Raw genomic sequence first — 57,671 nt, forward strand, 5'->3', positions numbered from 1 at the left:
AATACCCGGTCAACGCGGCACCGTGAGGTCTGGTCAGGTCCCGGTGGGCTCGGGATAGTGTGCCCCGGTGAACATACATTCGAACCAACCCGCCGGCCCTGACCCGCGGGTCCAGCGCCAGGTGGAGCAGCAGGCCGGGGTCGCCCCCAGCGGCCCCGGCGGCGGCACGCTGTTCAGCGAGCCGGTGCTGGTGGTGAACCAGAAGGCCAAGCTCATCGAGCTGACCAACGAGTACAAGGTCATGGACCAGCAGGGCAACCAGCTCGGCTCCGTGGTCGAGGTCGGCCAGGGTTTCCTGCGCAAGGTCGTGCGCTTCCTCAGCGACTGGGACCAGTACCTCACGCACAAGCTGGAGATCCGTGACGCCCACGGTCAGCCGGTGCTGCGGCTGACCCGTCCGGCGAAGATCTTCAAGTCCCGCGTGATCGTGACCCGCCCCGACGGGCAGCAGGTCGGGGAGATCGTCCAGCAGAACGTCTTCGGGAAGATCAACTTCTCGATCAACGTCGAGGGTCGGCAGATCGGCGCCATCAAGGCGGAGAACTGGCGGGCGTGGAACTTCGCCATCGTCGACCACGAGGAGAACGAGGTCGCCCGGATCACCAAGACCTGGGAAGGCCTCGCCAAGACGGTGTTCACCACCGCGGACAACTACGTCCTGCAGATCCACTACCAACTGCCCGAGCCGCTGCTGAGCCTGGTCGTCGCCACCGCTCTGACCGTGGACACGGCGCTGAAGCAGGACGCCCGCGGTATCGGCTGACGCCCGTCACAGCGGGGTGAGATGCCCCGGCTCGGACCTCGGCCGGGGCAGCAGCGCCGGTTCGGCCGACGCCGTCCGCGGGTGCAGGGCCAGTACCGCCGCCACCGGGTGCTCCTCCGCGGGCACCTCGTGGGGTGCGTCGAGTCCATGGATCGCGCCGGGTTCCGGCGCGGCCCGCGACAGCAGCACCACGCCCCGCCCCGCGAGCGCCGCTCCCGCGAGGGCGAGAAGCACGCCCGCGGGCCCGCCCTGGAGGCGTTCGCCGAGCAGCAGGAGGCCTATCGCCGCGGCGGCCACCGGGTTGGCCAGCGTCACCATCGCCAGCGGGGCGCCGAGACCGCCCCGGTAGGCGGTCTGCGACAGCAGCAGCCCGCCCGTCGCGAAGGCCGCGACCAGCAGCGCCACCACGATCACCTGCACGCTGAGCAGCGGCCCCGACCGGTCCGTCGCGGCCACGGTCACCGTCTGGGTGAGCGCCGAGGCGACCCCGGAGGCGAAACCGGACGCCGTCGCGTGCCGCAGTCCGGGCTTGGCGCCGCGCCGGGCCAGCAGCCCGATCAGCGCCGCCGTCACCCCGGAGACCGCGACCGCCTCCGGCAGAGTCAGGACGTCCTCGGGGGCCGGCCCCGAGGCCGTGACCAGGATCGCGGCCAGGCCGGCCAGGGTGAGGGCGGTGCCCCGCCACTCGGCGAAGGTGACCTTGCGGCCCGCGACCCGCGCGCCCATCGGCACCGCCGCGACCAGCGTGAGCGCCCCCAGCGGCTGCACCACGGTGAGCGGTCCGTACTTCAGGGCGACCACGTGCAGCAGCGCGGCGGAGGCGTTCAGCCCCACCGACCACCACCAGGCACTGTTGCCGAGCATCCGCAGCAGGCCGGTGCCGGGGTTCCGGGAGGCCAGCCGCTCCTGCGCGACGGCGGCGGCCGCATAGGCGACGGCCGAGAAGAGGGACAGGACGACGGCGACGAGGGTGGCGTTCATCGGCCCGCTCCCACCAGGACAGGCCGTTCGGCCGGGACGAGGGCGCCCGTACCGCGTCCGGCCGTGGTGGCCGTGCGCCGGGGGGCGTGGATCAGTGTGAGCGCGACGCCGAGCAGGGCGCCCGCCACGACCGCGTCGAGCCAGTAGTGGTTCGCCGTGCCCACGATCACCAGCAGCGTCAGCAGCGGATGCAGCAGCCACAGCCACCGCCACCGCGACCGGGTGGCGACGATCAGGCCGATCGCCACCATCAGGGCCCAGCCGAAGTGCAGCGACGGCATCGCCGCGAACTGGTTGGAGAGGTGGTCCGTCTGCGGCGGGCCGTACACCGACGGCCCGTACACGCGGGCGGTGTCCACCAGGCCCGTCGCCGCCAGCATCCGGGGCGGGGCGAGGGGGAAGGCGAGATGCAGCGCCAGGGCGGCGGCGGTGAGCGCGGCCAGCACCCGGCGGGCCCACACGTAGTGCGCCGGGCGGCGCAGGTACAGCCAGACCAGGAAGGCCAGGGTGGCCGGGAAGTGCACGGTCGCGTAGTAGGTGTTCGCGGCCTCGGCCAGTCCGTCGCCGTGCAGCAGCAGGGACTGCACCGAGCCCTCGCCGGGCAGATGCAGCCACCGTTCCACGTGCCACACGTCGTGGGCGTTGCGCAAGGCCTCGCCGGTGTGGCCCGAGGCCAGCTGCCGGCCGAACTTGTAGACCAGGAAGAGCCCTGCGACAAGCAGGAGCTCGCGGACTATCGGCGGCCGGGTCGGCGCGGCCGGTTCCGCTTGTTCAGGCTCCGTGCGGGCATTCATCCCCCGGCCCCTTCGCTGTGACGGTGGTGCGTTGAGCTGTGACGGTGGCGCGTTTGATCGATCGATACTATGTCGTACCGATACGCCAGTGTACCGATACGCGCGGGTACCGGTACAATGGCGTTTCGATTGACATACGCCACACTGGAACCGGGCATAAACGGAGAGGGAGAGAAGATGACGTCGCAGGCCGCGGAGGGACCGGAGCCGGTCGCTGCAACGCGCCGCTCCAAGATCACGCCCGAGCGTGAGAAGGAGTTCTTCGACGCCGTCCTCGAGCAGATCCGCGAATGCGGATATGAAGCGGTCACCATGGAAGGCGTGGCGGCCAGCACGCGCTGCAGCAAGTCCACGCTCTACCGGCAGTGGAAGACCAAGCCCCAGTTCGTCGTGGCGGCCCTGCGCTCCCGCCGGACGGCGCGGCTCGCCGGCATCGACACCGGTTCGCTCGCCGAGGACCTGCGCGCGGCCGCGCGGGCCGCGGGCGGCTGGTCGACGAACGACAGCAAGCTGTTGCAGGCCCTCGGCCACGCCGTGAACGGTGACGAGGACCTCGCGCGCGCGTTGCGCGAGGCGCTCATCGATCCGGAGATCGAGGCGCTGCGGGACATCCTGCGGCGCGGCGTCGAGCGGGGGGAGATCCCGGCCGGCCATCCCGCGCTGGAGTACATCCCGGCGCAGTTGTTCGGCGTGGTCCGGGCCCGACCGGTGATCGAGGGGCAGTACGCCGACCCGGACTACCTGGTCCGCTTCGTGGAGGCGGCCGTACTGCCCGCCCTCGGGCTCTCCGTGGCGTCACCGTAGAAGACCCAGGCCGCCGTTCCCGGGATGACGGAACGACGGCCTGCTCGCGCCGCACCGTGGGGACGGGGGCGGCGCGCACCCCCCGGCCGGGTGGGGTTCCCCTTTGAGCGGAGGGGTGCCCCACCCGGCCGATCGTTTTCTCCACGGAACCCGCGGGCCCCGTGGATTCCGGGGGTTCCGCGGGTCCTGCGGGTCACGTGTGTCATGTGTGTCACGTGTGTCGTGCGGGTCCGGCTCAGACGTCGTGGCCGCTGCCGCCGCCCTTGGCCACCTTGATGCCCTGGGTGATCGTGTCGATGACCGTCAGGCTCTGGTCCGCGTCCACGCCGAAGCGGAGCACCACCAGCCGCTTGGTGTCCGCGGGCGCCGGGAACGCCAGCGACTCGACGACGCCGTCCGCGCCCTTGCTCGTGACCGCCTTCCAGCGCACCAGGTAGCCCTTCTGCCCGGCCACCGTCACCGCCTTCGAGTCGAGCACCTGGTGCGAGGTGATCGAACCGTACGTCTTCCCGCCGTAGGACTCCTCGGCGTTGGCCGCGATGTCCGCCTTGGCCACCTGCTCCGCGGTGCTGCCCTTGGTCTCCAGCGCCTCGACGGGCGCCGAGTACACACCCCCCTTGGTGCAGGTCTTCGAGGTGTCGCCGGGGCACTTGTAGGAGGAGTCGGAGGTGATCTGCGCCCCCACGCTGAGCTCCTGGCCGGTCCAGCCCTTCGGGATCGGGATGCTGATCCCGTTGAGCGCGTCGGTCACCGCACCGCTCTTGATCTTCGGCGGCTCGGACTCGCCGGGGGAGGGGGAGGCCCCGCCCGATCCGCCGGATCCTCCCGAACCACCGGAGCCGCCGGGCCCGCCGAACGGCCCGCCGTCGCCGCCGGGACCGCTCTGTCCGCCCGGACCCTGGGCCGTGCCGCCGCCTCCGCCTGAGCTGTCGTCCTTGGCCAGCGCGTACACGCCGACCCCGATGCTCGCGAGGACCGCGACGGCCGCCGCGACGGCTATGCCCGTCCGCAGCCCGCGCCGCTGCCCCGCGCCCGCGGGAGCGCCGGGTTGCACCGGATGGCCCGAATAACCCGAATAGCCCGGATAGCTGGGATACCCCGGTTGTGCCGGATAGGTTCCGTCGGTCGGGGTCTGCGCCGGCGGACCCCATACGGCGGCCGAGCCCGCGGCGCGGGTCTGGTCCGTCCATGTCTTGCCGTCCCACCAGCGTTCGGTGGCGGGACCGTCACTTGTCTGCCCCGGATCGGGATACCAGCCGGGAGGAGTCACCTGCGTCATGCCCCCACCGTATGAGGCGTCGGTGAAAGCCGGATGAGAGGGCGGGCACTCGGCGGAATTCGGCTCCGGTCGCCGCGCCGGTGCGCCGACGCCCGGTTGGCGTGAATTCGACGTCAATTCGGCGCGCGTCAGCCGCCGTTGACGTCACAGGGCCACTCCCGCAGGCCCGCCGGGGCGTCGAGGGCCACCCTTGTCACCCGTCGAGGCGGGACCTGCGCCGACCGCCCTCCGCGCGGGCCCCCGGACGGCTACGCTCGAGGTCCGTACGTCGTTCGGGCGACTTGGGGAGGTAGCGGGATGACGGAGGTCAGGCCGACGGCGGCCGCCTCGACTTCCCTCTGGGAGCGCGAGAGGGAAGTCGCCGCGATCGCGCAGGCGGTGGAGACACTCTGCGCCCGCCAGTCCTCGTCGGGTCACCTGCTGGTGCTCCGGGGCGAGGCGGGATTCGGCAAGACCGCTCTGCTGGCCGAGACACGTCGCATCGCCGAGGACCACGGCTGCATGGTGTGGTCGGCCCGCGGCGGCGAGACCCTGAAGTCCGTCCCCTTCAATGTGGTACGGCAGTTGCTGCAGCCCACGCTGCTGTCCCTGCACCCGGAGGAGGTCCGCGAGTACCTCGGCGACTGGTACGACATCGCGGGCCCCGCCCTCGGCATAGCCGAACCCGGCGAGGGCCACGCCGACCCGCAGGGCGTGTGCGACGGCCTCGTCGCCGCCGTGACCCGGCTCGCCAGGCGGGACTACCCGCTGGTGCTCCTCGTCGACGACGCGCACTGGGCCGACCAGGAGACCCTGCGCTGGCTCGCCGCGCTCGTCGAACGCCTCGACGAGCTCTCCGTCCTGGTCGTCGTGGCCCGTCGGCCCGGCGAGGTCAAGGGCGACGCCGCCCGTCATCTCGACGCCATCGGCGAGGCCGCGGGCCGCGCCGTCACCAGCCTCAGCGCCCTGACGCCGGCCGCGGTCGCCGGCCTCACCCGCGCCACCCTCGGCGCGCACGCCGACGCCGCGTTCTGCCGCGAGGTGTGGGCCGTCACCGACGGCAACCCCTACGAGACCGTCGAACTCCTCGCCAAGGTCCGCGACAGCGAACTGGAGCCGAGCGAGTCCTCGGCCACCGAACTGCGCCCCCTGAACCGCGCCGCCCGCGGCGGCGGCCTCGTCGACCGCCTGGAGAAACTGGGCGTCGACGCCACCAAGTTCGCCATGGCCGCCGCGATCCTCGGCGCCGACATCTCCGTCGCCCAGGCGGCCCGGCTCGCCGGTCTCGGCCGGGACGACGCGGTGCGCTGCGCCGAACTGCTGCGCAACGCCCGCATCCTCACCGAACCCGCCCCGGGCGCCGTCCCCGCCGACGACGGCGACCTGGAGTTCGTCCACCCGCTGATCGCCTCCGCCGTCTACGACTCCATCCCCACCGGCCTGCGCACCGCGATGCACGGCATCGCCGCCCAGGTCGTCGCCGACGCCGGAAACGGCCTCGCGGCCGCCTCCCGCCACCTGCTCCAGGTCCACGCGGAGGGCGACGAGGAACTCGTCGAGCAGCTGCGCGAGGCCGCCCGCGAACACCTCGCCGTCGGCGCCCCGGACGCGGCCCGCCGCTGTCTGGAACGCGCTCTGCAGGAACCGCCCGCCCCCGACGTCCACGCGCACGTGCTCTACGAACTGGGCTCCGCGACCTTCCTCACCGCACCCGCCAGGACCATCGAACACCTGCGCACGGCACTCGGCATGCCCGGTCTCGACGGTGCCGAGCGCGTCGACGCCGTCTGCCGCCTCTCCCAGGCGCTCGTGCACAACGACCAGCTGGAGGAGGGCGTCCGCACGGTCGAGGCGGAGGCCGCCCGGCACGCCCCCGGACCCGCCCGGCTGCGACTGCAGGCCGTGCAGCTCATGTGGGAGGGCGTGCACGCCGGCGAGACGGCCTCACCGCGCGGCTCGGAGAAACTCGCCTCGCTCGTCGCGGCCTGCACCGGCCGGGACAACGCCGAGCGCGCCCTGCTCATCCTGCGCGGCTTCGACGCGGCGATCCACGGCGAGAACGCCATGGAGGTCGTCGAGTTCTGCGACCGCGCCCTCGTCAACGGCCGCCTCGCCCCCGGTCTCGGCTGGACCGACCAGGAGTGGGGCATCGAACTGCTGATGATGCTGGCCGGCTCCTACGCCTACACCGACCGGCTCGACCGCGCCGACGCCCTCCTCAACGAGGCCCTGCGCGCCTACGTCTCCGTCGGCTGGAGCGGGGGCCATCTCGCCCTGGCGCATGCCTACCTCGGGGTGGGGCTGCGCCGCCGGGGCCGGCTGAAAGAGGCCGAGGAGTCCCTCAGGGAATCGCTGCGCCTCGCCGAACGCGTCGGCCGCGGCCTGCCCCTGTACTGGTCGGCGACCTGCAACCTCGTCGACACGCTGCTGGTCCGCGGCCATGTCGCCGAGGCCTGGGAGACCGCCGAACAGTACGGCTTCGCCCCGCCGTACCCGTCGACGATCGTGCTGCCCGACCCGCGGACCGTGCGCGGCCGACTGCTGCTGGCCGTCGGCCGGGTCAAGGACGGCATCAACGAACTGGAGGCCGCCGAGAAGGCCGCCACCGCCCGCGGCCACCTCAACCCGGTGATGAGCCCCTGGGCCGTCGACCTCGCCCGGGCCCTGGCCGGTGAGGACCCGGACCGTGCGAACCGGCTCGTCATCGAGGCCCGCCGTCAGGCCGAACGCTTCGGCACCGACACCGCGATCGGCGAGGCCCTGCGCTGCGCCGCCGCCCTGGAGACCGGCCAGCGCGCGGTCCGGCTCGCCCAGCAGGCGGTCACCTATCTGGAGTCCTCGCCCTGCCAGTACGAACACGCCGCCGCCCGCGTCGAGTACGGCATCCTGTCGCGCTCGGCGTCCGAACTCGGCCGGGGCCTGACCCTGGCCCGTTCCTGCGGCGCCGACGGCCTGGCGGAGAAGGCACAGCTGGCCCTGAACGGGCTGGGCGCGCCGCAGGTGGGCCTCGTCCCCGGACAGACCCGGAGGTAGCTCCCCGACGCGTCGCGGCGCTGCGGCCGGATGCGTCTCAGCCGGTTCCGTCCTCCTGCGCCAGCACCCGCTGGGCCGCCGCGAATGCCGAGTTCGCCGCCGGGACCCCGCAGTAGACGGCCGTCTGCAGCAGGACCGCGCCGATCTCGTCCGGCGTGAGCCCGTTGCGCCGGGCCGCCCGCACGTGCATGGCCAACTCGTCGTAGTGGCCGTGCGCCACCAGCGCGGTCAGTGTGATCATGCTGCGCTCGCGGCGGCTGAGGGTCGGGTCGGTCCAGATCTCGCCCCAGGCGTAGCGCGAGATGAAGTCCTGGTAGCGCGCGGTGAACGCGTCCTGCCCGGCCTGCGCCCGGTCCACATGCGCGTCCCCGAGCACTTCGCGCCGCACCTGCATGCCCCGCTTCGCCCCGCCGTCGAGATGTGCCCGCAGCGCGGTCAGCACGGCCTCGGGACACTCGGCGGGCGCGAGGTGCGAGGCCCCCGGCAGCTCGACCAGCGCCGCACCCGGCACCGCGTCCGCGATCTCCCGCAGATGCGCGGGCGGCGTCGCCGGATCATGACGCCCGGCGATCAGCAGCGTCCGTACGGCGATCTCCGGCAGCCGCTCGCGCAGGTCGAAGGCGCCCAGCGCGTCACAGCACGCGGCGTAGGCTCCCGGGTCCGCATCACGGTGGTCGGCGATCAGCTCCGGCACGGTGAACCCCGGTGTGAACCAACGGGAGTTCGCGTTCTCGGCGAGCCCCGCCAGACCTTCCCTGCGCACCAGCGCGGCCCGCTCCTCCCACGGCTTCGACCCGTTGAAGTGGGCCGAGGAGCAGATCATCGCCAGCGATGAGAGGCGTTCGGGGTGGTGCAGCGCCAGCTGCAGACCCACCGCGCCGCCCAGGGAGACGCCCGCGTACGCGAACCGCTCCAGGCCGAGGGAGTCGGCGAGCGCCAGCACCAGTTCGGCGAGATCGCCGACGGTGGCCCCGGGACCGATCAGGTCGGCCGCCGAACCTCCGTGCCCCGGCAGGTCCCAGCGGACCACCCGATGCGTGACGGACAGCTCCGGCGCGACCTTGTCCCACAGGGCGTACGAGGTGCCCAGCGAGGGGCCGAGCAGCAGCGGGGGCGCGGAAGCCGGCCCCTCGGCACGGTGGTTGAGCAGTCTCTTGGTCAACGTCGCTCCAGGGCACGGTCGGTGAGGACTCCGGCGGAGCCGGTATAGCGGGCGGGGTCGGTGAGGTCGTCGAGCGCGACGTCCTTCAAGTCGGGCTCCTCGGCGAGGAGTTCGACCAGGGGACGATCCTCCGCGTAGGCACGGCGGGCGAGTTCGGTGAGAAGCTCCTTGGCGCGGGCCCGGCCGAGCACGGCCGACAGCTCGGCGGACAGCCGCTCGGAGACGATCAGCCCGTGGGTGAGGGCGAGGTTCGCGCGCATCGCGTCCGCGTTCACCCGCAGGCCCTCCGTCAGCTCGGCCGCGTCCCGGGCGGCCCCGCCGGCCAGCCGCAGCAGGTCCCGCAGGGGCTCCCACTCGGCGTGCCAGGCCCCGGCGGGCCGCTCGTCCTCCGCCGCCAGGGACCCCTGCAACGTGGCCGCGAGCTGCGGGGCGCGCCGGGCGGCGGCCGCGATCAGCGTGGACCGTACCGGGTTGGCCTTGTGCGGCATGGCCGAGGAACCGCCCCCGCTGCCCTCCGCCACCTCGGCGATCTCGGTGCGGGAGAGGCAGAGGACGTCCGTCGCGACCTTCCCCAGGGCGCCCGCCGTGAAGGCCAGACAGGCGGCGAGGTCGGCGATCGGCGTCCGCAGGGTGTGCCACGGCAACTGCGGTGCCCGCAGCCCGAGTTCACGGGCGTACACGGCGGGCAGGGCGGTCGCGTCGTCGGCGCCGTACGCCGTGAAGGCCGCCAAGGTCCCCGCCGCGCCGCCGAGTTGGGCGGGCAGCGTGTCCCGTACGGCCGTCACGCGGTCGCGTGCGTCCAGCACCAGCGACCGCCAGCCGGCCGCCTTCAGACCGAACGTCGTCGGTACGGCGTGCTGGGTGAGCGTCCGGCCCGGCATCGGCGTGTCCCGGTGCTCGGCGGCGAGCCGGGCCAGCGCGCGCCGACTGCGGTCGAGGTCGGCCAGGACGAGGCCGAGCGTGCGCACCGCCACCAGCATCATCGCCGTGTCCATGATGTCCTGGCTGGTCGCGCCCCGGTGGACGTACGGGCCGTACTGCGTGCCGACCGCCTTCGTCAGATCGGCGACCAGCGGGATCACCGGGTTCCCGCCGCCTCGGGCCCGCTCGGCGAGGGACCGCACATCGAAGTCACCGGCGCCGGCCGCCGAGGTGACCGCCGCGCCGGCCCCCTCCGGGGCCAGCCCCAGCGTCTCCTGGGCGCGGGTCAGCGCGGCCTCCGCGTCGAGCAACGCCCGCAGAAACGCGTGGTCCCCGGTCGCGGAGGCGGCGGCGGAGCCGGTCCACCCGGGGGAGAGCAGACCGGCCTCGGACGGACCGTCGGTGTGCGCAGGGGTCACTGGAACTCCAGGAAGACCGTTTCGCCCTCGCCCTGAAGGCGGATGTCGAAACGGTAGGTGCCCAGCGGGCCGTCCTGGGCGATCAGCGTGGCGCGGCGCGCCGGGTCCAGCTGCTTCAGCAGCGGATCCGCGGCGAGCGCCGCGTCGTCGCCGGGCAGGTAGATCCGGGTGAACAGGTGCACCAGCAGCCCGCGCGCGAACACGCACACACTCAGGTACGGGGCGCTGCGCCCGCGCGCGCCCGGCCGCAGCGTCCGCGCCGACCAGTGGCCGTCCGCGTCCGTCTGGACGCGTCCCCAGCCGGTGAACTCGACGCCGTTGCGGCCCAGGAAACCGCCGCTCGACGCATCCCGCCGCATCGAGCCGTCGACCTGGGGGAGGTTGCCCTCGGGGTCCGCGCCCCACAGCTCCAAAAACGCGTCCGGCAACGGTTTGCCCTCGCCGTCGTACACGTGACCCTGCAGCGTGATCGTGTCCGGGTGGCCGACGGGGGCGATGTCACCGCCGCCGGGGAACGGCAGGGCGTGGCCGTAGAAGGGGCCGACCGTGTGCGACGGCGTGGGCAGCACGGTCTCCGGACGGCTTGTGTCGATCTTCGTCATCGCTGGTCAGCGCCCTTCTTCGAGCCAGGTGGCGTGCGGGCCGTCGAGCACGATGTCCCAGTGGTAGCCCATTGAGAACTCCGGCACCGACAGACTGTGGTCGTAGGTCGCGACCAGCCGCTGCCGGGCCGCGTCGTCCGTCACCGACTGGATGATCGGGTCGTACGGGAACAGCGGGTCGCTCGGGAAGTACATCTGCGTCACGAGCCGCTGGGTGAACGCCGTGCCGAACAGCGAGAAGTGGATGTGGGCCGGCCGCCAGGCGTTGACGTGCTGACGCCAGGGGTAGGGGCCCGGCTGGACGGTGGTGAAACGGTAGAAACCGTTGTCGTCGCTCAGGGTGCGGCCGACGCCCGTGAAGTTCGGGTCCAGCGGGGCGTCGTGCTGCTCGCGCTGGTGCGCATAGCGGCCGGCCGAGTTGGCCTGCCAGATCTCGACCAGCTGGCCGCGGACCGGACGCCCGTCGCGGTCCAGCAACCGGCCGGAAACCGTGATCCGTTCACCGATCGGCTCGCCGTGGTGGTGCCGGGTGAGGTCGTTGTCGATCTCGGTGATGTCCCGCTCGCCGAAGGCGGGGGAGGCCAGCTCCACCAGCTCCGGGTCCTTGCTGACGTCGATCGCGACGGGCGGCTGCTTGGGGTGGCGCAGGACGGAGGAACGGTACGGCGCGTAGTCGCGGCGCGGCTGGTGCTCGACGGGAGCGCCGTCGGCGCGCCGCTTCTCGTACGCGGCGTGCTCGGCCGCGATCTCCTGGTCGATGTCGGCTTGAGTGAGAGTCATGGCGTTTCCTGGGTTCCTTGTCGTTCGAGGACGAGGGCGAGGCCCTGGCCCACGCCGATGCGCGGGACGGCGACCCCGACGCCGCCACCCCGACGGGCGAGCGGCTCGCGGCCGGTGGTCCGCAGTCCCTCCTTGTCCACGAGCAGCAGGGCGGCGGCGCCGTCGGTCGGCGGCGAGGCGTTGCCGGCCGTCACCGTCCCGTCCTCGATCCCGAACGACGGCCTGAGCTTCGCCCTCGCCTCCGGCGAGGCGTCCGCCCGGACGCAGTCGCCGGCGTCGAAGGGGCCCGCCGTCTGCGCCGCGGCGGCCTCGCGGTGACCGGACAGGGCGAGCTCGTCCCCGTGGGCGTTGCCGACATCGGCCACCGCCTCCAGGGCCGTGGCGACCGCCTTGTCCATCCGTGCAGCCTCATCTCTGCGAATTAATCAGCGCACTGAGTATTCCAGCGAGATGCCTCACGCTGCCATCGGCGCGCGAAACCGTCAAGGCCTCGCTGGACGACGATCGCTCGCGAGCCGCACTGGACACCGGGTATTGTTCAGTGCACCGACTAATTCGGACAGTGGGAGTGCACATGGCCGCGTTGGACCTCACGACCCACCCCGGGCATCTGGCCCGGCGGCTGCAGCAGGCGCACTACCTCCTGTGGAACACGATGGTCTCCGAGGACACCACATCGCCGCAGTTCGCGGTCCTGAACGCGCTCGTCGCCGAGCCGGGACTGGACCAGCGCACCGTGGGGGAGCGGGTCGGTCTCGACCGGTCGACCATCGCCGAGGTCATCAGCCGGCTCGGCCGCCGCGGGCTGCTGGACAAGGTGCGCGACCCGCAGGACGGCCGCCGTTTCCTGCTGCGCCTCACCGACGACGGCCTGCGCACCCACCGCAAGCTGGCCGTGCGCACGGCCCGGATGAACCAGGTCTTCCTCGCGCCGCTCTCCGCCGAGGAACAGGGCCAGTTCTTCGACCTCATCCGCAGGGTCTCGGACGCGGCGGAAGGGCTGCGCAACCCGGCGGAGCCCGTCATCGCCCGGAACTGACGTCTACGGTGCCTTCACGAACACGACCCACACCTGGCCCTCGGCGAAAGCGACGGGCTTTCCGTCGTCGGCGGTGAAGTCCGTGCCGTCCGTGGCCGTCGCCCGCTTCCAGTTCACGTCGAAGACGCGTCCGTCGCGCAGCACCTCGGCCTTGCCCGCCCCCACCGTCTCGGTGTACGGCGTGTTGTTGCCGAGGAAGTCGTGGAAACGCGACGCGCGCACCGTCACGTGCTGCACCACCACCGTGGCCGGCGCCACCGGCTGCCCGGCGGCCGTCACACTCGGTGTGCCGTCCATCGAGACCAGCCAGCGTGCCCGGCTCGCGGACCAGGTGAAGGTGAAGCGAGCCGCCGGATAGCGCACGGTCTGCGAGTGCTCCGCCCTGCCGCCGGCGGGCGCGGCGCCGTGACGGAAGCCCGTGGTCAGCGCGGCGGCGCCCGGCGCGGCGGGCAGCAGCCGGCTCGGACGCAGGTACAGGTTGTGCGGAGCGGCGCGGTCCGTGCCGCGGTAGTAGGCGCCGGACGCCTTCTCGGGTGTGACGGCGTCCAGCGGCGCCCGGTCGATCAGCGGCAGCAGCTTGCCCTGCGCCCCGGAGAACGCCAGCACCGGCCGGTCGAACTGACGGAGCAGCTCCAGATCGGACTCGCGGGCGCTGCGCACCGGTCCGACGGCCGCCGGCAGCCTCGTCGCGTACACGGCCATCAGCCGGCTCAGCCCGCCCTCGACCTGTTCGGCGTACACGACGTCCGCCGCGTCGAGGCCGGTCTGCGGTCGGGCGCCCGGCGCGTTGTCGATCTTCACGGCGAGCACCGAGCCGGTGCCGGGGCCGGTCGGCCCGGGGCTCTGCGACGCGCTCCGGCCGTCGTCGGGCCGGGAGGTCTCGCGGGAGGAGGTGCAGCCCGCGGCGAGCGAGACCGTCAGGGCGGCGGCCAGCGCCGCTGCCGACAGCGCGACGGCGGCCGGCGGCCGGACGCGCCCCGCGCGCCGCCCCGTGCGCCGCCCCGTGCGTCTCGAACGACTCGTGTCCGTCATGGGCACCCCCGTTCCCTGTCTTGATTGTGCGCTCATCCGTTCGACAGTGGCCATCCGTGACCGTGACCGACGGCCACGGCGGTTCGGGACCGGGCGACCGGGTACCCGGGCCGCAGCCGGGACCCGGGGCCCCCGGACCCGCCGGGACGGACCGGCCGGCGGAGGGAGCGCGGCACGATGAAGGCAGTGACCTGGCAGGGCAAGCGCGACGTACGGGTGGACACCGTGCCCGACCCGACGATCCAGGAACCGACGGACGCCGTCATCCGCATCACGTCCAGCGGCCTGTGCGGCTCCGATCTGCACCTGTACGAGGTGCTCACCCCGTTCATGACCCCGGGCGACATCCTCGGCCACGAGCCCATGGGCATCGTCGAGGCGGTCGGCGCCGGGGTGCCCGACCTCAAGGCCGGCGACCGGGTGGTGGTGCCGTTCCAGATCGCCTGCGGCAACTGCTGGATGTGCCTGAACGCGCTGCCCACCCAGTGCGAGACCACCCAGGTCACCGGCGAGGGGATGGGCGCCGCCCTGTTCGGCTACACCCGCCTCTACGGCGCGGTGCCCGGCGCCCAGGCCGAGTATCTGCGCGTGCCACAGGCCCAGTTCGGGCCCATCAAGGTGCCCGAGGGGCCGCCCGACGACCGTTACGTCTACCTCTCCGACGTCCTGCCCACCGCCTGGCAGGCGGTCGCCTACGCGGACGTCCCGCAGGGCGGCAGCGTCGCCGTGTTCGGCCTCGGCCCCATCGGCGACATGGCCTGCCGGGTCGCCCAGGTGCGCGGCGCGGGCCGGGTCTTCGGCATCGACCTGGTGGGCGACCGGCTGCGCCGGGCCCGCGCGCGGGGCGTCGAGACGTACGACCTCAGGAACTTCGACAGCGAGAAGGAGCTGGTCACCGCGATCCGCGACGAGACCGACGGCCGTGGCCCCGACGCCGTGATCGACGCCGTCGGCACCGAGGCACACGGCAGCGCGGCCGCTCGCATGATCCAGAACGCCTCCGCCCTGCTGCCGCGGAAACTGAGCGGACCGCTTGCGGAACGTTTCAGCGTCGACCGCCTGGCCGCCCTGCACACCGCCATCGAGCTGGTGCGTCGCGGCGGGACCCTCTCCCTGGTCGGCGTCTACGGCGGCACGGCCGACCCGCTGCCGATGCTCACCCTGTTCGACAAGCAGCTCCAGATCCGCATGGGCCAGGCCAATGTGCGCCGCTGGAGCGACGACATCCTGCCGTACCTCACCGACGAGGACCCCCTCGGCGTCGACGACTTCGCCACCCACCGCCTGCCGCTCGAGGACGCCCCGCACGCGTACGAGATGTTCCAGCGCAAGCAGGACGGCGCGGTGAAGGTCCTGATGACGCCGTGAGCCGGTCTGCTCAACTCCTCGGCGGCGGCCCGAGGATCTCCGACAGGTCGTAGCGCACCGGTTCCTCCAACTGCGCGTACGTGCAGCTCTTAGGGGTGCGGTCCGGACGCCAGCGGCGGAAGCGGGCCGTGTGCCGGAACCGTGCCCCGTTCTCCATGTGGTCGTACGCCACCTCGGCCACCCGTTCGGGCCGCAGCGGCACCCAGGACAGGTCCTTCTTGCCCGACCAGCGGCTCGGCGCCCCCGGCAGCCGGGCCGTCTCGTGCGCCGCCTCCTGCGACCAGGCCGCCCACGGATGGCCCGCCGCGTCCTCCATGCGCAGCGGCTCCAGCTCCTCGACCAGCTCCGCACGGCGTTTCATCGGGAACGCGGCGGACACGCCGACGTGCTGCAGCGCGCCCCGGTCGTCGTACAGGCCCAACAGCAGCGAGCCCACGATCGGCCCGCTCTTGTGGAAGCGGTATCCGGCGACCACGACGTCCGCGGTGCGCTCGTGCTTGACCTTGAACATGGCACGCTCGTCCTGGAGGTAACGCAGGGTGAGCGGTTTGGCGATCACGCCGTCCAGGCCCGCGCCCTCGTACTCCTCGAACCACTGCCGGGCCACCTCGACGTCGGTCGTCGCCGGCGCCACGTGCACGGGTGCGGTGACCCCGGCCAGCGCCCTGGTCAGCAGCTCGCGCCGGTCGCTCAGGGGCACGTCGAGCAGCGCCTTGTCGGCCAGCGCCAGAAGGTCGAAGGCGACGAAGGACGCCGGGGTCCGCTCGGCCAGCGTGCGCACCCGGGAGTCCGCCGGGTGGATGCGCTCCGTGAGCGCGTCGAAGTCGAGCCGGCCCTCCCGCGCGATAACGATCTCCCCGTCCAGCACACAGCGCTCCGGCACCCGCTCCCGCAGCGCCTCCACCAGCTCGGGGAAATACCTGGTAAGCGGTTTCCCGGTACGGCTGCCCAGCTCGACCTCGTCCCCGTCGCGGAACGCGATCGCCCGGAAGCCGTCCCACTTCGCCTCGTACTGCATGCCCGGCGGAATCGCCGTCACCGACTTGGCGAGCATCGGCTTCACGGGTGGCATCACCGGCAGATCCATGCTCCTAATCTACTCGGCGTCCAGAGGGCCGCCGAATCGTCCATGGAGTCCGGAGAACGCAGGTCGCATGCACTCCGACCTGCGCTCTTCCTCAGGACGCGTGCTCTGCCGAGGGCTCCTGAGCCCAAGTCGGCCGCTCACTCCCTGCGGACGCGCCGGCGGGAGTTGGGGGGACGGAAGCCGCCGGGGCGGGACTGAGGTCGCTCACGTTCCAGGTGCCACGGCGGGCGCGGAGGCACCCTCGTAACGCTGGAGGAACTGCTCCACGAAGGCGAGGACCTCCGCGTGCCTGGTCGACATTCCCATGGTGTTCTCCATCATGAGTACGCGGCCGAGCGCGTTGGTCAGCATGAGCAGCACGGCCGGGGACACCTCGGGCGGTAGCTCGACGCCTGTTTCCGTGAGCCTGCGGGTGAGGGCCTCCAGCTGAGCCTCGCGGTAGCGCTCCGCATGGAAGGCGAGCTCGGCGCGGATGGTCTTGCGGTGGTTGGCCAGGGCGGTGAACTCCGTGGTCAGTGCATTGCCGGGGTGGCTGGTGAGCTTCCACAGGGCCCGCAGGGGCTGGGGACCGTCGAACGCGCGGGCCGTCCGTTTCAACTCGTCCTCCGCGCGCCGCCGCAGCATGGCGAGGAAGAGGTCGTCGAGCGTGCGGAAGTAGTACAGGACGAGAGCCGGGGCCACGTCGGCCTCGCGCGCCACCCGCCGTACGCCGACGGCCGCGTACCCCTCCTTGAGCATCAGCTGCTCCGCGGTGTCGAGCAGGAGCAGGCGGGTCTTGGAGTTCTCGGTTCCCATTCGGCGGGGCGCAGTCATGCCGTCATTGTGCTTGACGGTCTCGAAGCGTGGGTGTTAAACAGTCGTTCAGCGCACTCGGTTAAACACTCGTTCAGCGCTTGATCGGAGGGCCATCCCGGTGGCACGAACCGACGACGAGACCACCTCTGCCGACCTTCCCCCGGCTGTCCGCTCCGCTCGGGCAGGAGAGACCCCCTACACGGGCACCCGCACCCTTCGAGTCGAGGACTCACGACTCCTGACCGGAACCGGCACCTTCGTCGACGACGTGGTACGCCCGGGCATGCTGCACGCCTGCTTCGTCCGCAGCCCGATGGCGCGGGCCCGCATCGTGGGCATCGACGTGTCCGAGGCACTCGAACTCGACGGCGTTCACGCCGTGTTCGTCGCACGGGACATCAACCCCGGTGTCCGGGAGCAGTGGTACACACTGAACGGACGGGACGACCCGGACACCCCCCGCCCGCCGCTCGCGGAGGACGAGGTGCGCTTCGTGGGGGACCCGGTGGCCATGGTGGTGGCCACGGACCGCTACCTCGCCGAGGACGCGGCCGAGTCGGTCGTCGTCGACTACGACCCGCTGCCACCCGTCGTCGACTACGCGACGGCCCTCGACTCCACCGAGTCGGTACACGCGGACCGGCCCGACAACCTCGTCGGCCGGCTCGGCGGGCGCCCCATGGCGGACCTCGAACCCGTCTTCGAGGCCGCGCCGCACGTCGTCAGCCAGACCGTGTACCAGCAGTCGCACGGTCCGGTCCCGATGGAGACCCGCGGGATCGTCGCCGAATGGGCGGCGGCCGGCAAGGAGATGACGATCTGGGCCGCGACCCAGTCCCCGCACGAGGTCCGGTCCTTCTGCGCTCGCCTGCTCGGTGTCGCCGAGCACCGGGTGCGGGTCGTGATGCGGGACACCGGCGGCGGGTTCGGACAGAAGGTGCTGCCGCAGCGCGAGGACATGTGCGTGATGCTGGCGGCCGCGAGACTTCCCGCCGCGGTCAAGTGGATCGAGGACCGTCAGGAGCACCTCCTCGCCGCCGGTCAGGCACGCCACGAGCATGGCGAGGCACGGATGGCCTTCGACGAGGACGGCAGGATCCTGGCCGCCACCCTGGATCACGTCCAGGACGCCGGCGCCTACCCGACGCCGTCGCCCGTACAGAGTGGCATCGCCGTCGGCATGCTGTTCCCCGGCCCGTACCGGATCCCGCAGGGCACGTTCTCGTCGCGGTTCGTGTTCTCCAACACCAGCGGGCGGGTGGCCTATCGCGGTCCCTGGCAGTACGAGTCGATGGCGCGTGAGGTCCTCCTCGACACCGCTGCGCGCCGACTGGGCCTGGACCCGGTCGAGTTACGGCGCCGCAACATGCTGAGCCGCGACGAACTTCCCACCGCGAACTTCAACGGCATGCCGTACGACCACATCTCCCCCCGCGAGACCTTCGAGCAGGCACTGGAGATGCTCGACTACGAGGCCTTCCGCCGCGAACAGGAGCGGGCCCGCGAGCAGGGGCGTTACCTGGGCGTCGGCACGTGCACGTACGTCGAACCGACCGCGGGTGCCACCCCGTTCCACGCCACCGAGGGCGCGACCATCCGGATCGAGCCCTCCGGCAAGGTGAACGTGTACGTCGCCGGAGGCTCGTGCGGCAACAGCCTGGAGACCACGGTCGTCCAGCTGACCGCCGACGCGCTCGGCGCCGCCATCGAGGATGTGAGCACCATCCAGGGCGACACGGCGGTCACCCCGTTCGGCAGCGGTACCGGGGGCAGCCGGTCGGGGTCCATGACGGCGGGCGCGATCGCCGAGACCGCCGGCGTGCTGCGTGAGCGGATCCACGCGATCGCCGCGCACCGGCTCCAGGTCCCGGTCGACGACATCGAGTTCGTACGCGGCCGGGCGTCGGTGAAGGGCGGCGGGGCCGAGGCCGGGCTGACCCTCGCCGAGATCGCCGACATCGCCTACTTCCAGGTCCACACCCTCCCGCCGGGCGTGCCGGCCGGGCTGGAGGCCAGCGGCCGCTACCACACCCCGCATCTGATGATCTGGGCCAACGCGACGCACCTGTGCACCTGCGAGGTCGACGTGGTGACCGGAGAGGTGAAGCTGCTGAGGTACATCGTCAGCGAGGACTGCGGCCCGATGATCAACCCGAGTGTGGTGGAGGGGCAGATCTTCGGGGGCACCGTCCAGGGCATCGGCGGCGCTCTCTACGAGCACCTGGCCCACGACGAGGACGGCAACCCCGTCGCGACCACGTTCATGGACTACCTGCTGCCCACGGCCACCGAGGTGCCGGTCATCGAGGTGGGGCACATCGAGACGCCCAGCCCGGGGCCCGGTGGCTACAAGGGAGTCGGAGAGGGCGGCGCGATCGGCTCCGCGCCGGCCGTCGTGAACGCGGTCGCCGACGCTCTCGCGCCGTTCGGCGCCCGCATCAGCCGGTTGCCGTTGGCGCCGTCGGAGATCGTCGAACTCGTCGAGGAAGCCCGGACGGGGCAGGCGGTGACCACGTGAAGCCCGCATCCTTCGAATATCACGCGCCGTCCGGCGCGGACGAGGCGGTCGCACTGCTGGCGGAGTACGGAGACGAGGCGAAGGCCATCGCGGGAGGGCAGAGTCTCGTTCCCATGCTGGCGCTGCGGCTCGCGGCCTTCGGGCATCTCGTCGATCTGCGCCGCCTGGACGAGCTGCGGGGCATCGAGCGTCGCGCCGACGGGTCGGTGTGGGTCGGGGCCGGCACCACACAGGCGACGGTCCAGCGCTCGGACGGGATACGCGCCGCGGTCCCGCTCCTCGCCCGGGCCACCCCCCTCATCGGCCACTTCCAGATCCGCAGCCGCGGCACCGTGGGCGGCTCACTCGCCCACGCCGACTCCGCTGCCGAATACCCGGCGGTGGCACTGACCTTGGACGCCGAAGTGCAGACCCTGTCGCCACGGGGCCGTCGCACCATCCCGGCAGCGGCCTTCCTCACCGGCGTGTGGAGCACGGCACTGGCCGAGGACGAGCTGCTGACCGGAGTCACCTTCCCGCCCTGGAACGGCCGTTGTGGCTTCGCCATCGAGGAGTTCGCCCGCAGGAGCGGGGACTTCGCCATCGCCGGGGCCACCGTCGCGCTCCGGCTGGGGGCCGACGGGCGCCTCGACCGGTGTGCCATCGGCCTGTTCGGACTGGGCCCGACCGCCTCCAGGGCCCGGCCCACGGAGACGGCACTCCTCGGCTCCGAACCCGCCGAAGCCGACGCCGACGAGATCGGGCGGTCCGCGACCACCGGCCTAGACGCCGTCCCCCGCGATCTGCACGGGTCGGCTTCCTACCGCACCCGCGTGGGCGCCGCCATGGTCGCCCGCGCCTGGCGACGCGCCGTACAGGAGGCACTCCATGGCTGACCTGGGCACCGCCGACATCCGGGTACGAGTCAACGGCAGCATGCGCCGGGAGACCGTACGGCCTCGGCTCACCCTCGCCGACTTCCTCCGGGTGAACTGCGCACTGACCGGTACACACCTCGGCTGTGAACACGGCGTCTGCGGCGCGTGCACGGTGCTGCTCGACGGCGAGGCCGTCCGCGCCTGCCTGGTGTTCGCCGTGCAGGCCGACGACGCGGAGGTGACCACCATCGAGGGGCTCGCCGCGCCGGACGGCGAACTCTCCGCCGTCCAGGCCGCGTTCCGCGAGCACCACGGCCTGCAGTGCGGGTTCTGCACACCGGGCTTCGTGGTGTCGGTCACCGCGTTCCTGGCCGAGAACCCCAAGCCCACCGACGAGGAGATCCGCGAGGCCCTGACCGGGAACCTGTGCCGCTGCACCGGCTACCAGGGAATCGTGAACGCCGTCCGGGCCGCCGCCGACAAGTCCGTGACGGAGGATTCGGCATGAGGCTGGACAACACGCTCAGCATCCCCGTGGCGGTGGAGGACGCCTGGCGGGTGCTCCTCGACGTCGAGCGGGTCGCCCCCTGTGTTCCCGGGGCGAGCCTCACCTCCAGCGACGGCGACGAACACCACGGCAGGATCAAGGTCAAGCTGGGGCCCATCGGCCTCACCTACAGCGGCACCGTCACGTTCCTGTCGCGGGACGAGCAGGCCAAGGTCGTGGTCCTGGAGGCGGGCGGCAGGGAGGCACGCGGCAACGGGACCGCGAAGGCCCTGGTCACCTGCCGCCTGACCGACGCCGGCGGCGACCGTACCGACGTACACGTGGAGACCGAACTCAACGTCACGGGCAAGCCGGCCCAGTTCGGCCGCGGCACGCTCGCCGAAGTGTCCGGTGCGCTGATGGCGCGGTTCGCCGAAAACCTCGCCGCCGAGTTGGCCACGGACTCCCCTGGGACCACGCCCGGTGCAACGCGGCCGGTCACCGGGGACGCCCCCCTCACATCCGCCCCCCTCACATTTGCCTCCCTCACACCCGGCCCACGCAGTCCCGCCGCCCCGCTCGACCTCATCGACGCGACCGGCGCGGGAGCACTCAGGCGTGTCGCGCCGATCGCGGCCGCCGCCGCCCTGCTGCTCCTCGCCCTCGGTCTGCGTGGCCGACGACGGCACCACCGGTGACCGGAACCCCAGGCCACTGTGCTCATGCCCTTCAACCAGGAACGAGGTCACCATGCCCGGACGAGTCGAAGGAAAAGTCGCTTTCATCACCGGCGCGGCACGCGGTCAGGGACGCAGCCACGCGATCCGCCTTGCCGAGGAGGGCGCCGACATCATCGCCGTCGACGTCTGCAAGCAACTCGACGGCGTGACGTTCCCCATGTCGACGCCGGCGGACCTGGAAGAGACGGTCAACCGGGTGCAGAAGCTGGGACGGCGCATCATCGCCGTACAGGCGGACGTCCGCGACCACGACGCGCTCAAGGCGGCCGTCGACGACGGTGTCGCCGAGTTGGGGCGCCTGGACATCGTCGTGGCCAACGCGGGCCTCGGCAGCGACGGCGGGCGACTCGACACCATGAGCGAGAAGACCTGGCGGGACATGATCGACGTCAACCTGACCGGAGTATGGCTCACCACCAAGGTCTCGACGCCGCACGTCGTCGCGGGGGGCCGGGGCGGCTCGGTCATCCTGACCAGTTCCGTCGGCGGCCTGCGCGGCCACGCGAACATCGGTCACTACATCGCCGCCAAGCACGGGGTGGTGGGGCTGATGCGCACACTGGCCTGGGAGTTGGGCGAGCACAACATCCGGGTCAACTCGATCCACCCCACCCAGGTCAACACACCGATGGTCATGCACGACGACACCTACCGGATGTTCCGTCCCGACCTGGAGAACCCCACGGTCGACGACTTCGCCGCGGTGTCGCAGCAGATGCACATCCTGCCCACGCCATGGGTCGAGCCGCTCGACATCAGCAACGGAGTCCTCTACCTCGCCTCCGACGAAGGCCGCTTCGTCACCGGAACCACCCTGACCGTCGACGCGGGAGCCATGCTCAAATGACCACCACCACACCCGTCTACTGGGACCCCTTCGACCCCGCACTCGCCCAGGACCCCTACCCCGTCTACGCCCGGCTGCGCGAAGAAGCACCCCTCTACCACAACGGCGAGCACGACTTCTTCGCGGTCTCCCGCTTCGCCGACTGCCAGCGCGGCCTCGCCGACTGGCAGACCTACTCCTCCGCGAAGGGCGACATCCTGGAGATCATCCAGGCGAACATGGAGATGCCCTCGGGCACCCTCATCTTCGAGGATCCGCCCGTCCACGACATCCACCGTCGGCTGCTCGCCCGCGTCTTCACGCCGCGCCGCATCGCCCAGCTGGAGCCGCGGATACGGGCCTTCTGCAAGCAGGTGCTCGAACCGGTCGCCGATGCCGAACGCTTCGACCTGGTCGAGGCCGTCGGCGCCGAGATGCCGATGCGGGTGATCGGCATGCTCCTTGGCATCCCGGAAGCCGACCAGCCGGCCTTCCGCGACCAGACCGACGCCACGTTGGAGACGTCGGACGGCGGCAGGATCAACCACGAGGACATCCTGAGCACCGAAGGGTTCCGCGCGTACATCGACTGGCGCAAGGAACACCCCTCGGACGACCTGATGACCGAGCTCATGACCGCCGAGTTCGAGGACGAGAACGGGGTCCGGCGCACCCTCACCGACGACGAGGTGCTCACCTACTGCTCGGTGGTCGCCGGCGCCGGGAACGAGACGACGGGACGGCTCATCGGCTGGTTCGGTGCCGTGATGGCCCGCTACCCCGAGGCGCGCCGGGAACTCGTGGCCGACCCGTCCCTCATACCGAACGCCATCGAGGAGATCCTGCGCTTCGAGCCGACCGGTCCGTTCACCGCGCGCCTTGTGACCAAGGACGTGGAACTGCACGGCCGCACGGTGCCGGCAGGCAGTGCCATGCTCTTCATCCAGGCCGCCGCGAACCGGGATCCCGAGCGCTTCCCCGACCCGGACCGGTTCGACATCCACCGGGTCACCCAGCACATGTCGTTCGGCGTCGGCGCGCACTACTGCCTGGGCGCGGCGCTGGCCCGTCTGGAGGGCAAGGTGGCGGCGGAGGAGATACTGAGGCGCTTCCCGCACTGGGAGGTGGACTGGGACGGCGCGGAACTGGCCCAGACCTCGACCGTACGCGGCTGGAAGACGCTGCCGCTCGTCGTCCGGGGAGCCTGACGATGCCGGATCGCTGGAACGTCACGGTCGACCCACGGGTCTGCGTCCGTACAGGCCTGTGCGCGGCCTCCGCGCCGAACGACTTCGAACTCGACGAGCGGGGGCAGGGCCGAGCGGTCGCCGCGACCGTGCCCGCCTCGGAGGAGATCCTCGAAGTCGCCGAGTCCTGCCCGATCGAGGCGATCTCGATCGCCGACTCGGACACCGGAGCGCCGGTCTTTCCGCCGCCGGACTGAGCTCCCCCGTGGCGCGGGGCCGTCAGGGCGCGACGGCTCCGCGCGGCCGGTGCCGGGTGGCCGAGGGGTGATCCGCCGGGCCACCCGCCACGGCGTCGGTCCACTCACCACCGCGGGCCGTATCGGCCGACTCGGCACCGCGCCGCCCCGGCCCACTCGCCACCGCGTCGACCCGCGTCACCTCCCCTCCGTCAACCGGCGGGCAGACGCGGGAAGTTCACGCCCGTGCGCGACGGGGCTCGCCGCCCCGCAGGAACGGCAGGCGCACGTCCGGCAACAGCGGTGCGAGCGACCGGTGGTGCCAGGCCGACGCGGTCACACCCGTGCCGTAGGCCAGGTCGTCGAGGCACCTCAGAGCCGTCCACCGCACGAGATCCAGGGCGGGGCCGCGCGTGGCCCACTCCGCGACGAGCGGAGCGAGCATGGCCGCCGACGCCACGCGGGCGGTCCGGCCACACGGCGCCATACCCAGACACAGCATCCCCAGCGGCCACCACTCACGGCGCAGCGCGAGCCCCAGCGCGGCTGTGTCGGCCACCAGGCCCTGTGCCACCACGGACACGCTCAGTCCCGTCGCACCCGGCGTCCCCGACAGGCGACGTCGCAGCAGCGCCGTGGTCAGCAGCGCGCTCGCGACCGCCGGACGAGGACGCCCCCGGGCGGCGCAGGCCAGCGTGAGGAGGTTCCAGGCGGAGGGACGGGCCGGTGCCAGCCGACCGGGGTGACGGTCGGCAAGCGAGGCCGCCGACGTGCCGTACTCGTGACGGCGTAGCGCCCAGTCACGCACGCCGAGCCGGGGCGTGTGGGCGACACGGGCCCGCGGCTGGTAGCGCACATGCAGTCCGCGATCGTGCAGCCGCCATACGAGATCGACGTCCTCACCGAGGCGCAGATCCTCGTCGAACGCGACATCGCGCAGCACGTCCGTGCGGACGAGGAGCGTGGCGGTCGGCACGAAGCCGAGCCGCGCGCCGGGACGCACCAGCGCCTGGTCCTGCCCCAGATCGAGGGCGGAACGGGCGGCCTCGTAGCGGGCGAGCAGACCGCTCGGGCGAGCCGGGACCGCCGGCACGATCCGCGGAGCGACGGCCGCCACCTTCGGGTCGTCGAAGGACGGAACGAGGACATCGAGCCAGCCGTCCTCCGGGCGGCAGTCGGAGTCGACGAACGCGACCAGCGGCGTACGGACCAGTGCCAGACCGGTGTTGCGGGCGGCCGCCGGGCCGCGATTGGTGCCATGACGCACCAGGCGCGCCCCATGGGATTCGACGACCGCGCCGAGCGGCGCGGGGTCGGGCGAGCCGTCGTCCACGACGATGACCGGCAGGCCCCGCAGCGAGGCGAGGCAGCGGTCCAGTTCCGACGGCCGTCCGAACGCCGGGACCACCACCGTCACCGGGTGCGGGCCCGGCCGGGGCGCGGGTACCGGGTGGGCGAGCCCCCGGTCGAGCAGTTGCCGGGCCAGGGCACGCCCCACCGCCGTGTCGGGGGCCAGGCCTGCCCGCCCGGCGCGGCGCAGAGCGGCGAGATGGGGGAGCGCGGCCTTCGTGAGGCGGGCGACTCCCCACGGCGCGCCCCCCGTCAGCACCCGCCCTCCTGCCCTGAAGGAGACGGCGCGGTCGAGCGTGACCGGCAGCCCGTGCGGCACCGACCTCGACGGCGAACCCGTGTTCATCGAACCATCCTTCCCCGGTCGTCGACCTGCCAGGCCGCGATACGGCCGGCCACGTCCGACACCAACTCCCGCATCAGCCTGCGTCCTTGGTCCGCGCTCGCGCCGGTCGGATCGCCCAGCACGCCGGTGGGCGACACCGCGCGGACACCGCCCGCCCGCAACGCGGGCATGATCGCCGAGAGGGGGCGGCGGTCCCCGGGGACGGCACGTCGCATGAGTACCTGTTCCGGCGCGAGGTGCAGCAGCAGCGACGTCTCCGTGACACCGGCGTGGGCGTCGCCGCCGGGGACGAAGCACCCGGTCCAGCCGGCGTCGTGCCCCTCGCCGCGCAGCGCGCCGACGACCGTGTCGAGCGTCTCGTTGTTGCCGCCATGCCCGTTGACCAACGCGATCCGGCCGGCCCACACCGCCAGGGAACGCACCGTCTCGACGAGCACCGCCCGCAGGGCCTCGTGCCCCAGGGAGACGGTGCCGGGGAAGTCCGCGTGCTCTCCGCTCGCCCCGTAGGGGATCGCCGGCGCGACGAGCGCCGTGCCGGTCAGGAGACCGGCGGCGCCCTCCGCGACGGCTCGTGCGATCACGGTGTCGGTGGACAGGGGCAGGTGCGGGCCGTGCTGTTCGGTCGAGCCGAGGGGCACCAGGACGAGGGCGTCGTACGGAATGTCGGGCCAGGGCAGGCGCGCGAACCGGTCGGGCACCTCAGCGCTCCGGTGCCGGACCGCCGCCGAGGGTCACGGCGAAGCCGGGCGGCACGTGCAGGTCCTGTGGGCACAGCTCGTGGACCGAGGAGCGGCCGAGCCCCAGGACCGCGGAGTCCAGGCCCGTGCGCAGGATGTCGAGGACGTTCTCCACTCCCGCCTGGCCGTTCGCGGCCAGGCCCCACAGGTAGGCGCGGCCGATGAGCACGGCGCGTGCGCCCAGGGCGAGTGCCTTGGCGACGTCGCCGCCGCGCCGCACTCCGCCGTCGAGCAGCACCTCGATCTCGTCCCCGACCGCCTCGGCGATCGCGGGCAACAGGCGGATGGTCGCGGGCGTGGTGTCCAGGTTGTTGCCGCCGTGGTTGGACACCGAGATCGCGTCCACTCCCGCGTCGACGGCCCGCCGCGCGTCGTCGACGCGGCACACCCCCTTCAGCAGGAACGGCCCGTCCCACTCCTCGCGGAGCCATTTGACGTCGTCCCACGTCGGCGGCGGGGTCCCCATCCACTCCCCGTACGCCCCGAAGAACGTCGGCGCCGCCCCGCCCGGCGCCCGCAGGTTGGGCACGGTCAGGTCCGGTACACCGCCGGAGCGCGCGAACCGCCACAGCCAGCCCGGCCGGGTGAGGACCTGGGGTGCCATCCGCAGGGCGGTCGGCACGTCGATCCGCTCCGGGATCACCGGGCTGCCCCAGTCGCGGCCCTGTGAGAACGACCAGTCCAGCGTGGCGACGAGTGCCTTGGCCCCGGCCCGGCGCGCCCGTTCCATCCGCTGCAGCAGCACCTCGCGCTCGCCGCTCCAGTAGAGCTGGAAGAACACGTTCGGATGGGCCGCGCAGACGTCCTCCACGGGCTTGCTCGCGAACGAGCTCAGCCCCATGATCACGCCCCGGTTCGCCGCGGCACGGGCGACGGCGAGCTCTCCCTCCGGATCGACCGCCTGCACGCCTGTGGGGGAGACGAGCACCGGGAAGGAGGTCTCCACCCCCAGGACGGTGGTGGCCAGTTCACGGCGGCCGTGGTGTCCGGCCACCCGCGGGGCGAAGCCGAGATCGGCGAAGGCCGCGGTGTTGTCGTCGACCGTCCGGCCACGCTCGGATCCGGCCAGCAGAGCGCCGTACACGCTGTTCGGCAGCCGCTTCCTGGCCCGCCGCCGGGCTTCGGCGACCGTCTCGAACCACGGGTTCCTGCGCAGGGAGTCGAGGGGGTTCACGCGGGTGCTCCTCGGGGGCTTCAGGGACGGAACCCGGACAGGGGGCTCTCGTCGCAGGCCGATACGGGGGGTTCGGGCGGCCGACGGGTGAGAGGGACCAGCACGGGCCGGGAGTGGTCCGCGCCCGGCCGCGGCAGGTGCGCGCGGTCGGCGGGCCGCTGTGCCAGCAACTCCTCGCCGAAGCCGCGTACGCACTCGGGGTCCGGCCCGTCGAGCGGCAGACCCGTGAAGAACTTGGCGGCCATGCAGCCGCCCTTGCAGGTGTCGTAGAAGCCGCACGACCGGCACGCGCCCCCGGTCTGCGGCGCGCGCAGCCGTTGGAAGAGGGGCGACGAGTGCCAGACACCGGCGAAGCCGCCCGGTTCCCGTACGTTCCCGGCGAGGAACTCGTCGTGGATCGCGAACGGGCACGCGTACACGTCACCGACCGGGTCGATCAGACACACCACCCGCCCGGCCCCGCACAGATTGAGGCCGGGCAGCGAACGTCCGTACGCGGACAGGTGGAAGAACGAGTCCCCGGTCAGCACCGAGTCACCGTGGCCGAGCAGCCATGTGTACAACTCCCGCTGCTGGTCCGCCGTGGGACGCAGTTCGTCCCAGACATCGGCGCCGCGCCCGGACGGCCGCAGCCGGGTCAGGCGCAACTGCGCGCCGTAGCGGTCCGCGAGGGCCTTGAAGTCGTCGATCTGGGGAATGTTGTGCCGGGTGCAGACGACGGACAGTTTGACGCCGCGCAGCCCGGCGTCGGCGAGCCGGCTCAGGGCGCGTACGGCCGTCGCGTACGAACCCGGCCCGCGCAGCGCGTCGTTGACCTCGGCCGTCGCGCCGTCGAGTGAGACCTGGACGTCGACGTAGTCGTTCGCGGCGAGCCGCCGCGCGGCGTCAGGAGTGATGCGCACACCGTTGGTGGAGAACTTCACGCCCACGTGGTGCGCGGTGGCGTAGTCGAGCAGTTCCCAGAAGTCCGGGCGCACGGTCGGTTCCCCGCCGCCGAGGTTGACGTAGAAGACCTGCATGGCCTCCAGTTCGTCGAGGACGGCCTTGGCCTCCGCCGTGGTCAGCTCACGAGGGTCGCGCCGCCCCGAACTGGACAGGCAGTGCGCGCACGCCAGGTTGCAGGCGTACGTCAGCTCCCACGTGAGGCAGATGGGCGCATCGAGGCCCGCCTCGAACAGCTCTGTGAGGCGCGGCCGTTGGGAGTTCACAGGGGCGGAGCTCATGGGACACCGTGGCCCTTCAGGTCGTGACCGGACTGGTTGTCGTGGCGGCCGGACCCGCGGCGATCTCACGCGTGGGTCGTTCGACGAGCATGGAGGTATCCACGAGGGAGGCCAACGCTGCGCTGTACGCGCGCAGTTCACTTGCCGGAACACGGCATTCCTCGCACGCGACTCGTGCCGAGGCGGCTCCGGGCAGACGGCGGACGACCTCGACCAGACGGGGGTCCTTCAGGAACGTCAATCTGCGGGTCCCGAAGTGGTAGAGCAGCGCGCCGAACGGTTCGGGCCGCAACGAGACCTGCGGGTGCAGGGCCCATGCGTGGTCGAGAGCGAGGTCGCTGCCGAGGTCCGGCCCGGGGCCGGGCATCAGTACACGCCGCACATGCCGTCGATGGAGATGTCCTCGATCAACGGGTCGGTGAGGGGCTCCTGGTCCTCCGGGGCGATCTGCGGTGTGCGCTCGGCGTCGGGACCGCTCGCCGGTCCGGCTGCATTCGGTGGACTGGTCTCCGCCATCGGGGGCTCCTGTGTGTCACCATGGATTCTCTGCTTCTCTTCTGAAGAGAATGATATTTCCGTCGAGCGAGGAAGGGAACCCCGGGCCGGTGCGGATTCCCGATGTACTGGTGGTGGGCGCGGGCGGCAGCGGCGCGGTGCTGGCCGCCCGGCTCAGCGAGGACGCGGGCTGTGAGGTCCTGCTCCTGGAGGCCGGACCGGTTCCCCTGCGCGGGTTCCCGGACTCGGCCCTGGACGCGCGCAGGGTCCCGGGCGCGCAGCCGGATCACCCCTACGTCCGTCCCGTCTCCGTACGACTCACCCCGGACCACCCGTACGCCGCTCCCCGGGGCCGGGTCCTGGGCGGTTCCAGCACCGTCAACGGCGGCTACTTCATCCGGGCACGCCGGACCGACTTCGACCGGTGGGCGCGGCGGTCGGGTGACGCGCGCTGGTCGTACGAGCGGGTCCTGCCGTTCCTGCGCGCGATGGAGACCGATCTCGACCACCCGGACGGCCCGCTGCACGGTTCCGGGGGCCCGGTACCGGTGCGGCGCGTCACCCCGGACCATCCGGCCGCGGCCGCGTTCAACGCCGCGGCACGCGAACTGGGGCATCCGGAGGAGGCCGACAAGAACGCGCAGGACCCTCCCGGTTTCGGCCCCGTGCCGACGAACACGCTCGGCGGCCACCGCGTCAACACCGCTCTGGCCTACCTGCTCGGAGCGGCCTACCGGCCGAACCTCACCGTCCGCGGTGGGCACACGGTGCGCTCGGTCCTCATCGAGCGCGGCCGCGCGAGAGCGGTGGTGGCCGAGCACGAGGGGCGGCGCACCGTTGTCCCGGCCGGCGAGATCGTGGTGTGCGCGGGCGCCCTCGTCACGCCCCATCTGCTGCACCTGTCGGGGGTCGGTCCGGCACAGCGGCTCGCCGGCCTCGGCATCCCGGTCGTCGCCGACCTCCCCGCGGTGGGCGCCGCGGTCAGCGACCACCCCCAGGTGGCCGTGACATGGCAGCCCCGGCACCCTCTGGCCGACCCCGAGGGAAGCTGGCTCGGTGGCGCACTGCATCTGGCGTCCTCCCTGGACGGGCAGCGTGCCGGCGACCTCGAAGTCCTCCAGTCCCTCCTGCCGTTGACCGCCCTGACCGCCGGAACCACGTCGGCCGGCCGGGCGCCGTCGCCCCTGTTGGTGTCCGTGGCGGCGCCGCGCAGGAGCGGTGGTCTGCGGACCGTCTCGGCCGACCCGGAGGTCGCGCCACTCGTCGACTACGGCTACCTCGCCGACCCGGTCGACCGGCGCAGGCTGCGTGAGGCGGTCCGGGCGGCGGCGCACCTGGTGGGCACGAGCGCGTTCGGTGAGGTGTGCGCGGGACTGGCCGCCCCGTCCGGCCGGCGCGTACTGGACGACGGCCGCGCCCTTGACCAATGGGTCCGTGCACACCTCGGCACGGCCCAGCACACGTGTGGCACCGTCCCCATGGGGCCGTCGGGCGCGGTCGACGCCCACGGCCGGGTGCACGGCGTCTCAGGCCTGCGGGTGGCGGACACCTCGGTCCTGCCGGACGCCCCCCTGCGCGGGCCCGCCGCGACCGCCGTCCTCGTCGGGGAACTCGCGGCGGACTCCCTGCGCCGTATCTGAGCCGGTCCTCGCCCCTGCCGACGTGTCGCTCAGTCGGGCTTGGCCGCCCACGCCGCCTCCACCGCGTCCGCGACCGCGTCGCCCTTCGCGAAACCGTGGTAGGCGGCGAACTGCAGCACGATCTCGTCCATCTCCACCGGGGCGCTGCCAGACGTGCCCGAACACGAAGTTGAGGATGCCGGGGTGGCGGTACGGCGAGTTCGTCGGTGGGGCGGGGGTGAGGCTGACGTCGATGAACTCCTCCACGCCGCGCTCCATGCGCTTGTCCACGTCGCTCGGGCCGAGTGCGTCGTGCCCCAACGTGGCCCAGGGCGGCGTCTGTTCGCCGCGCAGGTAAGCAGGTCCCCACGAAATCCCCGGTGCGGCGACGCCGTGGATCGGGACGGACGGTCAGACGTGGCGGCTGTCCGGATCGCGGGGGATCCGGGTTGCAGGCACGGATTCACCGGAAGCGATGCCGGTTTCGCCGAACGCGTCGACGGCTACCCAGTACTCCGCATCCGCGTTGAGGGAACGCAGGTCCAGAGCGGTGCGCTCGTACACCAGCCAGCTGTGGTACAGCTTCTGTGGGTGACGGCCGTAGCGGACGTTGTAGCCGATGGCTCCCGGAGCGGCTTCCCACTCGACTCTCGCGGTGCGGTCGTCCACGCGGGCGACCTGAGCGCGCACAGAGGGCGGAGCCTCGCCCTCGCTCGTCCCGAAGACGCGGACACCGCTGACGGCGAAGGCGCCGTCGAACGGCAGCCGGCCGTTGGTCACCCTGACGAATCGGGCTTCCTGGGGCGTGTCGAGCACGATGAAGGCGTGCGGAGCGTCGGTGTCCGTGCCCCGGGAGTCCCGGACGACGGTCCACTCCCGGCCGTCTTCCGAGATCTCGACCAGGGTCTCCGCCGACCGGTGACTCGGAAAGATGCCCCGCCAGGAATGGCCCAGGTCCACTCCGTCCGGAGCGGGAGGGGCGGCGTCGGCCAACTGGTGGTCGGCCAGGTTGATCTGAAGGGCATGGACGGCCTTGGGTGCGCCGAGATCGACCGTGAGGGATTCACCCGGTTCGCTGCCGGCAGCCGCCCACCAGGTGCGGACGTCCTCGTCGACGGCGGAGGCGGGGTCGTGCCCGGGGGCCGAGGACGAGGCGACGGCGTCCGCCTTGTAGGAGAGCAGCATCCAGGCGGGGGGCGTCCACGGGTCGAACGGTGCGTCCGGGACCGTCATCGGGTAGTCGGCGAAGTTCTGGTTGCAGAACAGCACGCCCTCGTCGTCGAAGCCGGCGGGGAAGATCCCCACGCGCCGTTCGAAGATGTCGTTCACAGAGATGCGCATGGTCGCCGCGTGCCACCAGTTTCCGTGCCGGTCCTGAAACGTGCTGCCGTGTCCGGCTCCGGTGATGAAGCCGCCCGGTTTGGACGAGAACGGGCTGTCGAGCGAATAGCTGAAGGGCCCCAGTGGTGACGAGGCCGTGCAGTACCCGTCGGCATAGGTGTTCAGCTGGGTGGCGGGTGCCGCGTACTGCAAGTAGTAGGTGCCGTTGTGCCTGGTCATCCAGGCGCCTTCGATGTACGGGTCGCGGCCCATGGCCAGGGCGGCGAGTCGTTCCCGCTCGGTGCGCGGCGGTACGACGACGTGGTCCTCGCCCAGTTGCTCCCAGCCGCGGGCCTCGACATCGGACGCGATCAGCGGTGCCGGCTCACCGATCGGGATGAAGGCGTCCGAGAGCTGAACCCCGTAAATCGGTGTCTTGTTGTCGCAGCCCCAGTACAGGTACACGGAGTTGTCGGTGTCCTGGAAAAGGTTCGGGTCCCAGAAGGGGAAAGTTCCCGGTGTGACCTCGACGAAGTCGTCGGAAAGGGGGTCGACGCTCCGGAAGAAGGGGCAGTTGTCCTCCTTGCGGGAGGCGCTGACATAGAGCGCTCCGTCGACCTCCCGGACATCCGGCGCGTAGTCGAGGGCCGGCAGCTTGGACGTCGCGCGGTACTCCCACCGTATGAGATCCGCCGAGTGCCAGAAGCCCGCGGACATCGAGACGAACATGTAGTAGCGGTCGCGGTACAGCACGATCGAGGGGTCCGCCGCCTCCCGGTGCACGCTCCGTCGCGGCTCGCCCAGCTTGACGCCTCTGACCGTGCCGGAGAACCGGATGTCCTGATACCGGTAGGCGATGTCGAGCGGATTGCAGAAGACGCGTGCTGGGACGGTCACTTGGGCTCCCTGTCAGCAGGTTCGAAGGTCTTCGGTACTCGGCGGCCGGGCGGAGCCTCCGTGGGCCGCCGACGGTTCACTCGGTCGCGAGGTGTCGCCGCGCCTCGCGACGTCGGCGTTGTTCGGCGGGGTCGGCGACCGGCGCGGCCAGCAGGAGCCGTCGGGTGTAGGGGTGTTCCGGGCTCGTGGTGACCTCGCCCGCCGGTCCGGTCTCGACGATGTCGCCCCGGTGGATGACGCTCACGCGGTGGCTGATGTGCCGGATGACCGCGAGGTCGTGCGAGATGAACAGGTAGGCGACGCCGGTGCGCCGCTGGATGTCGACGAGCAGGTCGAGGACGCGGGCCTGGGTGGTGAGGTCGAGTGCGGAGACGGGTTCGTCGCAGACGATGAGCCGGGGGGCGGGCGCGAGGGCGCGGGCGATCGCGACGCGTTGCCGCTGGCCGCCGCTGAACTCCCGCGGCAGCCGCTGCGAGGCGTCCTTCGGCAGCCCCACCTGGTCGAGCAGCTCCGCGACCCGGCCCCGGGCCTCACCCCGCGCCGTGCCCTGCACGACGAGCGGTTCGCTGAGGATGTCACCGATGGTGAGGGCCGGGTTGAGGGAGGAGTACGGGTCCTGGAACACCACTTGGATGTCCCGGGCCAGGGCACGGCGCTCCTTGCGCCCGACATGGGTGATGTCGGAGTCCCGGAAACGGACCGTGCCGCCGCTGGGGGCCACCAGCCCGAGCACGGAGCGGCCGATGGTCGTCTTGCCGGAGCCCGACTCGCCGACGACGCCCAGGGTCTCGCCCCGCGCCACGGTCAGCGACACACCGTGCAGCACTTCGTGGGGGCGGGCTCGGAAGCCCCGCCCGGGGTAGGTGACGCGCAGGTCGCTCACCTCCAGCAGTGTGGTCATCGGGTCTCCGTTTCGAGTACGTCCGCGGGGGTGGTCGGCGGGTCGGCGCGCAGAGCGGTCTCGTCGAGGATCGAGTCCAGGAGCCCGCGCGTGTACGGGTGCCTCGGCGCCGTGAACAGTTCCTCCGCCGTGCCGGTCTCGACGACCGTGCCCTCCTGCATGACGGCCACGCGACCGCAGATGTCCGCGACCACGCCGAAGTTGTGGGTCACGAGCAGGACCGCCATGTTCAGGTCCTTCTGGAGGTCCCGCAGCAGGTCGAGGATCTCGGCCTGAACGGTGACGTCGAGGGCGGTGGTCGGTTCGTCGGCGATGAGCACGAGAGGCCGGCTGGCGACCGCGCCGGCGATGAGGACGCGCTGTGCCATGCCGCCGGAGATCTGGTGCGGGTAGGCGCGGAAGGTGCGTTCGGGGTCGGGGATGCCGACCCTGGCGAGGAGCGCCAGTACCCGGTCGCGGGCCTCGCTCCTCGGCATGGGTGTCGCCGCGCGCAGGCCCTCGACGAGCTGGGCGCCCACCGTGCACGAGGGGTCCAGGTTGGACATGGGTTCCTGGGGGACGTAGGCGATGGACGTGCCGCGCACCGCCCGCAGTTCGCGCTCGCTCAGGCCGAGCAGCTCGCGGCCGTCGAGCCGGATCGAGCCGCGGACGACCACCGCCTCAGAGGGGAGCACCCCGAGTGCGGCGAAGGCGGTCTGTGTCTTGCCGGAGCCGGATTCGCCGACCAGGCCGAGGGTCTCTCCGGCGGCCAGGCTCAGGGTGACGCCGGTGACGACCTCCTTGAGTTCGCCGGTCGGGGTCGGGTAGGCGATCGCCAGGTCGTCGACGGTGAGCAGTGCGGGGGAACCCGACTCCTCGGCGGCCGGCGGGCGGTACCCGGTGGCGGTCACGATCCTGACCGGCTTGGGACGGCCCCCCTCCAGGGCGTCCCGCAGCGCGTTCCCCAGGAGCACCAGCGAAGCGGTGATGACACCGAGGACGAGGCTCGGCCACAGGAACTGGAGCGGCTCCTCGTACAGGTTGGTGAAGCCCTCGGAGATCATCGCGCCGAAGCTGGGCACGGTGGTCGAACCCACGCCCAGGAAGGCGAGGCCCGACTGGACGGCGATGGAGGAACCGGCGAGGAACGCGGTGGCGATGATCACCGGGCCGCGCACGACGGTGAACACGTGCCGTCGCAGGATGCGCCGGTCGGGCAGTCCGGAGACCCGGGCGGCGTCCACGTACAGCTCGTTCTTCACACCGAGGACGAGGTTGCGTACGAGCCGGTAGATGCCGGGGGAGAGCAGGACGCCGAAGACGACCATGGTGGCCCGGTAGTCGCCCTTGGTGACCGGCATCAGAATGATCAGCAGGAGGAGCCCGGGGAACGTCATGATCAGGCTGAAGAGCCATTCGGTGATGCCGCGGACCCGTCGCCCGAAGTAGCCGCCGACCAGCCCGGATGTGATCCCGATCGCGAGGGCGATGCTCGCGCCGATGAGCGCCGAGACCACGCTGGTGTTGATGGAGAACAGGAGCCTGGCGTAGATGTCGCGTCCGCTCTTGTCCCCGCCGAGCAGGTAGCCGTGGTCGCCGACGCCGGCGTTGACGGCGTCCAGGTTCGCCTGGTTGGCACCGTGGTCGGTGAGGAGAGGCGCGAGGAGCCCGAGCAGGACGACGACGGACAGCAGGCCCGCGCTGACGACGGCCTGCGGGTCGGCGATCAGGCGCCGCAGCGCCGAGCGGCGCCGCCCGGCCGTGTTCGCTGTGGTCAACTGACTGTCCTCGCTTTCGGGTTGAGCCAGCCGCCCAGCAGGTCGACGACGAGGTTGACGACCACGACGAGCAGCACGCCGAAGAGGCTGATGCCCATGATGATCGGCACGTCGCCCTGCAGGGAGGCGTTGAACGCGTACTGGCCGAAGCCCGGCAGGGCGAAGATCTGCTCGATGATCAGGGCGCCGCCGAGCATCTGGATGAACTCCAGGGACAGCACGGTCAGGGCCGGTCCCGCGGCGTTGCGCAGGGCGTGCCGCAGCACGATGGAGCGGGTGGGGATGCCCCGGGTGCGCAGGGTGCGGACGTAGTCCTTGCGCAGTTCGCCGATCATGGCGCCGCGGATCTGCGAGGTCAGACTGGCGACGCCGCCCATCATCAGGGCGACGACAGGGATGGCGATCGAGCTCGCCCAGCGGCTCGGACTCTCCGCGAGGGCGGTGTACCCGGTGGCCGGGAACACATGCAGCTTGATGGCGAACACGTAGACCAGCGCGATGGCGACGAGCAGACTCGGCACGAGGTAGCCGATCATCGCGGCGCCCTGCGCGAACCGGTCGACGGCACCGCCGCGCGCGGCGGCGGCCACTCCGAGCACGACGCTGATGACCGAGGTGGCCAGCAGCGCGACGACCACGATCGACAGGGTGACGCCGAGCCGGGAGGTGAGAGCGGAGCGGACCGGTTCGCTGGTGAAGTACGAGGCTCCCAGGTTCCCCCGGACGGCGTGCCCGAGCCAGTCGGCGTACTGGACCGCGACGGGGCGGTCGAGGCCCATCTGCGCCTTCTGGGCCGCGATCTGCTGCGGGGTGGCGCCGTTGCCGAGGACGCTGCTCGCCACGTCGTCGAAGGACGTGCTGAGCAGCAGGAAGGTGATCATGGTCACCAGGACCGCGAGCACGAGGCCCGCGGTCAGGCGACGCAGCACATAGAGCGTCATGGTGGGTTGCTCACCCGCCGGACTTCGACGAGCCCGCCACGCCGAACTGGCGGATGGTGGACATCGTGGAGGCGCCGTCGCCGAGGTAGGTGATGCCCTTCTTGGTCGCCCAGTCCGAGCCGATGTAGAAGACGGGCGCCAGCCAGGCGTTCTCGACGCCGAACTTGTTGATCTCCTTGTAGATCCCGGCGGACTTGGCCGGGTCGAGTTCCCGGGACGCCTGGCCGAGCAGGTCGGTCAGCTTCGGGTCGGTGGAGTGGAAGACGTTGCGGAAGCCGGTCGGGGTGTAGAAGCTGCGGGTCATGACGGCGTCGGAGGCGAGGCCCTCCACGAGCAGGAACATCGAGTACTTGCCCGAGGCGACGGCGGTGGTGGTCTGCTGCGCGGGCACCGGCTCCCACGTCACCTTGACGCCGATGTCGGCGAGCGCCTGGGTGAAGATCGGCTCGAAGCTCTTGGTGAAGACGAGGCTCGGCATGGTGACGGAGAATCCCTGGGGGTAGCCGGCCTCGGCGAGGAGCTTCTTGGCCCCTGCTACGTCATAGGGGTACAGCTTGTTGAGCGATTCGTCGTAGGCCCCGTCCTGGGGGTTGAACAACTGGTCGGTCGCCTTGCCGGAGCCCCGCAGTACCTGCGTGACGATCTTCTGCCGGTCGAAGGCCATGTTGATGGCCTTGCGGACGCGCACGTCGCCGAGCGCCTTCAGCTTGGTGCCCGCGCGGTCGCCGAGGACGAGGAACGCGCCCGCGGTGGCCTGTACGTGCGAGATCTCGAAGCCGGCCGCCTTGATCGCGGAGATCTGCGAGACGTCGACCGTGCCGGCGTTGGTCTCGCCCGCCTTGAGCGCGTTGGCCGAGGCGGTCGGGTCGGTGATCACCCGGATCTTGACCGTCTTGAACGGATACGCCTTCTTGTTCCAGTAGTCGTCGCGCTTCTTCAGGACGTAGACGGAGCCGTTGACCGTGGCCTTGGTGTCGAGGGTGTAGGGACCCGAGCCGACCGGGTTCAGGATGGAGCTCTTGGCCGCCATCGTCTTCGGGTCGCCGATCACGCCGGGCGCCGTCGACAGCGCGGCGAGCAGTGAGGCCTCGGGCTGCTTGAGCTTGAGGACGACCGTCGAGGCGTCGGGGGCCTCGACCGAGGAGACGGAGGCCAGCGACAGCTGGCTCTGCCCGGGTGTCGACCGGATCCGCTCCAGGGTTGCCTTCACCGCGTTGGCGTCGACGGGATCGCCCGAGCTGAACTTCATGCCCTGGCGGATCTTCAGGGTGAGCGTGCGGCCGTCCTTTGAGTACGACCAGCTCTCAGCCGCGCCGGGGTGCAGCTCGCCCTTGTTGTCCTGGAGGAGCAGCGTGTCGTAGAGCGAGTCCCAGACGTAGGTCTGCTGGCCCTCGATGAGCTGGGCGGGATCGAACGAGTTGGGCGTGCCGAGGATGGACAGCGCGAGGGTCGCGTCGGCGCCTGAGTTCGACGTGGCGGCCGGGGTGCTGTCGCACGCCGCGGTGGCGGTGGCCAGCAGCGCGACGGCCGCCACGGCGGCAAGGGCCTGCGAGCGCTGTCGTGGCCGTGGCATGGGCCGGGAGTGCGAGAAGCGGATGCGCATGGGCGGATTCCTTCGTCCTGGAACCTGAAGAGCCGAGGCCTTTGTCGGTGCGTCGGTGGGTGGGCGCGGTCATGCACGGGTGTACGAGTGGGCCGATGCACGCGTGGGGTGTGCGGCGGAGCCCCGTGAGGCCGGCATGCGGGTGGTGAGCGGGAACGGTGCGGCGGTCGCGGATCCGCCGGTTGGTCCCGTCACGCGAACAGTTACCACGTGGTCGAATTTCATTCGGAAGGTAAGCCCCGGCGGAGGGCGCGGGAAGACGGGGGACCTGGTTCGTAATCAGAGCGTTACCTGGCGCGAAATCGTCGCTCCCCGCCCCTTGTGCTCGCGGCGGTCGCCGTCCACACTCCGACCAGGCAATGAAATTCTAAGGGTTGGAAGGTTTTGGTGTCGTGATGCGGGAGTCGGGAAGAGGGAACGCGCTGTGACCCAGGCCAAGGCCCGCGGCCCGTACACCAAGACCCCCGCCAGACGGGCCGAGATCGTCCGGGCGGCTCGCGAGAGCTTCGCGGAACACGGATTCACGAAGGCTTCGCTGCGCGACATCGCCGAGCGGGCCGGCATCACCCACGCCGGGCTGCTGCACCACTTCCGCAACAAGGACGACCTGCTCGCCGCCGTGCTCGCCGAACGCGACACCGAGGAACGGCAGTACGCCGAGTCACGGGTGCCGGACATGGACCATCTCGCCCCCTACCTCGGCGACCTGCTCCGCCACCACCAGAAGTCCCCCGAACTGATGCGCCTGTGGATCGAACTCGCGGCGGCGGCCTCACGCCCCGACCACCCCGCGCACCGCTACTTCGCGCACCGCTACGCCTGGGGGCGCGACCGGTTCGCCCGGGGTATGCGCGGGAAGGCCGACCGCGGAGAACTCCACGCGGCACTCGCCCCCGACCACGCGGCCACCCTGCTCCAGGCCGTGCTCAACGGCCTTCAGCTGCAGTGGCTGCTGGACCAGGATCTCGACATCGTCGGCCCGATCCGGGCCTTCATGCATATGACCTTCCCGCACGCCGCAGAACCAGAGGACGAAGCATGAGCCATGGCACCCTCGCCGTTCAGCTGTACAGCGTGATGGATGCCCTGCAGGCCGACCGCCCCGGCACCCTCGCGCGCCTTGCCGCGATCGGCTTCCGTCACGTCGAGCCGTTCGCGCTCGGCCTGTGGAACACGCCCCCCGACGAACTGGCGGCCTCCGCACGGGCGTTGCGCGTGGATCTGGACGAGGCGAATCTCGGTGTCAGCTCGATGCACATCGCCGTCTCGGCCGACAGCCAGACGCCCGTGATCGAGATCTGTCGCATCCTCGGTACGGACACCGCCTTCGTGCCGATTCCGTGGCTCGTCGACGGCTTCGACGAGCGATCCCTGGAGACCCACGACGGTGTACGCGCCTTCGCCGGCCGTCTCAACACGGCTGCCCGGGACCTGGCCAGGGCGGGAATCCGGCTCGGCTACCACAACCACCACTTCGAATGGGCCCGACTGCCCGACGGCGCCCACGCCTTCGACGTCCTGTGGGATCTGCTCGACCCGGAGGTGCTCGCCGAGGTCGACGTCTACTGGGCCGCCGTGGCCGGCCAGGACCCGGTCGAGGTCCTGAAACGTCTGGGAGAACGCGCCGTGTCCGCCCACCTCAAGGACGGGCCCGCCGAACGCGACACCCCGCAGACGCCCATCGGCACCGGGGACATCGACATCCCGGCGGCATTGCGCACGGGCACCCATCTGCGGTGGCACATCACGGAGATCGACCAGACGGAGGCCAACCGCTTCGAACTCCTCGCCGCGAACCGACAGGCCCTGCTGTCGGGCGGCCTGACCCTGCCCTGACACCCGGACGGCCGCCTTTGTCCTCCGGGGACGGACGCCGCGTATGGGGCGCGGTCGTCCGCAGCGCCCCGGCATCACACCGTTCACACCGTTCCAGGAGCGCTCATGCGCGGCAGTACGCCATTCCTGTGGGGAGCCTCCAGCTCCCCGCACCAGACCGAGGGCAACAACGTCAACAGCGACTGGTGGGTGATCGAGGGGCGAACGCCGGGCATGCAGCGGAGCGCTCGACAGCTACCACCGCTTCGAGGAGGACATGCGGCCGCTCGCGGACGCCGGTCTCAACGCCTATCGCTTCGGCATCGAGTGGGCACGCGTGGAACCGGTGCCGGGACACTTCTCCCGGGCCGAGCTCGCCCACTACCGGCGCATGATCGACACCGCCCTGTCGCTCGGCCTGACGCCCGTCATCACACTCCACCACTTCTCCAACCCGCGCTGGTTCGCCGAGGAGGGGGGCTGGCTCGGGAAAAATGCGGTCGAGCGGTTCACGCGCTACGCCGAGGCCGTCGTGGACATCCTGGGCGACGTCCCTTGGATCGCGACCATCAACGAACCCAACATGCTCGCGATGATGATCACCATAGAGCGCCAGGGGCCGGCCGGTCCGGACAGCCGCTCCCAGGGACTGGCCGCGGCCGACAACACGCGCCCGAAACTGCCCGCCCCCGACCCGGAGATCGGAGCCGTCCTGGTCGAGGCTCACCACGCTGCCCGGAAGGTCGTCCGCGCCAACACGGACGCCGCCGTGGGCTGGACCATCGCGAACCGTGCCTTCGCCGCGCGACCCGGCGGCGAGGACAAGCTCCGCGAGATCGAGTACGGCTGGGAGAACCTGTATCTCGAAGCCTCGCAGGGTGACGGCTTCGTCGGAGTCCAGTCGTACTCCAGCGAATGGGTCGGACCCGACGGCATCGAGCCGCATCCGCCGCACCCCGACAACACCCTGGCGGGCAAGGCGTACCGGCCCGACGCTCTCGGCATGGCGGTCCGCCACACCTGGGACGTCACGGGTGGGGTGCCGATCCTCGTCACCGAGAACGGCATCGCGACCGACGACGACAACCGACGGATCGCCTACACGCAGGAGGCTCTCCACCACCTGTTCGCCGCTATGGACGACGGTGTCGATGTACGGGGCTACCTGCACTGGAGTGCCCTCGACAACTACCGCTGGGGCGACTGGAAGGCGCCCCTCGGCCTGATCGCCGTCGACCGGGAGACCTTCGAGCGTCACCCGAAGCCGAGCCTCGCCTGGCTGGGCGCCACCGCCCGACGCGGACACCCCTGAACCTCTGTGTGGCCACCCGAGGGCCAGGCCCGGCGGGCGCAATCCCCGCCGGGCCGGAGCGGCGGTCGCCTCAACCAGCCTTCCCCACACGCCGAGAGGCGCTGAACCTGCCGCAGGGGATCGGCTCCACGACGGTGCCGTCGGGGAAGACGACGCGGGCGGTGGTGGCCGGGGGGACGTCGACCGTGATGGTGAGTTCGTCGCCGGACATCCGCCACTCGACGGCGATCGTGCCCTGCGGGGACTCGTGGGTGCCCCGCGCCCAGGGCACGGACGGGTGCGGGACGGGCGCCACCTCGAAGGACTCCCAGGCGATCGACCCGGGTGTCTGGCGCAGCCCCAGGGTGTGGGTGTGCAGGAAACGGACCACCGCGCCCTTGCTGTAGTGGTTCAGGGAGTCGTGGGCGGTGCCGTTGTCGTCGACGCCCTCCCAGTCCTCCCAGACGGTGGTCGTGCCCCGGTCGAGCATGTACAGCCAGGAGGGTGCGGTGCGCTGGAGGAGCAACTCGTAGGCGACATTGGCGTATCCGGTGTCGGCGAGGACCGGCAGCAGATCGCCGGTCGCGAGGAATCCGGTGGTCAGGTGGGTTCCGGCCGCGCGGATCAGCTCGACAAGGCGCGCGGCTGAAGCTTCACGCAGCGCGTCGGGGACCAGTCCGAGGCCCAGCGCGCGCACATAGCCGGCCTGGGTGTCGCCCGTGGTACGTCCGTCGGGGGAGAGGAACTCGGTGCGCCATGCGTCGCGGATCCGCTCGGCGGTGGCTGTGTAGCGGTCCGCGTCCTCGCCCCGGTCCAGCACCCGTGCGACGCGGGCGAGGGCCGCCGTCGAGCGGTACAGGAAAGCCGTGCCGATCTCGCCCTTGTCGGCCATGAACCAGGCGACGGGGTCGCTCTGGACGGGGTCGATGCGGGTGCCGTCGGCCGCCTTCGCCTTCGGCTCGGTCCACTCGCCCCAGTGGAAGGAGCCGTCCCACAGGTACTGCTCGTGCGGCAGCGGCTCCGCCGAGCGTTCCACACGGGAGTGATGGCGGGTGGTGCGGGCGGTGTTCAGTGCCCACTCCACCCAGCGGACCATCGCCTCCCAGTTCTCGGCGAGAACCTCCCGGTCGCCGTACGACTCGTACAGCTCCCACGGGACGGCGACGATCGCGTCTCCCCAGCCCGCCGAGCCGGTCATCATGGCGAACTGGTCGTCCAGGTGGTGTTTGATACGGCGGCCGTCGGGCGAGAAGTTGGCGATCCTGCCGTCCGGCAGCTGGTCGTCGCGCACGGAGCGCAGCCACTTGCGGCTGAAGCCCAGGACGTCGTACAGGCGTGTGGCGGTGGGGGCGAAGACCTGGTAGTCACCGGTCCAGGCGAGCCTTTCGCGGGTCGGGCAGTCGGTGGGCACGTCGACGGCGTTGCCGCGGAAACTCCACTCGGCGATCTCGTGGAGGCGTTCGAGGTCTGCGTGGCCGCAGCTGAAGGTTCCGGTGCGACGCAGGTCCGAGTGCACGATCCGCATGACGAGGCTCGCCGGGTCGAGCGGGGCGCCGTCCCGGCGGACGCGGACGTAGCGGAAGCCGTGCACGGTGTGACGCGGCTCGAACGTCTCGTCGCCGCCCGCGGAAACGGCCTCGTCACGCTGCACGAACGGGATCGGAGCCTCTCCCGGCCGTGTCGCGTCCAGGTGAGTGGTCGTCAGATCGCTGTCGGCGCCGACGTGTTCGCCGTGGTCGATGACGGTACGGGTGCCGGAAGGGCCGAGGTCACTCAGTGCGATCCAGCCGGAGGCGTTCTGGCCGAAGTCGCCGATCCAGAGCCCGTCCTTGACCTGCTGGACCGACTGGGCTGGGCGCGACTCGACGATCCGTACCGGCGGTGCCGGCGACCAGGTGATCGCGGGTGCCTCGACCTGGTCCACGAGGACGGGCCGTTCGCTGACCGGTCGGACGCGGAAGTCGGTGGTCTGTCCGTCCATGAGGTCGGCCCGGGTGATGGCCGACTCCGTGCTCGTCCACTTTCCGTCCGTACGGACGACCTGCTGTGTGCCGTCCTCGTGCACGAGGTGGAGTTCGGCCCGCGCGCCGGGAACCGTGCCCCATGCGGCAGGCCGGCGGAAGGCGCCCACCTGGCCCCGGTACCAGCCGTCGGACAGCAGGATCTCGATCTGGTTGTCGCCCGTGACGACGGCGGCCGTGACGTCGTAGGCCTGGGCGTAGAGCGTACGGTCGTAGGAGGTGGACCCGGGAGCGAGTTGGGCGGCGCCGGCCCGCTCGCCGTTGACGTACGCCTCGTACACCCCGAGTGCCGTCGCGTACAGCCGTGCCGAACGTACCCCGGCCGGTACCTGGAACCGGACCGACAGCGCGTACGCGGGCCGCTTGCCGTATCCGCGGTCGCCGGCCTCGGCGGGACTGATCCAGTGTGCGCGCCAGTCGGCGTCCAGCAGACCGCTTTCGAACGCGTGCCACGGTGACCACGGCGAATCGCCCTCGTCACCGAGCGCCCGAACCCGCCAGGTCACCCGGCGACCGCTCTCCAGCGCCGCCCAGGGCCAGGGGAGGAACCGGTGCCCGTCCACGGCCGTGATCACGGCGGACCGCGACACATCGTCGAAGGTGCACTGCACCTCGTACGCCACCGGGTGCGCCACGTTCGACGGCGGCTTCCACGACAGCCGGGGGGTGGGCCCGGACACGGGGAAGTCGTCCCCGCCGCTGTCGATGCCCAGGTCGTACGGTGCGTTGCGCATGGTCTGCCTTCTCGGGACTCGGTGGAACGGGATGCTTCTCGGGAGCGGCGGCCGGGAGGCGGCCTAGCGGACCGACCTGATCTTGAACTTGACGATGAGGCCACCGACCAGGGCCAGGAGCGCGCCGAGCAGGTAGAGCTGCGTGTAGTTCTTTTCACCGCCGGCGCTGACCCCCAGAGTGATGACGAGCGGGGCGATCAGCGGGGCGACGGCGCTGGGGATCTTCTGCGCGAAGCCGACGACGGCGAGGTAGCGGCCCGCCTCGGCCCGGTTCGGCAGGACGGCGAACACGATCGCCTGGTCCACGGCGCTGAACACGGCGATGGCGAACTGCATCAGCACCGCGCCGACGACCAACTGGGGCAGCGAGTGGGCGAACGCCTCGGTGACGGCCCCGGCGACGAACACCGTGGCGCCGATCATGGTGAACAGCTTGCGCCGGCCCAGTTTGTCGGAGAGGAAGCCGCCGCCGATGGCACCGCCCGCCGCGGCCACCACGCCGACGGTCCCGATGACCGCCACGATCCCGGCGACCTCCTTGACCGGCAGGTCCAGCCGCTGGGCGTAGAAGAAGGTACCGAAGGTGGTGTTGAAGTACAGGCCCATGAAGAAGACGAAACGGCCGAGCCAGTTCCAGCCGAAGTCCGGGTGCTTGCGCGGGTTGAAGCCGTAGCTGGCAACCATGCCCTTCAATGTCACACCGCTGACGTGCACCAGTGTGCGGGAGTCGCCCTCGGGTTTGAACACGGGGAAGAGCAGCACCAGGGCGGCACCCAGAACGCCCGGAACCAGGAACACCAGGAACGTGCTGGAGGCCACCGCGTACGCGAGGCCGATGCCGATCACAGGGGCGATCTGGGTCATGACGGTGGTCAGGGCGGAGATCCGGCCCCGCTGCTCTTCGGGCACCCGGTCCGCCTGGACGTTCTGGATCGCCTGCCCCGCCGTCGACCAGCCGATCATGCCGACCACCCAGGCGAGGCCCAGGGTGAGGACCGACGGCGCGAGGGCCACACCGACGAGCGCGGCGATGCCGAGCAGGGCACCGCCGATCATGAAGGGGGTGCGGCGGCCGAACCGGGAACGTGTGCGGTCGCTCCAGAGACCGATCAGGGGGCTGAGGACCAGGTAGACGAACTGCGCTGACCCCGTGACGTAGCCGAGCCGTTCCTCGTGCCCGGGTGCGAGGTCGTCGATGCGCACGGCGAGGGAGTAGGAGAGCGGGACCATCAGGGCCAGGGAGCCGCCGAAGCTGGCGATCATCAGCCACAGGAGGTAGCCCCTGCCGACCCTCTGAAGCGGTGGTGCCTCGATCTCGGGCCTGGCGGGGGCCTGGGCGGCGTCCTGCGGTGAGGCTGTGGATGAGCGAAGCACCACGCTGACGTCCTGGTCGTCGTGAGGCATGAGGACTCCTTTGTCAACATGGTCGCAGTGCGCGAGGCAACCGCCGGGGAAGGACGGCCGGGGCGGGCGTGTGAGCCGGACTACCGGCCACCTGGCTGGGCGGTACTCCAGCAGCCCCGGCTGCCGGGTGGCGGCGGCTGCGGCCGACGCCGTAGCGCCGATCGCGCTCCCGGCACGGCGAGGCGCCAGGCCCTGCCGCTCGTGGCGGAGGCCGTCGGCCACCCCTGCGGTCCTCGGACCGTGTCCGTACCGGCGTGGCGAAAATGTGGTCGAAGTCGTCAGCGCGGCGGTACGCCCCGCGCCGCCGGATCCCCGCGGTCGGCGGCCGGTCCGGTGCAGTGCCGACGCGGATCGTCCGAGCGCGGTGGGCAGCGGCGGGGCGGCCGACCCGATGGCTTCCCGGTCGTCGCGCCGGGGACGAGTCGGCCCCTGCCGGCCGGTGAGGTGTCAGTCGGCCGCGGTCTGGTTCGGCTTGCGTCCTTCCAGGCCCTGCCAGCGGCCGCGCAGGGCGAACGCGGCCGACTTCGGCTTCCGGTCGCGGGTGAACACGCCCTTCTTGTTCCCGTCGACGCGGTGGATGCCGGCGGAGGTCTGGAAGTCGGCGAAGTTCCACACCTGTTCGCCGATGAACTCGGGGATGCGGTCGAAGACGCGGTGGTACATGGCGAGGAAGTCGCTCTGGTACTCCTCGCTCCATGGAGCGTCCCAGACGGAGTGCAGACCGGGCTGCGTGTCGGCGCCGTACTCGGACATCATGACGGGCTTGCCGAAGCGCTGGACCCACCCGCGCAGGTCCTGCTCCAGGTAGCCCTCCGCGGTCGCGAGGTCGCCGGTGAACAGGTACCAGCCGTAGTAGCGGTTGATGCTCAGGACGTCGAACAGGTCGCCGATCTGGTCGTTCTGCGGGGTCGCGAACATGACGGCGGAGTAGGTGAGGGGGCGGGTCGGGTCGAGTTTGCGGGCCAGTTGGACCAGCGGCTCGAAGTACTCGCGCGCGCCGTCCTCGTTGGAGGCGGGTTCGTTGGCGAGGCACCACATCACCACGCTCGGGTGATTCTTGTCCCGTTCGATCAGCTCCCGCAGGTGCTGGGCGTGCACGTCCCGGGTGGTCCCGCCGAAGTTCTCCGGCGCGAAGGTCGGGGTCGGGGGGATCCCGGTCAGTCCGCCCTGGACGCCCAGGTTGAGGCCGACGGCGGCGGTCTCGTCGATGACGACGATGCCCTGGCGGTCGGCGAAGTCCAGGACCTCTTCGGCGTACGGGTAGTGGGAGGTGCGGAAGGAGTTGGCGCCGGTCCACTCCATGAGCTGGAAGTCGTGCACGAGGTAGGCGTCGTCGTGGCCCTTGCCGCGCACGGGTGTGTCCTCGTGCTTGCCGAAGCCGGTGAAGTAGAACGGCTCGCCGTTGATCAGGAACTGCGTGCCCCGGACCTCGACCGTACGGACGCCGAAGGGCTGGGTGTAGCTGTCGAGGACCTCTCCGTCCGCGGTCAGCTCCACGACGAGGTCGTAGAGGTAGGCCGCGCCGGGCTGCCAGAGCGTGACGTCCTCGATGCGCAGGGCGCCCTCGCCTCCTGTTCCCTCCGCGACGGTCAGGCCGGCCTCGTCGATCGCGCGCACGCGCACGGCGACCGGGTCGGCGTGCTCGCCGGCGGTCTCCACGCGGTAGCTGACGGTGCCGGCCGCGCCGTCCCGCCCGGTGACGACGGTGACGTCCTCGACGAAGGCCGTCGGCGTGCTGTACAGGCGCACCGAGCGGGCGATGCCGGCGTAGTTGTAGAAGTCGTGCAGATACGACTGCCGTTCGCGGCCGTCGGGGCCGGTGGTGACGGTGCCGGGCGGGATGGTCACGTTCGTGAGCCGGTTGTCGACGCCGACGGTCAGCCGGAACTCCGCGCCGGGCTCGACGACGCCGGTCAGGTCCGCCTCGAACGGTGTGTAGCCGCCGGTGTGTTCGGCCACGAGCCGCTCGTCCACGTAGACCTGCGCGGCGTGTGTGACGGACCCGAAGCGCAGGATCACGCGTTCACCGGTCCAGCCGCGCGGTACGCGCACGTCGCGCTGGTACCAGACGACTCCGACGTGGTCACGGATCTCGGGGTCCACGAACAGGTCGTTGTAGCTGGCGGGCACCGGGATTTCGAGCGGCGGGGCGAGGCGCGAGGCCCACGGGGCGGCGCCGGCCCGGCTGCCGATGGCGAACCGCCACAGGCCGTCGAGACCGACGACATCGCGGGTGGGGGTGGTACGGGGCGAGAGCATGGAGTTCCTACCGGGTGCTCGGAGCGGTCGGGGTGGTGGGGGCGGCGCGCGTCAAGCCGTTTCTCCGGCGTCCGCGAGGAGTGTGCTGCCCGTCATGAAGGCCGAGAGGTCGCTGGCGCAGAACAGCACGACCCGGGCGACGTCGTCGGGCACGCCGAGCCGGCCGAGCGGACCCGGCTGCATCACGGACATGATCGTTTCGGAGTCCACGCCGGCCTCCGCGGCCATCGCCAGGTTCCCCTCGGTCGGTACGAAGGTCGGCGCGACGCCCAGTACACGGATGCCGAACGGTGCGAACTCCAGGGCGAGTTGGCTGGTGAGGCCGCGTGTCGCGTGCTTGGAGCCGACGTACGCGGCGAGCCCGGGGGCCGTCCCGCGGAACCCGGCGGTGGAGACGACGTTGACGATGACGCCCCCCTGCCCGGCCTCGCTCATCCGGCGCGCCGCTTCCCGGGAGCCGAGGAAGACCCCGCGGGTGTTGACGGCGAACACGTCGTCGAACGCCTTGCCGGACATCTCCAGGGCGGAAACGCTGGGGAAGATCCCGGCGTTGTTCACCCAGATGTCGATCCCACCGAGCTCCTGGACCGCGAGGTCGGCGGCGGCCACGACGCTGTCGGGGTCGGTGACGTCCAGGTGGGCGGCCAGGGCACGGCCCTGCCCCCGGGAGCTGAGGTCTTCGGCGACGGCGGTGGCGAGTTCGTCCCGGATGTCCGCGACGAGCACGTCCGCTCCCGCTTCGGTCAGCCGCTCGGCGATGGCCCTGCCCAGCCCCTGGCTCGCGCCGGTCACGACGGCCCGCCGCCCGGACAGCGAGACGAGTTGCGCCAGGGACTTCGACGAGACGTCGGGTACGGAAACCTGCACGGTGTGTCCTCCTGTGACGGTCGGGTCAGATCCGGCCGCGGCGGGCGGTCTCGCCCAGCCAGGCCAGAGAGGGCTTGGGACGGCGCTCGAACGTCTCGCGGTCGACCTCGACCAGGCCGAACGTCGGTGCCCAGTGGCCCCACTCGTAGTTGTCGAGCAGGCTCCAGTGCAGATAGCCGCGGACGTCCACCCCGTCGGCGATCGCCTTGCCGAGGTGTTCCAGGGCCTCACCGGTGTAGGCGATACGGCGGGTGTCGTCGCCGGTGGCGATGCCGTTCTCGGTGATCAGGACCGGCAGATCGCCGGTGACCTCGGCCGTGTGCCGCACCGCGATGCTCAGGGCGTCGGGCCGGTAGGCGGTGCCCACGAGCGTGTTGTCCGGGTGCTGCGGGTGGGGCTCGATGCCGTCCGGGCCGACCCACTGGCTGGAGTACGACTGCACGCCCACGAAGTCGTCACCTCGCGACCCCTCCAGGTAGAGGTCCTCCCAGGTGTGCTCCAGCTCCCGCTTCTTCTCCTCCGACCCCGGACGGGCGACGAAGGCGCGGTTGGCGACCGTCCAGCCGACCTTGGCGCCGGTGTGCTCACGCAGCACCTCCCGCGCCGCGTGGTGCGCCTCGACGAGCCGCACGCCGACGGCCGGATCGGGGGCCGGCAGGGGCGGACGCGGGCCCTCATTGTCGAGCGTGGGGCTCTGCCACTCCCCGGAGGCCTGCGCGCTCTGCATCGCCCGGGCCATGCCGACCATGATGGCCAGCATGTTGGGCTCGTTCATCGTGACGACCCACTCGACACCTTCGAGGATCGGCGCGACCGTCTCGACGTAGGTCCGGAACCGGTCGACGGCGCGGTCGCCGAGCCAGCCGCCCTCCTGGGCGAACCAGAGCGGGCTGGTGAAGTGGTGCAGGGTCACGACCGGGGTCAGGCCGAGTTCGAAGGCCGTCTCGATCATGCGCCGGTAGTGGGCGAGTTCGGCGCGCGAGACCATGCCGGGGACGGGTTCGATGCGGGCCCACTCGATGCCGAATCGGTAGGCGTTCAGGCCGGCGTCCGCGAGCAGCTGCATGTCCTCGCGGTAGCGGTGGTAGCTGTCGCAGGCGTCGCCGCTGCGCTCCATGCCCGGGATGCGGCCCTCGTTCGCCCAGAAGTCGCTGTTGAGGTTGTTGCCTTCGATCTGGTGCGGCGCCGTGGATGCGCCCCAGAGAAATCCGGGAGCGAGTTCGGTCATCGTCGACTGCCTTCCTGGGCGCCGCGGGTGACGGTCGCCAACACTTACCATGTGGTTGGTTTTCGCTGGAACGTAAACCGGGATCACAGGGGAAGGAAGACTGCGGGGCGGTTTCGTAATCTGAGCGTTACATTCCCGCCGATGGAGTGGGTGCCCCGTTCAGTGCGAACCCTGGTGAACTCTAGTTCGAATCTTGTGTCGAACCTCGGGTTGTCTCGGGTCCTGACCAGGGGTGATCACATGGTGTCGGCGGTGCCGTCCCGGACGAACAGCAGGTGCACGAAGTCGGTGACCGGCCCCACGATGTCGAGGTCCTGGTCGAGGACCCACTGCAACTGGAGCCCGTTGAGCACGGCCTGGAAGAGGACCGCGGCGCTGTCGGGACTGACGCCCTCGCGGAGCCTGGCGCGGGTCGCCTCGTCCGGGAACCCGTCTGTGAACTGGGCGCGGCTGCGTGCGTAGCGCTCGACGAAGTAGGTGTGTGCCGGATGGTCGGGACGTGAGGCCGCCGCCGCGAGCTCGATCCACAGTCGCATCAGCTCGGGAGTCTTCTGGTGGTGGCGGATGAGCTCGGCGAGGTAGGGGCCGAGCTGGTCCGGCCGTTCCACTTGGTTGAGGCCCTGCTGCCACTCCTCCGAGTCGCGGTCGGCGAGCACCTCGGCGAGCAGTTCGTCCTTGTTGCGGAAGTGGTGCAGGAGTCCGGCGTGCGTGATGCCGGCTCGTTCGGCGATGTCCCGCAGAGAGGCCTTGCTGTAACCGTGCTCGGCGAAGCTGTCGCGGGCTGCCCGGACGATCTCCGACCGGCGGGCCGGCGTCTTGGCGTACGGTCCCCGCGCTCTTGCCTGCCCCACGGTATGCACACCCTCCTCCACGAAGCGACTCGAAAATCTAACACGCGGTCGGAAACCGAGCTCGCGTTTCATGCTCGCCCCGCCGCCGTCGCAGGGCTGGGGGCGCTCGGTGGCGCTGAGCAGGACCTGGCGTGTCTTGGAGTCCCCGGTGCCTTTACGTCGAGGCGCATGGACGGGGCCAAGTTGATGGCTCGCTCTGTGGGTATCCGTAGCCCATCTGTCGAGGTGCGAGCTGCACAACGCCGTGGCAGTGGTCACCGGCGCGGGCAGCGGGATCGGCCGTGCCGCCGCCCACGCCTTCGCCCGGCGCGGCGCGGCGCACGAGTGGTCCCATGGTGCGGCAGCCGCACCAGGCCGCCCCGCGCGGCCCACCGCCCTCGCGCAGGTGCGCCAGGTGCATGTTGACGTGCGCGACCGCGGCCGTTACGTGATCCGTTGTCCAGGCATCTCTCATGATCGGGGATACACCCGATCACCGACGACCGCCATGCAGCGACGGGCCTCTTGGGGCTCAGGCATTCCCATCGGCCTTCTGGAGGCATTCCTGGAGAATCCAGTCGGTCAACTGCGTACGACAGTGCGGAGCCGAGCCGCCCGCACCCGTTGACGGACGCTCATACCGCGGCGAGCCGCGACAATCTCGCAGATCAGGGCGGAAGCATGCTCCGATTCTACGCGCCTCTCGCGCGCAGCGCGGGTGCGACCCGATGCCACCTGATGGCCGAGACAGCCCGACCCGAGCTGATGCGAGGAATCGGAGGTATGTCTACTGTGGCTCGCATGGGCGATGCGGTGGAACTGGAAGCAGCCGGGCGGACGGTACGGCTGTCCAGCCCGGACAAGGTGTTCTTCCCGGAGCGCGGCTTCACCAAGCTGGACCTCGCCCGCTACTACCAGGCGGTCGCCCCCGGCATCCTGCGCGCCCTGCGCAACCGCCCCACCACCCTGGAGCGCTACCCGGAGGGTGTGACCGGCGAGTCCTTCTTCCAGAAGCGGGCGCCGAAGAACATGCCCGACTGGATCCCGACCGCCCACATCACCTTTCCCAGCGGGCGCAGCGCCGACGAGATGTGCCCGACGGAGGAGGCGGCCGTCCTGTGGGCGGCCCAGTACGGCACTCTCACCTTCCACCCCTGGCCCGTCCGCCGCACCGACGTCGACCACCCCGACGAACTGCGCATCGACCTCGACCCGCAGCCCGGAACCGACTTCGACGACGCCGTCCGCGCCGCCCACGAACTGCGCGCCGTCCTCGACGAGTTCGGCGGCCTGCGCGGTTTTCCCAAGACCTCCGGCGGCCGCGGCCTGCATGTCTTCGTGCCGATCGAGCCGAGATGGACCTTCACCCAGGTCCGGCGCGCCGCCATCGCCGTGGGCCGGGAGCTGGAACGGCGGATGCCGGACCACGTGACCATCAAGTGGTGGAAGGAGGAGCGGGGCGAACGCATCTTCGTCGACTACAACCAGACGGCCAGGGACCGCACGATCGCCTCCGCCTATTCCGTGCGCCCCCTCCCGCACGCCCCCGTGTCGGCGCCTCTGAGCTGGGACGAGGTCGGAATCGCGCACCCGCGGGACTTCGACATCGCGACCATGCCCGCGCGCTTCGCCGAACTCGGCGATGTGCACACGGACATGGACGATCACCGCTTCTCGCTGGAGGCCCTGCTCGAACTCGCCCGCCGGGACGAACACGACCACGGGCTGGGCGATCTGCCGTATCCGCCGGAGTACCCGAAGATGCCGGGGGAGCCGAAGCGGGTGCAGCCGAGCCGGGCGAAGAAGGAGGCGTCCCCGGCCGAGGCCGAGGCGCCTCCTCCGGACGCTACAACTCCTTGATCCGGACGTCCCGGTACGAGACGACGTCCGTCGTGCTGTGCACCTGGAGCCCGATGTAGCCGGACGCGAACCGCCGCCCGTCCGTGCCCGGGTCGTCCGAGCGGGGCGGGGAGAAGTCCTGGCCGCCGATGTTGTCGAACTCGTTGATGAGCACGCCGTTGCGGAAGACCGAGTAGTGCTGGTCGACCACCCGGATCTCGTAGTCGTTCCAGGTGCCCTTCTGCGTGACGCCGGCCCCGGCGAGTCCCACCCGGTCGAAGCCGTACACCGAGCCCGTCTTGTACATGTCGCCGTCGGGCCGGTCGAGCACCTGCACCTCGTGGCCGTACTTGATGGCGACCCACTCCGGCCGCGGCTCCTCGGGGTGGTCATGGACCCACGGGAAGCGCACGAACACACCGGAGTTGGCGTTGCCCGTGCCGGGTGCGTCGTCGCGCCACTGCAGTTTCAGCGAGAAGTCGCCGTACTTGCGTTGCGGGAACCACAGCATGCCGAGTCCGTCCCGCGTCGTGCCGGAGGTGATCGACCCGTCGGCGTTGAGCGCGAACGAGCCGCCGCCCACCTGCTGCCATCGCGCGAACGACTCCGCGGTCCCGTCGAGGATGGTGCGGTAGCCCTCGGTCTGGCCGGGCGTGCCGATCCCGGACTCGCGGGCCGCCTGCTGGATCGCGTCGTACTCGCGGCCGTCGACGACCCCGTCGGTGAACAGTTTGTCCAGGACCGTCTTCACGTGCTTGAGGAACAGCGCGTGGGACGTCCACTCCTTCTCGTCCTCGATCAACTCGTTGATGCGGCACCGGCTGTCGGTCAGCCGGTTCGGCACCCCGGAGTCGACCGTGCCGACGATGACCGTCAACCGCTCGTCGTACTCGGGGCAGTTGGGGGCCGGGACGTGACTGGACACCACCGTGAAGGTCACCGTGCGTGCGGTGGAGGTGTTGCCCGCCTTGTCGACGGCCCGGTAGGCGAGGGTGTGCGGACCGGCCCGGTCGACGGTCACCGGTGTGCTGTAGGCGAGGTACGGTCCGCTGTCGAGCGAATACTCGATCCGGTCGACACCCGACCCGCCCGCGTCCGTCGCGCTCACGGTCACCTTGGCGTTGCCGACATACGCCCCGTCGGAGTTCCTCGTGCCGTCGACGCTCACGCCGGTCACCGGGGGCGTGGTGTCCTGCGGGGTCGCCGCGACCACCGTGAACCGGACGTCCTTCTCGGCGGACACGTTGCCCGCCTTGTCGGTGGCCCGGTAGCGCACCGTGTGGGCGCCCGCCTGATGCACCATCACGGGCGCCGTATAGCGCTGCCAGGCCCCGGAGTTCACCGCGTACTCGATGGTGTTGACCCCGGAACCGATGTCGGAGGCGGACACGGTGACGGTCGCCATGTCGACGTACGTCCCGTCGGCGTTCTGCTCACCGGTCACCGTCGCGGAGGTGTCCGGTGGCGCCGTGTCGTCGGAGGGCCGGGCGACGACCGTGAACGCGACGCTCTTCTCGGCCGAGACATTGCCCGCCTTGTCGAACGCCCGGTAGCGGACCCGGTGGCCGCCGACCTGGTCGACGACGACCGGGGCGGTGTACGGGATCCAGTCGGCCAGGTCGTCGACGGCGTACTGAATGCTGTCGACCCCCGACCCGCCGTCGTCCGTCGCGCCGATCGCGACACTCGCCGAGCCGACGTACTCGCCCTGCGCGTTCTGTGTGCCGGTGACCTGCGCCGCCGCCTCGGGCGGGGTCGTGTCCTGCCCGCCGCCCTCGGTGACCACGAGGATGCCCTGCATCTGCCCGTGGCCGGGGATCGTGCAGTGGTAGAAGTAGCGACCCGGGGTCAGGGTGACCTCGGCGGTGTGGCGGCCGCCCATGTCGTCGTTCGGGTTGGCCAGGATGTTCAGGGTGACGTCGTCGTTGAACTCGGGATCGTTCGTGACGAACGTCAGTGTGTGGGGCATGCCGGTGGTGTTGCCGGTGGCCGCGCTGTTCTCGAAGACGATCGTCGCCTGACCCGCCACCGCCGTGGTCGGAGCCGACACGTACGAGGTGATGCCGTCACCGGCGGTCCAGGTGAGCACCTGGGCGGCAGCCGCCGGTTCGGACTGTGCCGCCGCCGTCGTCGGCGCCGCCTGCAGTCCGAGCACCATCAGTACGGCCGCCAACAGGACCGGCCAGACTCTTCGTTGCCGTGTTCGCCGTGTCACCGCGCTCCCCTCGCCAGTTCGCCGGCGGCCGGTGTCGGACCGCCGCCGGTGTAAGTGACCCGCCACAGCGCCGACTTGGCGTCCGAGGTGAAGAAGCCGCGGCCGTAGTCGAGGACATACAGGGCGCCGTCCGGACCGAACTTCCAGTCCATGAGGTTCTTGATGCCGTCGTTACCGACGGGCACGATCTTCTTCAGCGACTCCGAGTGCACCGGCAGACCGCCCGACCCTTGTGTCTTCGGGTCCATGACCACCGCGTTGCGCGGCTGGTCGGCGTCGTAGAAGTCGCCGACGAACCATTTGCCGTCCCAGTACGCGGGCCACTTGGCCGCGCTCGCGCTCGTGGCGTCGTAACGGTAGACGGGGCCGTTCATCGCGGCCTGCCCGCCGCCCTTGAGCCACGGCAGCCGGTAGGTCGCCTGGTCCTTGCGGTAGGTGGGGACGCCGCTCGCGTCGCGCGGGTAGTCGGGCGCGCCGCCCTGGGGCGAGTACCAGATGTTGTTCCCGGTGACCGGCGGCAGGTTGACCAGGCCGTCGTTGTTCGGCGACTCGTTCTTCGGGTGGTCGCAGTCGTACCAGCCCAGCGGCTGCGAGGGATCGGGCAGGTTGCGGTCCCGGTAGGGTTGCTTGTTGCCCATGCAGTACGGCCAACCCCGGTTGCTCGCCTGGGTGATGACGGCGAACGTGTCGTACTTCGCCGGCCCCCACGTCGTCGACGGGTCGCTCGCGTCCGGACCGACCCAGCCCGCGTACAGGATGTCGGTCGTGCGGTCGACGAAGATCCGCGCGGGGTTGCGGACGCCCATCACATAGATCTCGCCGCGCGTCTTGCCGCCGCCCTCGGCGGTCTCCCGGCCCGTGAAGAGGTTCCCCGCCGGAAGCGTGTACGTGCCGTCGGCCTCCGGGTGGATGCGCAGGATCTTTCCGTTGAGGTTGTTGGTGTTTCCGGCGGTGCGGCGCGCGTCGGCGAAGGAAACACCCCGGAAGTTCGGTTGCGGGTTGTTTCCGGAGTAACCGTCGCTGAAACCACTGGAGTTGTTGTCACCGGTGGCGATGTACAGGTTGCCCTTCGAGTCCCAGGACATGCCGCCCCCGGCGTGACAGCAACTGTGCACCTGCACCGGCCACTTGAGCAGCACCTTCTCGCTGTTCAGGTCGAGCCGGTTCGTGGCGGGGTCGAGCGTGAAACGGGAGACGCGCCGCTCGGCCATCCGGGTCTCACGGTTGACGCCCGAGTGCGGTGTGTAGTGCAGGTACACCCAGCCGTTCTGCTCGAACCGCGGGTCGAGCTCGATGCCGAGAAGCCCTTCCTCGACCTTGATGAGCTCGTCGCCGCCGCCCTTGTTGCCGAAGACCGTCAACTCCCCGGCCAGGGTGACCTTCTTGGTCGCCGGGTCGTAGACGTGGATCTGCCCCTTGCCCTTGCCGACGTTGGGGTTGTTCCAGTCGGTGATCACGGGCTGGGAGGAGTCGGCGCCGCCCCGCCCGATGTAGAGGACCCGGCCGTCGGGCGCGGTGACCAGGCCGTGCGGTTCGCCGATCTGGTCGTTCTGCCCGGGCTGGTTGGGCTGGGTCAGCCGCTCCGCCTTGTAGTTCCCGGTGATGGTCGCCTTGCAGTCCGCCTGCACCAGCCGGGTCGTCCACAGCAGCGCGCCGCGCAGATGCGCGCGGAAGTCGACCTCGTCGTACGACGACACCGTGCCGCCCATGCCCGTGTAGAAAGAGCGCCCACCGTCGTAGTCCCGGCACCAACTGACCGGGTGGTCCGCGCCGTTGGCGCTCGCGCCCGGCTGGTACGTCGACTCGCGCACCCGGGCCACGGTGTGCACGTCGCCGGACGGGTTCTTCACCCAGTTCGGCCACAGGTCCGGGCGTTTCCACTCCAGCGGCAGCTCCTTGGTGGCCGGATGCCGTCGGTCGCCGACCTCAACGGTCGCCCGCTGCACGGCCGTTGGACTCGACGCAGCGGGGCGGGCGCCGATCAGACCGGTGAACCAGTTCGAGTACGGCTCGGCGCGGGCCGCGTCGTGGAGGCCGACGAACCCGCCGCCTGCCTCCATATAGGCCTCCAGGCCCGACTCCTGCTCCGGGTCGAGGACGTCACCGCCGCCGGTCAGGAACACGACCGCGTTGTAACGGCCCAGTTCCGTACCGTCGGTGAACACCGAGGCGTCGTCGGTGGCCTCGACCGCGAACCGCTGGTCCGCCGGTCCGGACAGACCGATCCGCTCGATGGCCTCGATACCGGCGTTCACGACCGGGGACTCGTCCCCGGCCGCGGCCGACCCGTGGAAGATCAGCACACGTACGTTCGCGCCGCCCGGCGGCGACTTCACGGACATCGTTGTCAGGGGTGGATCCGGGGCCGGGCGCGCGTCCGCGGCGGGCGCGGACAGCAGGCCGGCGACGAGCGTCCCGCACGCCACGGCCGTCACCCGGATTCGTCTCTTCGTGCTCAACCCTCGTAAGTGCATGGGCACCTCCTCGGTCACAGCGACAGCGCCAAGGAAGCTAGACCCCTTTGCGCGACTCGCCAATACCTATGACCGCAATGGCACGAACTTTGTCCTGGGTGTGGAGAAACAGCGGAACGACCGGTACCGTCTCACAGGTTCATCACAGGCACGTCTTCTTCATCGTCGCAAATTCCGTACCAGGGTGGGGAGTTCGGCATGGACAGACGCGGGTTCAACCGCCGGGTGCTGCTGGGCGGCGCCGCCGTCGCGACATCGTTGTCCCTGGGCCCGGAGGCGGTGAGCGCCGACCAGCCGGCGACGTTCGCACCGCCGGGGGGAGCGGTCAGACATCTCAAGCTGTACGCCGAGAAGCTCCCCGACGGGCAGTTCGGCTACGGCTTCGAGAAGGGCGGGGCGACCATCCCCGGGCCGCTCATCGAACTCAACGAGGGCGACACCGTCCACATCGAGTTCGAGAACACCCTGGATGTGGCGGCGAGTCTGCACGTCCACGGGCTGGACTACGAAGTGTCCAGCGACGGAACGAAGTTGAACAGCAGTGACGTCGAACCCGGCGGCACCCGCACCTACACCTGGCGCACCCACGCCCCCGGCCGCCGCGCCGACGGCACCTGGCGGGCGGGCAGCGCGGGCTACTGG

The 57,671-nt window shown here is 71.2% G+C and carries 46 protein-coding genes and 2 pseudogenes (1 of these 48 cut by a window edge); 18 read left to right on the forward strand and 30 right to left on the reverse strand.

Annotated elements, in window-relative coordinates; genetic code table 11:
* Positions 1-67: 67 nt before the first annotated feature.
* On the forward strand, positions 68-763 hold the full coding sequence (locus tag ACZ5SK_RS22545) for an LURP-one-related/scramblase family protein (RefSeq protein WP_334575346.1): 696 nt from the start codon (positions 68-70) through the stop codon (positions 761-763).
* 6 nt (positions 764-769) lie between these two features.
* Here the strand turns inward: ACZ5SK_RS22545 and ACZ5SK_RS22550 are convergent, their stop codons facing one another.
* Entirely contained in the window at positions 770-1,744 is a 975-nt protein-coding gene (locus tag ACZ5SK_RS22550) for a DMT family transporter (protein WP_334575345.1), read from the reverse strand.
* Positions 1,741-2,538, reverse strand: coding sequence for a phosphatase PAP2 family protein (locus tag ACZ5SK_RS22555; RefSeq protein WP_468576520.1), 798 nt, complete (start codon positions 2,536-2,538; stop codon positions 1,741-1,743). The genes ACZ5SK_RS22550 and ACZ5SK_RS22555 overlap by 4 nt, the downstream gene beginning before the upstream one ends.
* 177 nt (positions 2,539-2,715) lie before the next feature.
* On the opposite strand from ACZ5SK_RS22555, the gene ACZ5SK_RS22560 reads away from it, so the two are divergent.
* Positions 2,716-3,342, forward strand: coding sequence for a TetR/AcrR family transcriptional regulator (locus ACZ5SK_RS22560; protein WP_361701939.1), 627 nt, complete (start codon positions 2,716-2,718; stop codon positions 3,340-3,342).
* 235 nt (positions 3,343-3,577) lie between these two features.
* Here the strand turns inward: ACZ5SK_RS22560 and ACZ5SK_RS22565 are convergent, their stop codons facing one another.
* Positions 3,578-4,621 (reverse strand): DUF2510 domain-containing protein, encoded by a 1,044-nt coding sequence (locus tag ACZ5SK_RS22565; protein WP_468576521.1) that lies wholly within the window; start codon positions 4,619-4,621, stop codon positions 3,578-3,580.
* Between the two features lie 297 nt (positions 4,622-4,918).
* On the opposite strand from ACZ5SK_RS22565, the gene ACZ5SK_RS22570 reads away from it, so the two are divergent.
* Positions 4,919-7,633, forward strand: a complete 2,715-nt coding sequence (locus ACZ5SK_RS22570; RefSeq protein WP_334575341.1) for an ATP-binding protein — start codon at positions 4,919-4,921, stop codon at positions 7,631-7,633.
* Between the two features lie 37 nt (positions 7,634-7,670).
* Here the strand turns inward: ACZ5SK_RS22570 and pcaDC are convergent, their stop codons facing one another.
* From pcaDC to ACZ5SK_RS22595, 5 genes and pseudogenes are all read right to left on the reverse strand, one after another.
* Positions 7,671-8,795 carry a bifunctional 3-oxoadipate enol-lactonase/4-carboxymuconolactone decarboxylase PcaDC gene (gene pcaDC, locus ACZ5SK_RS22575; protein ID WP_334575340.1) on the reverse strand — a complete coding sequence of 375 codons (1,125 nt, stop codon included), beginning with the start codon at positions 8,793-8,795 and terminating at the stop codon, positions 7,671-7,673.
* On the reverse strand, positions 8,792-10,135 hold the full coding sequence (pcaB, locus tag ACZ5SK_RS22580; RefSeq protein ID WP_334575339.1) for a 3-carboxy-cis,cis-muconate cycloisomerase: 1,344 nt from the start codon (positions 10,133-10,135) through the stop codon (positions 8,792-8,794). The genes pcaDC and pcaB overlap by 4 nt, the downstream gene beginning before the upstream one ends.
* Positions 10,132-10,737 (reverse strand): protocatechuate 3,4-dioxygenase subunit alpha, encoded by a 606-nt coding sequence (gene pcaG, locus ACZ5SK_RS22585; RefSeq protein WP_334575337.1) that lies wholly within the window; start codon positions 10,735-10,737, stop codon positions 10,132-10,134. The genes pcaB and pcaG overlap by 4 nt, the downstream gene beginning before the upstream one ends.
* Before the next feature lie 6 nt (positions 10,738-10,743).
* Entirely contained in the window at positions 10,744-11,517 is a 774-nt protein-coding gene (gene pcaH / locus ACZ5SK_RS22590) for a protocatechuate 3,4-dioxygenase subunit beta (protein ID WP_334575336.1), read from the reverse strand.
* 92 nt (positions 11,518-11,609) lie between these two features.
* A pseudogene (locus ACZ5SK_RS22595) lies at positions 11,610-11,888 on the reverse strand (thiolase family protein); the annotation flags it as partial.
* Between the two features lie 203 nt (positions 11,889-12,091).
* Here ACZ5SK_RS22595 and ACZ5SK_RS22600 point away from each other — a divergent pair.
* Positions 12,092-12,556 carry a MarR family winged helix-turn-helix transcriptional regulator gene (locus tag ACZ5SK_RS22600; protein ID WP_334575334.1) on the forward strand — a complete coding sequence of 155 codons (465 nt, stop codon included), beginning with the start codon at positions 12,092-12,094 and terminating at the stop codon, positions 12,554-12,556.
* Positions 12,557-12,559: 3 nt separating this feature from the next.
* On the opposite strand, the gene ACZ5SK_RS22605 is transcribed toward ACZ5SK_RS22600, so the two are convergent.
* Positions 12,560-13,588, reverse strand: coding sequence for a DUF3048 domain-containing protein (locus tag ACZ5SK_RS22605; protein ID WP_334575332.1), 1,029 nt, complete (start codon positions 13,586-13,588; stop codon positions 12,560-12,562).
* A gap of 177 nt (positions 13,589-13,765) precedes the next feature.
* On the opposite strand from ACZ5SK_RS22605, the gene ACZ5SK_RS22610 reads away from it, so the two are divergent.
* Positions 13,766-14,956, forward strand: a complete 1,191-nt coding sequence (locus ACZ5SK_RS22610; RefSeq protein ID WP_334575331.1) for a zinc-dependent alcohol dehydrogenase — start codon at positions 13,766-13,768, stop codon at positions 14,954-14,956.
* Positions 14,957-14,966: 10 nt separating this feature from the next.
* Here ACZ5SK_RS22610 and ACZ5SK_RS22615 read toward each other — a convergent pair whose 3' ends face one another.
* Positions 14,967-16,043: an ATP-dependent DNA ligase gene (locus ACZ5SK_RS22615; RefSeq protein ID WP_334575330.1), complete on the reverse strand. Its 1,077-nt coding sequence runs from the start codon at positions 16,041-16,043 to the stop codon at positions 14,967-14,969.
* 204 nt (positions 16,044-16,247) lie between these two features.
* Positions 16,248-16,856, reverse strand: coding sequence for a TetR/AcrR family transcriptional regulator (locus tag ACZ5SK_RS22620; RefSeq protein WP_334575329.1), 609 nt, complete (start codon positions 16,854-16,856; stop codon positions 16,248-16,250).
* Between the two features lie 100 nt (positions 16,857-16,956).
* Here ACZ5SK_RS22620 and ACZ5SK_RS22625 point away from each other — a divergent pair, with 100 nt between their 5' ends.
* The 7 genes from ACZ5SK_RS22625 to ACZ5SK_RS22655 are packed head-to-tail and all read left to right on the forward strand — an operon-like array spanning position 16,957 to position 23,710.
* Positions 16,957-19,356, forward strand: coding sequence for a xanthine dehydrogenase family protein molybdopterin-binding subunit (locus ACZ5SK_RS22625; RefSeq protein WP_334575327.1), 2,400 nt, complete (start codon positions 16,957-16,959; stop codon positions 19,354-19,356).
* Positions 19,353-20,231 carry an FAD binding domain-containing protein gene (locus ACZ5SK_RS22630; RefSeq protein ID WP_334575326.1) on the forward strand — a complete coding sequence of 293 codons (879 nt, stop codon included), beginning with the start codon at positions 19,353-19,355 and terminating at the stop codon, positions 20,229-20,231. Before ACZ5SK_RS22625 ends, ACZ5SK_RS22630 begins: the two co-directional genes overlap by 4 nt.
* Positions 20,224-20,721 carry a (2Fe-2S)-binding protein gene (locus ACZ5SK_RS22635; RefSeq protein ID WP_334575325.1) on the forward strand — a complete coding sequence of 166 codons (498 nt, stop codon included), beginning with the start codon at positions 20,224-20,226 and terminating at the stop codon, positions 20,719-20,721. Before ACZ5SK_RS22630 ends, ACZ5SK_RS22635 begins: the two co-directional genes overlap by 8 nt.
* On the forward strand, positions 20,718-21,398 hold the full coding sequence (locus ACZ5SK_RS22640; RefSeq protein ID WP_468576524.1) for an SRPBCC family protein: 681 nt from the start codon (positions 20,718-20,720) through the stop codon (positions 21,396-21,398). The genes ACZ5SK_RS22635 and ACZ5SK_RS22640 overlap by 4 nt, the downstream gene beginning before the upstream one ends.
* A gap of 52 nt (positions 21,399-21,450) precedes the next feature.
* Positions 21,451-22,287: a mycofactocin-coupled SDR family oxidoreductase gene (locus tag ACZ5SK_RS22645; RefSeq protein WP_334575322.1), complete on the forward strand. Its 837-nt coding sequence runs from the start codon at positions 21,451-21,453 to the stop codon at positions 22,285-22,287.
* Positions 22,284-23,474: a cytochrome P450 gene (locus ACZ5SK_RS22650; RefSeq protein WP_334575321.1), complete on the forward strand. Its 1,191-nt coding sequence runs from the start codon at positions 22,284-22,286 to the stop codon at positions 23,472-23,474. The genes ACZ5SK_RS22645 and ACZ5SK_RS22650 overlap by 4 nt, the downstream gene beginning before the upstream one ends.
* 2 nt (positions 23,475-23,476) lie before the next feature.
* Positions 23,477-23,710, forward strand: coding sequence for a ferredoxin (locus ACZ5SK_RS22655; RefSeq protein ID WP_334575319.1), 234 nt, complete (start codon positions 23,477-23,479; stop codon positions 23,708-23,710).
* A 217-nt stretch (positions 23,711-23,927) separates the two neighbouring features.
* Here ACZ5SK_RS22655 and mftF read toward each other — a convergent pair whose 3' ends face one another.
* Genes mftF through mftA form a run of 6 tightly spaced genes read right to left on the reverse strand, consistent with a single transcriptional unit; the run spans position 23,928 to position 29,035 of the window.
* On the reverse strand, positions 23,928-25,385 hold the full coding sequence (gene mftF / locus ACZ5SK_RS22660) for a mycofactocin biosynthesis glycosyltransferase MftF (protein WP_334575318.1): 1,458 nt from the start codon (positions 25,383-25,385) through the stop codon (positions 23,928-23,930).
* Entirely contained in the window at positions 25,382-26,083 is a 702-nt protein-coding gene (gene mftE, locus ACZ5SK_RS22665) for a mycofactocin biosynthesis peptidyl-dipeptidase MftE (RefSeq protein WP_334575317.1), read from the reverse strand. Before mftE ends, mftF begins: the two co-directional genes overlap by 4 nt.
* Before the next feature lies 1 nt (position 26,084).
* A complete protein-coding gene (gene mftD / locus ACZ5SK_RS22670; protein ID WP_457494013.1) occupies positions 26,085-27,296 on the reverse strand; it encodes a pre-mycofactocin synthase MftD in 1,212 nt (403 codons plus the stop codon).
* Positions 27,297-27,316: 20 nt separating this feature from the next.
* Complete coding sequence (mftC, locus tag ACZ5SK_RS22675; RefSeq protein ID WP_334575314.1) at positions 27,317-28,519, reverse strand: mycofactocin radical SAM maturase; 1,203 nt, start codon at positions 28,517-28,519, stop codon at positions 27,317-27,319.
* Between the two features lie 16 nt (positions 28,520-28,535).
* Positions 28,536-28,886 carry a mycofactocin biosynthesis chaperone MftB gene (gene mftB / locus ACZ5SK_RS22680; RefSeq protein WP_457494014.1) on the reverse strand — a complete coding sequence of 117 codons (351 nt, stop codon included), beginning with the start codon at positions 28,884-28,886 and terminating at the stop codon, positions 28,536-28,538.
* The gene (mftA, locus tag ACZ5SK_RS22685) at positions 28,886-29,035 is read right to left on the reverse strand and encodes a mycofactocin precursor MftA (protein ID WP_334575311.1); all 150 of its coding nucleotides are present in this window, start codon (positions 29,033-29,035) and stop codon (positions 28,886-28,888) included. Before mftA ends, mftB begins: the two co-directional genes overlap by 1 nt.
* Positions 29,036-29,124: 89 nt before the next feature.
* On the opposite strand from mftA, the gene mftG reads away from it, so the two are divergent.
* Positions 29,125-30,654, forward strand: coding sequence for a mycofactocin dehydrogenase MftG (gene mftG / locus ACZ5SK_RS22690; protein ID WP_334575310.1), 1,530 nt, complete (start codon positions 29,125-29,127; stop codon positions 30,652-30,654).
* A gap of 390 nt (positions 30,655-31,044) precedes the next feature.
* On the opposite strand, the gene ACZ5SK_RS22695 is transcribed toward mftG, so the two are convergent.
* The 5 genes from ACZ5SK_RS22695 to ACZ5SK_RS22715 all read right to left on the reverse strand — a co-directional run bounded on the left by ACZ5SK_RS22695 (position 31,045) and on the right by ACZ5SK_RS22715 (position 38,052).
* Positions 31,045-32,850: a family 43 glycosylhydrolase gene (locus tag ACZ5SK_RS22695; protein ID WP_457494015.1), complete on the reverse strand. Its 1,806-nt coding sequence runs from the start codon at positions 32,848-32,850 to the stop codon at positions 31,045-31,047.
* Between the two features lie 76 nt (positions 32,851-32,926).
* Complete coding sequence (locus tag ACZ5SK_RS22700; RefSeq protein WP_457494016.1) at positions 32,927-33,751, reverse strand: ATP-binding cassette domain-containing protein; 825 nt, start codon at positions 33,749-33,751, stop codon at positions 32,927-32,929.
* Positions 33,748-35,508 (reverse strand): dipeptide/oligopeptide/nickel ABC transporter permease/ATP-binding protein, encoded by a 1,761-nt coding sequence (locus ACZ5SK_RS22705; protein ID WP_334575306.1) that lies wholly within the window; start codon positions 35,506-35,508, stop codon positions 33,748-33,750. The genes ACZ5SK_RS22700 and ACZ5SK_RS22705 overlap by 4 nt, the downstream gene beginning before the upstream one ends.
* On the reverse strand, positions 35,505-36,449 hold the full coding sequence (locus ACZ5SK_RS22710) for an ABC transporter permease (protein ID WP_361701962.1): 945 nt from the start codon (positions 36,447-36,449) through the stop codon (positions 35,505-35,507). The genes ACZ5SK_RS22705 and ACZ5SK_RS22710 overlap by 4 nt, the downstream gene beginning before the upstream one ends.
* Before the next feature lie 10 nt (positions 36,450-36,459).
* On the reverse strand, positions 36,460-38,052 hold the full coding sequence (locus ACZ5SK_RS22715) for an ABC transporter substrate-binding protein (protein WP_334575304.1): 1,593 nt from the start codon (positions 38,050-38,052) through the stop codon (positions 36,460-36,462).
* Positions 38,053-38,476: 424 nt separating this feature from the next.
* Here ACZ5SK_RS22715 and ACZ5SK_RS22720 point away from each other — a divergent pair, with 424 nt between their 5' ends.
* From ACZ5SK_RS22720 to ACZ5SK_RS22730, 3 genes and pseudogenes are all read left to right on the forward strand, one after another.
* On the forward strand, positions 38,477-39,094 hold the full coding sequence (locus ACZ5SK_RS22720; protein WP_334575302.1) for a TetR/AcrR family transcriptional regulator: 618 nt from the start codon (positions 38,477-38,479) through the stop codon (positions 39,092-39,094).
* Positions 39,091-39,888 carry a sugar phosphate isomerase/epimerase family protein gene (locus ACZ5SK_RS22725; protein ID WP_334575301.1) on the forward strand — a complete coding sequence of 266 codons (798 nt, stop codon included), beginning with the start codon at positions 39,091-39,093 and terminating at the stop codon, positions 39,886-39,888. Before ACZ5SK_RS22720 ends, ACZ5SK_RS22725 begins: the two co-directional genes overlap by 4 nt.
* Before the next feature lie 105 nt (positions 39,889-39,993).
* Positions 39,994-41,179, forward strand: a pseudogene (locus ACZ5SK_RS22730) (family 1 glycosylhydrolase).
* 70 nt (positions 41,180-41,249) lie between these two features.
* On the opposite strand, the gene ACZ5SK_RS22735 reads toward ACZ5SK_RS22730, so the two are convergent.
* The 6 genes from ACZ5SK_RS22735 to ACZ5SK_RS22760 all read right to left on the reverse strand — a co-directional run bounded on the left by ACZ5SK_RS22735 (position 41,250) and on the right by ACZ5SK_RS22760 (position 50,522).
* Positions 41,250-43,913 carry a family 78 glycoside hydrolase catalytic domain gene (locus ACZ5SK_RS22735; RefSeq protein ID WP_468576528.1) on the reverse strand — a complete coding sequence of 888 codons (2,664 nt, stop codon included), beginning with the start codon at positions 43,911-43,913 and terminating at the stop codon, positions 41,250-41,252.
* Positions 43,914-43,976: 63 nt separating this feature from the next.
* On the reverse strand, positions 43,977-45,317 hold the full coding sequence (locus ACZ5SK_RS22740; RefSeq protein ID WP_334575297.1) for an MFS transporter: 1,341 nt from the start codon (positions 45,315-45,317) through the stop codon (positions 43,977-43,979).
* A 447-nt stretch (positions 45,318-45,764) separates the two neighbouring features.
* Positions 45,765-47,576, reverse strand: coding sequence for a beta-glucuronidase (gene uidA / locus ACZ5SK_RS22745; RefSeq protein ID WP_468576530.1), 1,812 nt, complete (start codon positions 47,574-47,576; stop codon positions 45,765-45,767).
* 51 nt (positions 47,577-47,627) lie between these two features.
* Entirely contained in the window at positions 47,628-48,443 is an 816-nt protein-coding gene (locus ACZ5SK_RS22750; RefSeq protein ID WP_334575295.1) for an SDR family NAD(P)-dependent oxidoreductase, read from the reverse strand.
* Between the two features lie 25 nt (positions 48,444-48,468).
* Complete coding sequence (locus ACZ5SK_RS22755; RefSeq protein WP_468576531.1) at positions 48,469-49,671, reverse strand: glycoside hydrolase family 1 protein; 1,203 nt, start codon at positions 49,669-49,671, stop codon at positions 48,469-48,471.
* 236 nt (positions 49,672-49,907) lie between these two features.
* The gene (locus tag ACZ5SK_RS22760; protein WP_361701975.1) at positions 49,908-50,522 is read right to left on the reverse strand and encodes a TetR/AcrR family transcriptional regulator; all 615 of its coding nucleotides are present in this window, start codon (positions 50,520-50,522) and stop codon (positions 49,908-49,910) included.
* Between the two features lie 780 nt (positions 50,523-51,302).
* Between ACZ5SK_RS22760 and ligD the strand changes: the two genes are divergently transcribed.
* Positions 51,303-52,361 carry a non-homologous end-joining DNA ligase gene (gene ligD / locus ACZ5SK_RS22765; RefSeq protein WP_334581083.1) on the forward strand — a complete coding sequence of 353 codons (1,059 nt, stop codon included), beginning with the start codon at positions 51,303-51,305 and terminating at the stop codon, positions 52,359-52,361.
* Here the strand turns inward: ligD and ACZ5SK_RS22770 are convergent.
* Both ACZ5SK_RS22770 and ACZ5SK_RS22775 read right to left on the reverse strand, forming a co-directional pair.
* On the reverse strand, positions 52,348-54,498 hold the full coding sequence (locus ACZ5SK_RS22770; protein ID WP_457494047.1) for an OmpL47-type beta-barrel domain-containing protein: 2,151 nt from the start codon (positions 54,496-54,498) through the stop codon (positions 52,348-52,350). The genes ligD and ACZ5SK_RS22770 overlap by 14 nt on opposite strands.
* Positions 54,499-54,551: 53 nt before the next feature.
* The gene (locus ACZ5SK_RS22775; protein WP_468576533.1) at positions 54,552-57,029 is read right to left on the reverse strand and encodes a ThuA domain-containing protein; all 2,478 of its coding nucleotides are present in this window, start codon (positions 57,027-57,029) and stop codon (positions 54,552-54,554) included.
* A gap of 198 nt (positions 57,030-57,227) precedes the next feature.
* Here ACZ5SK_RS22775 and ACZ5SK_RS22780 point away from each other — a divergent pair, with 198 nt between their 5' ends.
* On the forward strand, positions 57,228-57,671 hold the start of the coding sequence (locus tag ACZ5SK_RS22780) for a multicopper oxidase domain-containing protein (protein ID WP_334575289.1). 564 nt of this gene lie beyond the right edge of the window; the window shows 444 of its 1,008 coding nt (coding positions 1-444); it begins with the start codon at positions 57,228-57,230; its stop codon lies beyond the right edge, outside the window.

The organism is Streptomyces sp. NPDC031474, from assembly GCF_055581185.1.

Coding starts and splice junctions, on each gene's coding strand:
- ACZ5SK_RS22550 (WP_334575345.1), bottom strand. CDS start 1,744: ATGAACGCCACCCTCGTCGCCGTCGTCCTGTCCCTCTTCTCGGCCGTC.
- ACZ5SK_RS22555 (WP_468576520.1), bottom strand. CDS start 2,538: ATGAATGCCCGCACGGAGCCTGAACAAGCGGAACCGGCCGCGCCGACC.
- ACZ5SK_RS22560 (WP_361701939.1), top strand. CDS start 2,716: ATGACGTCGCAGGCCGCGGAGGGACCGGAGCCGGTCGCTGCAACGCGC.
- ACZ5SK_RS22565 (WP_468576521.1), bottom strand. CDS start 4,621: ATGACGCAGGTGACTCCTCCCGGCTGGTATCCCGATCCGGGGCAGACA.
- ACZ5SK_RS22570 (WP_334575341.1), top strand. CDS start 4,919: ATGACGGAGGTCAGGCCGACGGCGGCCGCCTCGACTTCCCTCTGGGAG.
- pcaG (WP_334575337.1), bottom strand. CDS start 10,737: ATGACGAAGATCGACACAAGCCGTCCGGAGACCGTGCTGCCCACGCCG.
- pcaH (WP_334575336.1), bottom strand. CDS start 11,517: ATGACTCTCACTCAAGCCGACATCGACCAGGAGATCGCGGCCGAGCAC.
- ACZ5SK_RS22600 (WP_334575334.1), top strand. CDS start 12,092: ATGGCCGCGTTGGACCTCACGACCCACCCCGGGCATCTGGCCCGGCGG.
- ACZ5SK_RS22605 (WP_334575332.1), bottom strand. CDS start 13,588: ATGACGGACACGAGTCGTTCGAGACGCACGGGGCGGCGCACGGGGCGG.
- ACZ5SK_RS22610 (WP_334575331.1), top strand. CDS start 13,766: ATGAAGGCAGTGACCTGGCAGGGCAAGCGCGACGTACGGGTGGACACC.
- ACZ5SK_RS22615 (WP_334575330.1), bottom strand. CDS start 16,043: ATGGATCTGCCGGTGATGCCACCCGTGAAGCCGATGCTCGCCAAGTCG.
- ACZ5SK_RS22620 (WP_334575329.1), bottom strand. CDS start 16,856: ATGACTGCGCCCCGCCGAATGGGAACCGAGAACTCCAAGACCCGCCTG.
- ACZ5SK_RS22635 (WP_334575325.1), top strand. CDS start 20,224: ATGGCTGACCTGGGCACCGCCGACATCCGGGTACGAGTCAACGGCAGC.
- ACZ5SK_RS22640 (WP_468576524.1), top strand. CDS start 20,718: ATGAGGCTGGACAACACGCTCAGCATCCCCGTGGCGGTGGAGGACGCC.
- ACZ5SK_RS22645 (WP_334575322.1), top strand. CDS start 21,451: ATGCCCGGACGAGTCGAAGGAAAAGTCGCTTTCATCACCGGCGCGGCA.
- ACZ5SK_RS22650 (WP_334575321.1), top strand. CDS start 22,284: ATGACCACCACCACACCCGTCTACTGGGACCCCTTCGACCCCGCACTC.
- ACZ5SK_RS22655 (WP_334575319.1), top strand. CDS start 23,477: ATGCCGGATCGCTGGAACGTCACGGTCGACCCACGGGTCTGCGTCCGT.
- mftF (WP_334575318.1), bottom strand. CDS start 25,385: ATGAACACGGGTTCGCCGTCGAGGTCGGTGCCGCACGGGCTGCCGGTC.
- mftC (WP_334575314.1), bottom strand. CDS start 28,519: ATGAGCTCCGCCCCTGTGAACTCCCAACGGCCGCGCCTCACAGAGCTG.
- mftB (WP_457494014.1), bottom strand. CDS start 28,886: ATGCCCGGCCCCGGGCCGGACCTCGGCAGCGACCTCGCTCTCGACCAC.
- mftA (WP_334575311.1), bottom strand. CDS start 29,035: ATGGCGGAGACCAGTCCACCGAATGCAGCCGGACCGGCGAGCGGTCCC.
- ACZ5SK_RS22700 (WP_457494016.1), bottom strand. CDS start 33,751: ATGACCACACTGCTGGAGGTGAGCGACCTGCGCGTCACCTACCCCGGG.
- ACZ5SK_RS22710 (WP_361701962.1), bottom strand. CDS start 36,449: ATGACGCTCTATGTGCTGCGTCGCCTGACCGCGGGCCTCGTGCTCGCG.
- ACZ5SK_RS22715 (WP_334575304.1), bottom strand. CDS start 38,052: ATGCGCATCCGCTTCTCGCACTCCCGGCCCATGCCACGGCCACGACAG.
- ACZ5SK_RS22725 (WP_334575301.1), top strand. CDS start 39,091: ATGAGCCATGGCACCCTCGCCGTTCAGCTGTACAGCGTGATGGATGCC.
- ACZ5SK_RS22735 (WP_468576528.1), bottom strand. CDS start 43,913: ATGCGCAACGCACCGTACGACCTGGGCATCGACAGCGGCGGGGACGAC.
- ACZ5SK_RS22740 (WP_334575297.1), bottom strand. CDS start 45,317: ATGCCTCACGACGACCAGGACGTCAGCGTGGTGCTTCGCTCATCCACA.
- uidA (WP_468576530.1), bottom strand. CDS start 47,576: ATGCTCTCGCCCCGTACCACCCCCACCCGCGATGTCGTCGGTCTCGAC.
- ACZ5SK_RS22755 (WP_468576531.1), bottom strand. CDS start 49,671: ATGACCGAACTCGCTCCCGGATTTCTCTGGGGCGCATCCACGGCGCCG.
- ligD (WP_334581083.1), top strand. CDS start 51,303: ATGGGCGATGCGGTGGAACTGGAAGCAGCCGGGCGGACGGTACGGCTG.
- ACZ5SK_RS22770 (WP_457494047.1), bottom strand. CDS start 54,498: ATGGTGCTCGGACTGCAGGCGGCGCCGACGACGGCGGCGGCACAGTCC.
- ACZ5SK_RS22775 (WP_468576533.1), bottom strand. CDS start 57,029: ATGCACTTACGAGGGTTGAGCACGAAGAGACGAATCCGGGTGACGGCC.